The 56,852-nt window shown below is 70.4% G+C and carries 50 protein-coding genes (2 of these 50 cut by a window edge); 26 read left to right on the top strand and 24 right to left on the bottom strand.

What is annotated here, in order from left to right:
• Positions 1-485, bottom strand: the 5' portion of a protein-coding gene (locus ACIBG4_RS06820; protein WP_397201011.1) for a class I SAM-dependent methyltransferase. Its footprint begins 118 nt before the window's first position; the window shows 485 of its 603 coding nt (coding positions 1-485); it begins with the start codon at positions 483-485; its stop codon lies off the left edge, out of view.
• A 235-nt stretch (positions 486-720) separates the two neighbouring features.
• Between ACIBG4_RS06820 and ACIBG4_RS06815 the strand changes: the two genes are divergently transcribed.
• Complete coding sequence (locus tag ACIBG4_RS06815) at positions 721-1,404, top strand: SDR family oxidoreductase (RefSeq protein WP_397201010.1); 684 nt, start codon at positions 721-723, stop codon at positions 1,402-1,404.
• A gap of 31 nt (positions 1,405-1,435) precedes the next feature.
• Here the strand turns inward: ACIBG4_RS06815 and ACIBG4_RS06810 are convergent, their stop codons facing one another.
• Positions 1,436-2,050 carry a TetR/AcrR family transcriptional regulator gene (locus ACIBG4_RS06810; protein ID WP_397201009.1) on the bottom strand — a complete coding sequence of 205 codons (615 nt, stop codon included), beginning with the start codon at positions 2,048-2,050 and terminating at the stop codon, positions 1,436-1,438.
• Positions 2,051-2,470: 420 nt separating this feature from the next.
• On the opposite strand from ACIBG4_RS06810, the gene ACIBG4_RS06805 reads away from it, so the two are divergent.
• On the top strand, positions 2,471-3,106 hold the full coding sequence (locus ACIBG4_RS06805; protein WP_397201008.1) for a GntR family transcriptional regulator: 636 nt from the start codon (positions 2,471-2,473) through the stop codon (positions 3,104-3,106).
• Entirely contained in the window at positions 3,103-3,867 is a 765-nt protein-coding gene (locus tag ACIBG4_RS06800; protein ID WP_397201007.1) for an SDR family NAD(P)-dependent oxidoreductase, read from the top strand. The genes ACIBG4_RS06805 and ACIBG4_RS06800 overlap by 4 nt, the downstream gene beginning before the upstream one ends.
• 9 nt (positions 3,868-3,876) lie before the next feature.
• Here ACIBG4_RS06800 and ACIBG4_RS06795 read toward each other — a convergent pair whose 3' ends face one another.
• On the bottom strand, positions 3,877-4,650 hold the full coding sequence (locus ACIBG4_RS06795; protein WP_310717115.1) for a glucose 1-dehydrogenase: 774 nt from the start codon (positions 4,648-4,650) through the stop codon (positions 3,877-3,879).
• A 262-nt stretch (positions 4,651-4,912) separates the two neighbouring features.
• On the opposite strand from ACIBG4_RS06795, the gene ACIBG4_RS06790 reads away from it, so the two are divergent.
• The 7 genes from ACIBG4_RS06790 (at position 4,913) to ACIBG4_RS06760 (ending at position 13,144) form a co-directional block, all read left to right on the top strand.
• Complete coding sequence (locus ACIBG4_RS06790) at positions 4,913-6,271, top strand: ATP-binding protein (protein WP_397201006.1); 1,359 nt, start codon at positions 4,913-4,915, stop codon at positions 6,269-6,271.
• Entirely contained in the window at positions 6,268-6,684 is a 417-nt protein-coding gene (locus ACIBG4_RS06785) for a roadblock/LC7 domain-containing protein (RefSeq protein WP_310717111.1), read from the top strand. Before ACIBG4_RS06790 ends, ACIBG4_RS06785 begins: the two co-directional genes overlap by 4 nt.
• The gene (locus ACIBG4_RS06780; RefSeq protein WP_355443120.1) at positions 6,684-7,040 is read left to right on the top strand and encodes a DUF742 domain-containing protein; all 357 of its coding nucleotides are present in this window, start codon (positions 6,684-6,686) and stop codon (positions 7,038-7,040) included. The genes ACIBG4_RS06785 and ACIBG4_RS06780 overlap by 1 nt, the downstream gene beginning before the upstream one ends.
• Entirely contained in the window at positions 7,021-7,629 is a 609-nt protein-coding gene (locus ACIBG4_RS06775) for an ATP/GTP-binding protein (protein ID WP_355443117.1), read from the top strand. The genes ACIBG4_RS06780 and ACIBG4_RS06775 overlap by 20 nt, the downstream gene beginning before the upstream one ends.
• Positions 7,626-8,900, top strand: coding sequence for a cytochrome P450 (locus ACIBG4_RS06770; RefSeq protein WP_397201005.1), 1,275 nt, complete (start codon positions 7,626-7,628; stop codon positions 8,898-8,900). The genes ACIBG4_RS06775 and ACIBG4_RS06770 overlap by 4 nt, the downstream gene beginning before the upstream one ends.
• A gap of 424 nt (positions 8,901-9,324) precedes the next feature.
• Positions 9,325-10,932: a phospholipase A2 gene (locus ACIBG4_RS06765; RefSeq protein WP_397201004.1), complete on the top strand. Its 1,608-nt coding sequence runs from the start codon at positions 9,325-9,327 to the stop codon at positions 10,930-10,932.
• 244 nt (positions 10,933-11,176) lie between these two features.
• Entirely contained in the window at positions 11,177-13,144 is a 1,968-nt protein-coding gene (locus tag ACIBG4_RS06760) for a S8 family serine peptidase (RefSeq protein WP_397201003.1), read from the top strand.
• Between the two features lie 98 nt (positions 13,145-13,242).
• Here the strand turns inward: ACIBG4_RS06760 and ACIBG4_RS06755 are convergent, their stop codons facing one another.
• From ACIBG4_RS06755 to ACIBG4_RS06735, 5 genes are all read right to left on the bottom strand, one after another.
• Positions 13,243-15,957 carry a PEP/pyruvate-binding domain-containing protein gene (locus ACIBG4_RS06755; protein ID WP_397201002.1) on the bottom strand — a complete coding sequence of 905 codons (2,715 nt, stop codon included), beginning with the start codon at positions 15,955-15,957 and terminating at the stop codon, positions 13,243-13,245.
• 86 nt (positions 15,958-16,043) lie between these two features.
• On the bottom strand, positions 16,044-17,006 hold the full coding sequence (locus ACIBG4_RS06750) for an alkaline phosphatase family protein (RefSeq protein ID WP_397201001.1): 963 nt from the start codon (positions 17,004-17,006) through the stop codon (positions 16,044-16,046).
• A complete protein-coding gene (locus ACIBG4_RS06745; protein ID WP_397201000.1) occupies positions 17,003-17,821 on the bottom strand; it encodes a sugar phosphate isomerase/epimerase family protein in 819 nt (272 codons plus the stop codon). The genes ACIBG4_RS06750 and ACIBG4_RS06745 overlap by 4 nt, the downstream gene beginning before the upstream one ends.
• A gap of 90 nt (positions 17,822-17,911) precedes the next feature.
• Positions 17,912-18,904, bottom strand: coding sequence for a LacI family DNA-binding transcriptional regulator (locus ACIBG4_RS06740; RefSeq protein ID WP_310711000.1), 993 nt, complete (start codon positions 18,902-18,904; stop codon positions 17,912-17,914).
• Positions 18,905-19,011: 107 nt separating this feature from the next.
• Entirely contained in the window at positions 19,012-20,196 is a 1,185-nt protein-coding gene (locus tag ACIBG4_RS06735) for a hypothetical protein (RefSeq protein WP_397200999.1), read from the bottom strand.
• A 229-nt stretch (positions 20,197-20,425) separates the two neighbouring features.
• Here ACIBG4_RS06735 and ACIBG4_RS06730 point away from each other — a divergent pair, with 229 nt between their 5' ends.
• From ACIBG4_RS06730 to ACIBG4_RS06720, 3 genes are all read left to right on the top strand, one after another.
• A complete protein-coding gene (locus ACIBG4_RS06730; protein WP_310711014.1) occupies positions 20,426-21,589 on the top strand; it encodes a thiolase family protein in 1,164 nt (387 codons plus the stop codon).
• Positions 21,586-23,679, top strand: a complete 2,094-nt coding sequence (locus ACIBG4_RS06725; RefSeq protein ID WP_397200998.1) for a 3-hydroxyacyl-CoA dehydrogenase NAD-binding domain-containing protein — start codon at positions 21,586-21,588, stop codon at positions 23,677-23,679. Before ACIBG4_RS06730 ends, ACIBG4_RS06725 begins: the two co-directional genes overlap by 4 nt.
• 239 nt (positions 23,680-23,918) lie before the next feature.
• Positions 23,919-24,296, top strand: a complete 378-nt coding sequence (locus ACIBG4_RS06720) for an SSI family serine proteinase inhibitor (protein WP_310710997.1) — start codon at positions 23,919-23,921, stop codon at positions 24,294-24,296.
• A gap of 61 nt (positions 24,297-24,357) precedes the next feature.
• Here ACIBG4_RS06720 and ACIBG4_RS06715 read toward each other — a convergent pair whose 3' ends face one another.
• Positions 24,358-25,821 (bottom strand): amino acid permease, encoded by a 1,464-nt coding sequence (locus ACIBG4_RS06715; protein ID WP_397200997.1) that lies wholly within the window; start codon positions 25,819-25,821, stop codon positions 24,358-24,360.
• A gap of 74 nt (positions 25,822-25,895) precedes the next feature.
• Positions 25,896-27,776, bottom strand: coding sequence for a 1-deoxy-D-xylulose-5-phosphate synthase (dxs, locus tag ACIBG4_RS06710; protein ID WP_397201240.1), 1,881 nt, complete (start codon positions 27,774-27,776; stop codon positions 25,896-25,898).
• 146 nt (positions 27,777-27,922) lie between these two features.
• Here dxs and ACIBG4_RS06705 point away from each other — a divergent pair, with 146 nt between their 5' ends.
• Entirely contained in the window at positions 27,923-28,783 is an 861-nt protein-coding gene (locus ACIBG4_RS06705; RefSeq protein ID WP_397200996.1) for a neutral zinc metallopeptidase, read from the top strand.
• Positions 28,784-28,907: 124 nt separating this feature from the next.
• Positions 28,908-29,741: a neutral zinc metallopeptidase gene (locus ACIBG4_RS06700; RefSeq protein ID WP_397200995.1), complete on the top strand. Its 834-nt coding sequence runs from the start codon at positions 28,908-28,910 to the stop codon at positions 29,739-29,741.
• A 23-nt stretch (positions 29,742-29,764) separates the two neighbouring features.
• Here ACIBG4_RS06700 and ACIBG4_RS06695 read toward each other — a convergent pair whose 3' ends face one another.
• The 6 genes from ACIBG4_RS06695 to ACIBG4_RS06670 all read right to left on the bottom strand — a co-directional run bounded on the left by ACIBG4_RS06695 (position 29,765) and on the right by ACIBG4_RS06670 (position 36,845).
• A complete protein-coding gene (locus ACIBG4_RS06695; RefSeq protein WP_397200994.1) occupies positions 29,765-30,994 on the bottom strand; it encodes an ROK family protein in 1,230 nt (409 codons plus the stop codon).
• Between the two features lie 35 nt (positions 30,995-31,029).
• A complete protein-coding gene (locus tag ACIBG4_RS06690; protein ID WP_397200993.1) occupies positions 31,030-32,292 on the bottom strand; it encodes a sugar ABC transporter permease in 1,263 nt (420 codons plus the stop codon).
• Complete coding sequence (locus ACIBG4_RS06685; protein WP_397200992.1) at positions 32,292-33,053, bottom strand: ATP-binding cassette domain-containing protein; 762 nt, start codon at positions 33,051-33,053, stop codon at positions 32,292-32,294. The genes ACIBG4_RS06690 and ACIBG4_RS06685 overlap by 1 nt, the downstream gene beginning before the upstream one ends.
• Before the next feature lie 60 nt (positions 33,054-33,113).
• Complete coding sequence (locus ACIBG4_RS06680; protein ID WP_397200991.1) at positions 33,114-34,226, bottom strand: sugar ABC transporter substrate-binding protein; 1,113 nt, start codon at positions 34,224-34,226, stop codon at positions 33,114-33,116.
• Between the two features lie 332 nt (positions 34,227-34,558).
• Complete coding sequence (locus tag ACIBG4_RS06675; RefSeq protein ID WP_397200990.1) at positions 34,559-36,055, bottom strand: hypothetical protein; 1,497 nt, start codon at positions 36,053-36,055, stop codon at positions 34,559-34,561.
• Positions 36,056-36,155: 100 nt separating this feature from the next.
• Complete coding sequence (locus ACIBG4_RS06670) at positions 36,156-36,845, bottom strand: sulfite exporter TauE/SafE family protein (RefSeq protein WP_397200989.1); 690 nt, start codon at positions 36,843-36,845, stop codon at positions 36,156-36,158.
• Between the two features lie 227 nt (positions 36,846-37,072).
• Between ACIBG4_RS06670 and ACIBG4_RS06665 the strand changes: the two genes are divergently transcribed.
• Positions 37,073-37,303: a hypothetical protein gene (locus ACIBG4_RS06665; RefSeq protein ID WP_397200988.1), complete on the top strand. Its 231-nt coding sequence runs from the start codon at positions 37,073-37,075 to the stop codon at positions 37,301-37,303.
• Positions 37,284-37,616 carry a type II toxin-antitoxin system PemK/MazF family toxin gene (locus tag ACIBG4_RS06660; RefSeq protein WP_397200987.1) on the top strand — a complete coding sequence of 111 codons (333 nt, stop codon included), beginning with the start codon at positions 37,284-37,286 and terminating at the stop codon, positions 37,614-37,616. Before ACIBG4_RS06665 ends, ACIBG4_RS06660 begins: the two co-directional genes overlap by 20 nt.
• 99 nt (positions 37,617-37,715) lie before the next feature.
• Here ACIBG4_RS06660 and ACIBG4_RS06655 read toward each other — a convergent pair whose 3' ends face one another.
• Complete coding sequence (locus ACIBG4_RS06655; protein ID WP_397200986.1) at positions 37,716-38,366, bottom strand: TetR/AcrR family transcriptional regulator C-terminal domain-containing protein; 651 nt, start codon at positions 38,364-38,366, stop codon at positions 37,716-37,718.
• A 68-nt stretch (positions 38,367-38,434) separates the two neighbouring features.
• Here ACIBG4_RS06655 and ACIBG4_RS06650 point away from each other — a divergent pair, with 68 nt between their 5' ends.
• Complete coding sequence (locus tag ACIBG4_RS06650) at positions 38,435-39,352, top strand: ATP-binding cassette domain-containing protein (protein WP_397200985.1); 918 nt, start codon at positions 38,435-38,437, stop codon at positions 39,350-39,352.
• A 13-nt stretch (positions 39,353-39,365) separates the two neighbouring features.
• Positions 39,366-40,166 (top strand): ABC transporter permease, encoded by an 801-nt coding sequence (locus tag ACIBG4_RS06645; RefSeq protein ID WP_397200984.1) that lies wholly within the window; start codon positions 39,366-39,368, stop codon positions 40,164-40,166.
• 50 nt (positions 40,167-40,216) lie between these two features.
• Here ACIBG4_RS06645 and acnA read toward each other — a convergent pair whose 3' ends face one another.
• Positions 40,217-42,991: an aconitate hydratase AcnA gene (gene acnA / locus ACIBG4_RS06640; protein WP_397201239.1), complete on the bottom strand. Its 2,775-nt coding sequence runs from the start codon at positions 42,989-42,991 to the stop codon at positions 40,217-40,219.
• Between the two features lie 308 nt (positions 42,992-43,299).
• Positions 43,300-44,028 carry a metal-dependent hydrolase gene (locus ACIBG4_RS06635; protein WP_397200983.1) on the bottom strand — a complete coding sequence of 243 codons (729 nt, stop codon included), beginning with the start codon at positions 44,026-44,028 and terminating at the stop codon, positions 43,300-43,302.
• A 317-nt stretch (positions 44,029-44,345) separates the two neighbouring features.
• Between ACIBG4_RS06635 and ACIBG4_RS06630 the strand changes: the two genes are divergently transcribed.
• Both ACIBG4_RS06630 and ACIBG4_RS06625 read left to right on the top strand, forming a co-directional pair.
• Complete coding sequence (locus ACIBG4_RS06630; protein WP_397200982.1) at positions 44,346-45,098, top strand: PadR family transcriptional regulator; 753 nt, start codon at positions 44,346-44,348, stop codon at positions 45,096-45,098.
• 55 nt (positions 45,099-45,153) lie between these two features.
• Positions 45,154-45,639 (top strand): DUF1707 domain-containing protein, encoded by a 486-nt coding sequence (locus ACIBG4_RS06625; RefSeq protein WP_397200981.1) that lies wholly within the window; start codon positions 45,154-45,156, stop codon positions 45,637-45,639.
• 15 nt (positions 45,640-45,654) lie between these two features.
• On the opposite strand, the gene ACIBG4_RS06620 is transcribed toward ACIBG4_RS06625, so the two are convergent.
• Positions 45,655-47,490: a glycoside hydrolase family 15 protein gene (locus tag ACIBG4_RS06620; protein ID WP_397200980.1), complete on the bottom strand. Its 1,836-nt coding sequence runs from the start codon at positions 47,488-47,490 to the stop codon at positions 45,655-45,657.
• A gap of 188 nt (positions 47,491-47,678) precedes the next feature.
• Here ACIBG4_RS06620 and ACIBG4_RS06615 point away from each other — a divergent pair, with 188 nt between their 5' ends.
• The 5 genes from ACIBG4_RS06615 (at position 47,679) to ACIBG4_RS06595 (ending at position 52,951) form a co-directional block, all read left to right on the top strand.
• Positions 47,679-48,239 (top strand): TOPRIM nucleotidyl transferase/hydrolase domain-containing protein, encoded by a 561-nt coding sequence (locus tag ACIBG4_RS06615; protein WP_397200979.1) that lies wholly within the window; start codon positions 47,679-47,681, stop codon positions 48,237-48,239.
• Positions 48,240-48,388: 149 nt separating this feature from the next.
• Positions 48,389-48,790, top strand: a complete 402-nt coding sequence (locus ACIBG4_RS06610) for a peptidase inhibitor family I36 protein (protein WP_397200978.1) — start codon at positions 48,389-48,391, stop codon at positions 48,788-48,790.
• Positions 48,791-48,956: 166 nt separating this feature from the next.
• Entirely contained in the window at positions 48,957-49,175 is a 219-nt protein-coding gene (locus ACIBG4_RS06605) for a hypothetical protein (RefSeq protein ID WP_397200977.1), read from the top strand.
• A 306-nt stretch (positions 49,176-49,481) separates the two neighbouring features.
• On the top strand, positions 49,482-50,261 hold the full coding sequence (locus ACIBG4_RS06600) for a hypothetical protein (protein ID WP_397200976.1): 780 nt from the start codon (positions 49,482-49,484) through the stop codon (positions 50,259-50,261).
• Positions 50,219-52,951 carry a PQQ-binding-like beta-propeller repeat protein gene (locus ACIBG4_RS06595; protein ID WP_397200975.1) on the top strand — a complete coding sequence of 911 codons (2,733 nt, stop codon included), beginning with the start codon at positions 50,219-50,221 and terminating at the stop codon, positions 52,949-52,951. The genes ACIBG4_RS06600 and ACIBG4_RS06595 overlap by 43 nt, the downstream gene beginning before the upstream one ends.
• Before the next feature lie 452 nt (positions 52,952-53,403).
• Here ACIBG4_RS06595 and ACIBG4_RS06590 read toward each other — a convergent pair whose 3' ends face one another.
• The 4 genes from ACIBG4_RS06590 to ACIBG4_RS06575 all read right to left on the bottom strand — a co-directional run.
• Positions 53,404-53,838, bottom strand: a complete 435-nt coding sequence (locus ACIBG4_RS06590; RefSeq protein WP_397200974.1) for a hypothetical protein — start codon at positions 53,836-53,838, stop codon at positions 53,404-53,406.
• Positions 53,839-53,921: 83 nt separating this feature from the next.
• Positions 53,922-54,446: a hypothetical protein gene (locus ACIBG4_RS06585; protein WP_397200973.1), complete on the bottom strand. Its 525-nt coding sequence runs from the start codon at positions 54,444-54,446 to the stop codon at positions 53,922-53,924.
• 183 nt (positions 54,447-54,629) lie between these two features.
• Positions 54,630-54,944, bottom strand: coding sequence for a uracil-DNA glycosylase family protein (locus tag ACIBG4_RS06580; protein WP_397200972.1), 315 nt, complete (start codon positions 54,942-54,944; stop codon positions 54,630-54,632).
• Between the two features lie 632 nt (positions 54,945-55,576).
• On the bottom strand, positions 55,577-56,852 hold the 3' end of the coding sequence (locus ACIBG4_RS06575; protein ID WP_397200971.1) for a LamG-like jellyroll fold domain-containing protein. 6,032 nt of this gene lie beyond the right edge of the window; 1,276 of the gene's 7,308 nt are visible here — the last part of the coding sequence; its start codon lies off the right edge, out of view — the gene reads right to left on this strand; the stop codon is at positions 55,577-55,579.

Below are 56,852 nucleotides of genomic sequence, written 5' to 3'. Positions count from 1 at the left end.
GGCCACACCGTGGGCGCCGAATGCCGCCAGAGGCCCTTCACGGCGCGGTGGAAGGTGCCGACGGCGACGCCGGCCAGGACGCGCGGCAGGTCGCCGGGCATGGTGCTGCGGGCGAGGCCGACGACGGCCAGGACGCCGCCGGGGCGCAGCAGGTCGCGCATGCGGGCCAGCCCGGTGGCGGCGTCCATGTGGTGCAGGGTGGCCACGGAGGCGACGACGTCGAACGAGGCGGGCTCGAAGGGGTGGGTGAGGAAGTCGCCGACGATGTAGCCGACGTCGTCGGGGTGTGAGCGGGCCTGCTCGATGCTGGGCGCGTGCAGGTCGATGCCGGTGACGTGCGGCACGGTCCGCCGGAGTTCGCGGGCGAGCATCCCCTCGCCGCAGCCGACGTCGAGGGCGCGCCTGGCTCCCTCAGGGATCGAGCTCAGGATGCGGGGGTGGTAATGGATGTTGTGGTTCCATCGCCTGCTGTTCTCGGCCGTCATGTGATCATCCTGCCGGACACGCTTCGCTGAGGCGGTCCGGACAGCTCCGCCCGGCACGACGACCGCGAAGGCGGCGGGCCTGCGCGACGGCCCTCGGCGCGGACGCCGACGTACCCGCCTGACCCGGTCTCCCCGCCACTGCTGCTACGCGCTCCTCACAAAGGGGCCGCCTGCCGCCGGCCCCTTTTGCTTTACCGTCCGGCTCCTGCCGTGACCAGCGGGGCACCCTGGAGGAATGGACCTCAAGGACGCGGTCGCGGTGGTGACCGGCGGGAACCGCGGGCTGGGCAGGCACTTCGTCACCCAGCTCCTCGAGCGCGGCGCGAAGGTGTACGCCGCCGCCCGCGACCCCGGGCAGGTGGACGTGCCCGGCGCGGTGCCGTTGCGGCTGGACATCACCGACGCGGAGTCGGTGGCCGAGGCGGCCCGGGTCGCCACGGACACGACGGTGCTGGTCAACAACGCCGGCATCTCCACCCACGCCACGCTGCTCGGCGGCGACTTCGAGCTGATCCGCCTGGAGATGGAGACCCACTTCTTCGGCCCGCTGGCCGTCACGCGCGCCTTCGCGCCGGTCATCGAGGCGAACGGCGGGGGCGGGATCATCAACGTCCTGTCCGTGCTGTCGTGGGTGCACGTGCCCGACTACGGCGCCTACAGCGCGGGCAAGGCCGCGGCGTGGGCGATGACCGACGCGGTGCGGCAGCAGCTCGCCCCGCGGGGCATCGGGGTCACCAGCGTGCACGTCGGCTACATGGACACCGACATGGCGTCCTACGTGGACCCGGGGCAGAAAGTGAATCCGGCGCAGGTGGCCGCCGCGGCCCTGGACGGGCTGGCCGCGGGCCGGCCGGAGATCCTCGCCGACGAGCTGAGCCGCGCGGCGAAGCGGGACCTGGCGGCGCCGCCGGCCGCCTGAGCGCGCCGCCTCTCGGCAGGGAACGCCTGGGTCACCCCAGCGATCGGGCCAGACGCAGGACCCCCGCGCGGATGCGCAGCTCGCCGAGCTCCGGGAGCAGCGCCGTCACGTGCACGGCCGACAGAGCGGCGAGCAGCGCGTGGGCGGAGTGGTCGGGGTCGGGGGTGCCGCCGAGCAGGATCGCCACGTGGCGGTGCCAGAACCGGTACGCGCCGATCCGGTAACGGGCGCCGGGGGAGCCGGTCTCCGACATGCGGATCACCGCCAGGTGCTCCAGCAGGTAGTCGAGGTAGGCGTCCACGAAGGCGGCCAGGCGCTCGGCGGGCGCGGCCCCGGGCCCCAGCGGCGGCGGCCCGTACAGGATCGCCTCCTGCAGCACCCGCTCCCGGGCGTCCAGCAGCGCCGCCGCCAGCCCCGACTTGTCGCCGAAGCGCCGGAACAGCGTGCCCTTGCCGACGCCGGCCGCCTTGGCGACCTGGTCCATGGACACCGCCTCGACCCCGTGCGCGGCGAACAGCCGCGCGGCGGCGTCCAGCACGGTGGCGCGGTTGCGGGAGGCGTCGGCCCGCTCCTTGGGCGGGCGGCTCAGCAGCAGCTCCAGCGGCCTCGCAGAATCGGGCTGCGGTCCGTTGTCATCGCGCGCCATAGCCGGACTATAGTCCGTTTCATCGCCGAGGTGAACCACCCCGCCGGCGCGTCACCGGCTCATCCCGCCGACCGCCTCGACGAGCCGGTGCAGCTCCTCCTCGGTGTCGTAGTAGTGCACCGAGGCCCGGACCAGGTCGGGCAGGCCGCGCGCGGGCAGGTCGTAGCGGGCGTGGCGCCGCAGCGAGACCGACGGCCTCGGCCGCCGCCCGGTAGCCGCCGCGCAGGGCCTCCTCGCGCAGGTGGGCGATCACCGTGTCGGTCACGATCGCGGGCGGGAGCGCGGCCCCCGCGTTGTCGAGGTGGGTCACCCGGGCGCACCCGGGAGTCTCCGCCCGCGCCCGCCCGACGTCCGCGTCTTGCATGCAGTCCATACAAACTGAATACAGAAGTTCGTGATTGCATGCAATAGGATGCGAGTGTGACAGACAACGCGAGTCCCCTCCGCCGGGACCTGGCCGAGCAGATCACGGCGCGTGTCCTGGACGGCCGGTGCCCGGCGACCGTGCGCGTCAACGAGGTCCGTCTGGCCGCCGAGCTGGGCGTCAGCCGCACTCCCCTGCGGGAGGCGCTGGTGGAGCTCACCGACCGGGGTCTCCTGGTGGCCGAGCCCCGGCGCGGCTTCCGCGTGCCGCCCCTCGACCCGGCTGAGGCTCGCCAGCTCTATCCGCTGGTGGGCGAGCTGGAGGCGCTCGCGCTGCGCTGGTCCCCGCCGCAGGCCCTCCACGGCGTCACGGACCGGCTCGAACGGCTCAACGACGACATGCGCGCCGCCCTCGACACCGGAGGCGACCTGGCCGCGCTCGACGACGCCTGGCACGCGCTGCTGCTGTCGGCCTGCGCCAACGACCACCTGATGCGGCTCATCGCCCAGACCAAGCCCCTGGTCAAGCGGTACGACGTGCTCTACTTCGGCGGCCGGGAACGAGCGGAGCAGAGCCTCGCCGAGCACCGGCGCATCGTCGCCGCCATCCGCGACGAGGATCTCGGCGAGGCGGCGCGCTGGCTCACCCGCAACTGGGTCAACGGAGCCGAACACCTGGGCGAGCAGCCATGATTCCGGGAACCGATCTCGACGGGCAGGTCGCCCTGGTCACCGGCGGCTCGTCCGGCCTGGGCGAGTCCATCGCGCTCGCCCTCGCGCGGGCGGGCGCGACCGTCGCGGTGGCCGGGCGGCGACGGGAGACCGCCGAGAGCGCGGCCGGCCGGATCACCGCCCTCACCGGCCGTCCCGCCCTGGCGCTGGCCTGCGACGTGGCCGACGACGCCGGGGTGCGCCGGATGGTGGACGAGGCCGCCGACCGGCACGGCCGGCTGGACATCCTGGTGACCAGCGCCGGGGTCCAGGCCCGCGGCGCGCTCGCCGACCTCACCGCCGCGGACCTCCGGCGCTGCCTGGAGGTCAACGTCGTCGGCACGTTCCTGGCCTGCCAGGCGGCCGTCCCGGTGATGCGGGCCGCCGGGTACGGCCGCATCGTCACGCTGGCCAGCGCGCTGGGCCTCGTGGGCGCGGCGGGCCGGGCCGGGTACGCCGCCAGCAAGGGCGCCGTCGTGCAGCTCACCCGGAGCCTGGCGGTCGAGCTGGCCGGCACCGGCATCTGCGTCAACGCCCTGGCTCCGGGCCCGTTCCGCACGCCGCTGAACGAGGGCGCCGACGACGACCCCCGCGTGCGCGACTTCCTGGACCACCAGGTCCCCGCCGGACGCTGGGCCGAGACGACCGAGCTGACCGCGGCGGCGCTCCTGCTGGCGAGCCCGGCCGCGTCGTACATCACGGGCGCGATCCTTCCGGTGGACGGCGGCTGGACCGCCCACTGAGCAGCCCCGTCAGCGGGCGGTCATGGCCCCGTCCACGGCCATGGGCAGGCCGGTGACGAACGAGGCGGCGTCGGAGCTGAGCCAGGCGATCGCCTCGCCGATCTCCGGAGGGTTGGCGTACCGCCCGACCGGATGGTAGGCGGCGGTCTGGTCCAGCGTCATGATCCCCTGCTGGATGAGGTCGTCCACCATCTGGGTGCGCACGGCGCCGGGACACACGGCGTTCACGCGGATCCCCGAGGTCGCGTACTCCAGGGCGGCCGCCTTGGTCAGCCCCACCACCCCGTGCTTGGCGGCGACGTACGGCGAGACGAAGGGCGCCTCGATGCCGACCAGGCCGGCCACCGAGGCCACGTTGACGATCGAGCCCGAGCCCTGCTCCAGCATCTGGACGAGCTCGTGCTTCATGCACCACCAGACGCCCTTGAGGTTGACCCCGATCGAGGCGTCCCAGGCTTCCTCGCCCACCTCGTGGAGCCGGCCGTCGCCCGCCGTGTCCACGCCCGCGTTGTTGACCGCGCAGTCCAGGCGGCCGAACCGCTCGACCGTGAAGTCGACCATGTCCTTGACCGCGTCGGACCGCCGCACGTCCACCCACACGAAGGCCGCCTCGCCGCCCGCCGCCTCGACCTCGGCGACCGTGCGCTTGCCGCCCTCCTCGTTGATGTCGGCGACCACCACCCTGGCCCCGTGCCGGGCGAACACCACCGCCGTGGCGGCTCCGATGCCCGATCCGGCGCCTGTGATCAACGCCGCTTTGCCATCGAGTAGTGAACCAGCCATGGAGAGCCGACTCCCGTCCTGTGTCAAGGCGATAGGAACTGGCACCGTACTGGAGGGTTGATCAACGTGTCGAGTTTCGGAAGGATCTGACGCGTTGCCGTCAGATGCGGTCTTATGACGCAGAGTAAAGTGCTGTAAGATCTTTTGTCGCTCGCCCAGCGATCAAGGAGATCGGCCGGAACAGGTCCGTCGTCGCGCGTTCGGCCCCGGTCGCGTCGCGTTCGCGATGACCGGGCTCCACTCGCCGACGAGGAGCTCATCGATGTCAGTACAGGTACCAACACGCCACCGCGCGGCACGCCTGCCGCTGGGGGAATCCCTGGTCGTCCTGGCGGCCACGGCCGTCATCACGGGGGCCGCGTCGTTGACGGCCGTGCTCACCGCCCCCCTCTCGGCCCGGACATTCCTGGCCTGGACCCTCGGTGTCGCGGCCGTCCTCGTGTGCGGTTCGGTCACGTTCGCGACGTACGGCAGCCAGCAGATCCGGCAGCTGCGCAGCCGGCTCGCCGCGGGCGACGCGGAGCTCATCCGGATGGCCACGGAGACGATGCCCGGAACGGTGGCGCGGATCAGGGAGGGGATGTCGGCGGAGTCCGTGCTCGCGGGCATCCCCCGGCCGGCGAGCACCGCCCAGCAGCACCTCCTGTACGTCTTCGTCAACGAGGTCAGCCGGGAGCAGCGGGTACGCGCCGCCACGACGTCCGCGTGCGCCAGTGCCGCCGGGCGGGTGCAGGCCCTGGCCACCAGCATGCTGGCCGACCTGCGCGAGATGGAGGACCGGCACGACCGGATCACCCTCGGCGACCTGCTGAAGCTGGACCACACGACCGCGCAGGCCGGCCGGCTCGCCGACAGCATCGCCCTGCTGACCGGGGCGAGGTCGGGGCGGCGCTGGACCAAGCCGATCGTGATGGAGAGCATCCTGCGGGGGGCGATCGGCAGGATCAGCGCCTACCAGCGGGTCCGGGTGCACTCGGTCAGCACCGTCGCGATCGCCGGGCACGCCGCGGAGGGCGTCATGCACGCCCTCGCCGAGCTGATGGACAACGCCACCAGTTTCTCCCCGCCCACCGAAGAGGTCCACGTGTACGTGGAGGAGGTGAGCACGGGGATCGTGATCACGATCGAGGACTGCGGCCTGGTGATGAGCCCCGCCGCGCTGGCCCGGGCGGAGCGCGCCGTGTCCGCCGAGCCGCTGGACTTCACGACACTGTCCGGCTCCCGGCTCGGGCTGGCGGTCGTCGGCTGCCTGGCCCGCAAGCACGGTCTGACCGTGTCCTTCCGCCCGTCCTCGCGTGGCGGCACCGGCGTGGTCGTCATGATCCCGCAGCAGCTCATCAGTCACAACATCCCGGCCCCGCGGGTGACGCAATCCCCCGCGGCGGCCCCGCACGGCCGGCAGGCCGCGCCGCCGGCGGCCCCCGAGCAGGACGAGGAGCTGCACGGGCTGCCGCGACGCCGCCGGGGGCAGACGCTCGCGGCCGCCGCACCCACGTCGCCGGCGCCGGCCGCCGGCCCCGAGCCCCGGCCCACGCGGCCACCTTCCGACGCCGCAGCCAAGTTCGCGGCCTTCCACCAGGCGAGCAGGGCACGACAGATTGGAGAGGACGGACCTCGATGAGAAGCTCAGATCAGGAACTCGGCTGGCTGCTGGAGAACCTCCTGGAGAGGACCCCGCAGACCCGGTACGCGCTGGTGCTGTCGAGAGACGGCCTGCGCCTCTCCCACACCGCCGCGCTCACCGTGGACCGCGCCGACCAGCTCGCGGCGATCGCCTCCGGTATCCAGAGCCTGTCGTACGGCGCGTCCATCGAGTTCGGCGACGGCACGGGAGGGCTGCGGCAGTCCATGACCGAGTTCCACGGCGGGCTGCTGTTCATCGTGGAGGCGGGAGAGGGCGCGCACCTCGCCGTGGTGGCCGGCGAGGACGCCGATCCCGGGGTCATCGGCCACAACATGAACGAACTGGTGGAGCAGATCGGCGAACACCTGACCGCGCCACCCCGCGCACCGCAGCAGAGCAGCCGGCTCTGATGTCGCCGCGCCTGGAGGACGAGAATCCGGATCGCCTCTACATGGTGACCGGCGGGCGCAGCAGCGTGACGGACGACGCCTTCGACATGGTCACGCTGATCGTGAGTGAGTGCGATCCCACTCCGGGCATGCAGTCCGAGCATGCCCGCATTCTCCGGCTCTGCAGGAGCCCGACGGCGGTCGTGGAGATCGCGGCGGAGTTGCGGCTGCCGGTCAGCGTTGTGTGCATCCTGCTGTGCGACCTGCTGGACACCGGACGCATCACCGCCAGGAACCCGCGTCCGGCGCCTGCCGAGACGCGTCTGCCCGATCCCGACATGCTGAAGCAGGTACTCGTTGGACTCCAGAACCTCTGAACCGGTCGCGCGCACCCCGTTGCCGAGCTCCGCGACCACCGGACTCAAGATCGTGATCGTCGGCGGCTTCGGCGTGGGGAAGACGACCCTGGTCAAATCGGTCAGCGAGATCCGACCGCTGAGCACCGAGGAGACCATGACGCGGGCGGGGATCGGGGTGGACGACGCGCGCGGGGTGGAGGCGAAGTCCACCACCACGGTGGCGTTCGACTTCGGCCGGATCAGCCTGAACGCCGAGCTGGTGCTCTACCTGTTCGGCGCGCCGGGTCAGGAGCGGTTCTGGTTCCTGTGGGACCGCCTGTTCACCGGAACCCTGGGCGCCGTCGTGCTGGTGGACACGCGTCGCCTGGCCGACTCCTGGTACGCCATCGACCGGCTCGAACACCACGGCATGCCGTTCATCGTGGCCCACAACCGGTTCGGCGAGTCCACCCACACGCTCGACCAGATCCGTGACGCGCTCGACCTCTCCAGCGACGTGCCGCTGATCGCGTGCGACGCGCGGCAGCGGGAGTCCAGCAAGGCCGTGCTGATCACGCTGGTCAACCACCTCTATGCTCTGTCCTCCGCCCGGCAGGTGACCTCATGACCGACGCCACGCATTCCTCCGAACCCGTCCACTGGTTCGCCGCCCCTCCCACGGTCCCTGAGCGGAGCGCGTTCGAGGGCGCCTTCCCCATGTACGGCAGGGAGTACCACCGAAACCCCGCCCGCGCCTTCGAGGAGATGCGCAAGCAGGGCCCCGTGGTCCCGATCCTGCTGGAGGGCGACGTACCCGGCTGGCTGGTGCTCGGCTACCGCGAGCTGCGTTACGTGCTCAGCAATCCCAAGCTGTTCGTCCGCGACTCGCGCCATTGGAACCAGTGGAAGAACATCCCGCCCGACTGGCCCCTCAACGCGTACGTCGCCTACCAGCCGTCCATGCTGTTCGAGGTGGGCGCGGCGCACGAGCGCCGGGCGGGCGCGGTCAGCGACGCCCTCGCCGCGGCCGACCAGTTCGAGCTGCGGGCGCGCTGCGAGCGGGTCGCCGAGGGGCTGATCAACACCTTCATCGGCTCCGGCCGGGCGGACCTGATGGCGCAGTACGCCAACCCGATCCCGCTGCTCGTCCTCGCCTCGATGCTCGGCCTGCCGGACCCGGACACCCGCGCGCTGGTCGGGGAGGTGGCCACGACCCTGAACGGCGGGCCGGCCGCGATGGAGGCGTACCAGCGGGTGCAGACCATCATGAGCCGGCTGCTGGAGATGAAACGGCAGTACCCGGGGCCCGACATGCCCTCCCGGCTGCTCGCCCACCCCGCCGGGCTCACCGACGAGGAGCTCACCCAGGACCTGCTGCTGACCCTGACCGCGGCCCACGACCCGACGGCCACCTGGATCGGCAACACGATCCAGCTCATGCTGACGGACGACCGGTTCGCCATGACGCTGTCGGGCGGCCGGCGCAGCATCGGCCAGGCGCTGAACGAGGTGCTGTGGAAGGAGGCGCCCGGGCAGATCGCCATCGGACGGTGGCCGGTCATGGACACCCAGCTCAGCGGCCGCCGCATCAAGGCCGGCGACCTCCTCGTCTGCGGCCTGGCCGCCGCCAACCTCGACCCCCAGGTACGTCCGGACCTCTACGGCGACTCCGTGAGCAATCACGCGCACATGTCGTTCGGGTACGGAGCGCACGGCTGCCCGCACCCCGCGCCGGAGCTCGCGGAGGTCATCGCGCACATCGCGGTGGAGATGCTGCTCGACCGGCTGCCCGACGTGGTGCTGGCGGTGCCGCCGGAGTCGCTGGAGTGGCGGTCGTCGATCCAGATGCGCAGCCTGGAGTCGCTGCCGGTCGAGTTCACGCCCGGCTACCCGATGTGATCACGGGCCCGCGGCGGCGCTCTTCGCCGGGGTGCCGTCCGGCCCTCTCGCGCCGCCGCGGTGCGCCGGCCTGCCGCTACGGGCCGCCGTGAAATCGAAATTCGTCGACGTCGAGGCGTTGCCACCGCTGATTCCTGTGCACTTCGACCTCCAAGTCGGCGCAAACGACCACCGGCGGGCCGGCGATTCTCTCTTTTTCGCAGTCCGCCGAACTGTCGCCATAAATTCTGTATAAATTCGGCAGCATTCGCCGAACGGCCTTCGCGGCCTGCACATTTCATACGAGGGGATGGCAGCGGGGACGCAGCTCCATACGCGATTGGAGCATCACTCCACGGAATTGTCCATATCTTGTCAAGGGATTTATCAGCACTTACTCTCCAGGTGATCAGATCACTTTCTCTCTTCGCCCTGGAGGCACCACGTGCGCCGATTACCTCTGACCGCCGCCCTCGCGGCCATGCTCCTCCCCTTCCTCGCCCCGGACGTCTCCGCCGCCGCGCTGATCGATCCGCCGCCGGCCGACGTGCAGGAGATCGGCCCCGGCCAGTACTCCGCCGACACCAAGACCTTCAAGCTCACCGAGCTGGACGTGTCCGCCGGCGCGATCAGCCGTAAGCACGGCGTGGCCCTGACCGCCGGCGATCTGGCCCGGCCGCAGTCCGCCCCGGCCACCCGCCCCGAGCTCGGCGTCTTCGGGCCCGGCTGGCAGGCGGAGTTCGCCGGCGGGGAGATCAACCGGAAACTGGAGAACCAGAACGGCACCATCGTCGTCACGGAGCTCGAGGGAGGGACGTCGACCCGCTACCCCCTGAAGAGCAGCGTCTCCTTCCCCGACGGCGGCGGCATCCAGACGTACCAGGCCGACAACGGATCAAAGATCACCGAAACCACCAAGTGGGACGCGAACGTCGGAGCGATGCGCACCACGACGATCGAGACGATCCCGATGGATCCGGGCCCCGTGGAGGCGGGCGACGACACCTTCGTCACCGCCGACGGCACCCCGATCAACAACGGCGACCTCCAGCTCACCTACGCCTGGGCCCGGCCGGCCGGGGCGCCGAGCGCCGACCCCTGGCGGGTGACGGACGTGGGCAGCATCGCCTTCGGCAAGTCCACGATCACCTACGACTCCCAGGGCCGCGTCAGCACTGTGAAGGAGCCGGCCGGCGCCACGGACCCCGCATCCGTCACCAAGTTCACCTACGCCACGACCACCACGGCCTCCGGCACCTCCAACGGCGACTACGCGGGCCGGCTCAAGGAGGTCGCGGTCACCTACGGGACCGAGGCGCCGCAGACCGAGGCGAGCTACGCCTACGACCCGAACGGCCTGCTGCGCACCGTGAGCGATCCCAGCGTCGGCGCCGTCCAGGGGACCTACGCCTACGACGCGGTGGGACGCCTGTCGTCGATCGAGTCCGTCACCAACGGCGGGTGGCAGCTCAGCTTCCCGGCGGGCGTCGCGGCTCCCCAGGTGACCGCCACGGGCACCGACATGCCGGCCAACGGCGGGACGACCGAGGGCGCGGCCGGGCTGGACGACCCCGACGCGACGGAGCCGCCGGCCAGTGACTTCCTGCCGGACGGCGTGGATCCCCCGCAGTCCTACCCGAAGAAGTGCAGCACCGCCGCGACCTGGATGTGGTACACGAAGTCGGGCTGCTCGGCCTGGGCATTTCACGGCGGCAAATGGCGGAAGCCCGACTGGAAGCGGACCGCCAGCGGCTTCAAGGTCAGGGGCATCTACTACGACCACTGCACGTCGTCCCCGGACAAGCCTCACAGTTTCGATTTCCGGCCGGCCTGTGACTCCCACGACTACGGATACGGCCTGATAGCCAACCGGAAGAAGCATTACAAGTACTACCTCGACAACACCCGTACGCGAAAGCTTGATGTGGACAACCGGTTCTACATCACCCTGCGCGACAAGGTGTGCGGCGGCTACTTCATCCTGGTCCGGCCGGACTGCAGGGCATTGGCGTGGACGTATTACCAGTTCGTCAAAAAGTACGGCAACCCGTGAGAACGGCGCCGGCCCGACGTGACACCTGAGCTCTGACCTTTTCGGGGACTTCCCTCGGCCGGATGGCGGCTTCGGCCGCCGTCCGGCCACCCCTTCATGCCCTTAATGTAAGGCGCGGTACGTCATGAAATTACGAGTCTTATCCTGTGTCATCGCGGCCCTGGCGACCACGGTGATCGCGACCGGGCCGGTCCACGCGGCGGAGCCCTCCCCCACGACTCCCGCAGCGACCGCTGTGACCGCTGTGACCGCTGCGACCGCTTCGACCGCGCAGCAGGCCACCCCGGCGGCGCCCTGGATCGAGCCCCGGCTGAGCGAGCGGGCGGCCGCGGCGGGCAAGATCAGAGTCAACGTCGTCAGCAGAACCCGCGCCGACCTGCCGGACGCGGCCGCCGGCGGCCAGGTGGTCCAGCAGCTGTCCCGCCTCCCCGTGCTCACCCTGCACGTCGACCAGGCCGGACTGGACCGCCTGGCCAAGCTGCCCAGCGTGGTCAGCGTGACCGAGGACCGGCCGGTGCCGCCGGTGCTGGCCGAGAGCGTCCCGCTGATCGGCGCGGACAAGACCAGGGCCGCGGGCAAGACAGGGGCCGGCAGCGTGGTGGCCGTGCTGGACACCGGCGTCGCGGTCAACCACCCCTTCCTCAAGGACAGGGTGCTGGAGGAGGCCTGCTTCTCCCCCATCGACGCCGACTACTCCTCCACCAGCCTGTGCCCCGACGGCACCGCCCAGCAGGAAGGACCCGGCGCCGCCGACACCGACCAGGGCCCCTGCGCCGACCCCGCGCTGGACTGCGACCACGGCACCCACGTGGCCGGCATCGCGGTCGGCGACGGCACCGGCGTGACCGGCGCCCCGCCCGCCGGAGTCGCACCCGGCGCCGAGGTCGTCGCCATCCAGGTGTTCAGCAAGTTCACCTCCGAAGACCTGTGCGGAGCGGGCGCCGCCCCCTGCGTGCTCAGCTTCACCAGCGCCCAGCTCGCCGGCCTGGACAAAGTGCTGCAACTCAAAGACGAGGGCGTCCCGCTGGTGGCCGCCAACCTCAGCCTCGGCGGCGGCCAGTACACCGCCGCCTGCGACGGCGACCCCCGCAAGACCGCCATCGACAGCCTGCGCACCGCCGGCGTGGCCACCGTGGTCGCCGCCGGCAACGACGGCTACGGCGCCGCCGTGGCCGCCCCCGCCTGCGTGTCCTCGGCCATCACCGTCGGCGCCACCACCGACCAGGACGGCGTCGCCCCCTTCAGCAACCGCGGCGCCCTGCTGGACCTCCTCGCCCCCGGCGTGTCCATCGTCTCCTCCATCCCCGGCAACAAGTGGGCCTCCCTGAACGGCACCTCCATGGCCGCCCCGCACGTCACCGGCGCCCTGGCCGTGCTGCGCCAGGCGATGCCCGACGCCACGCTGGCCCAACTCGAAACCGCCCTCAAAACCACCGGCAAACCCATCGCCTACAACGGCGTGAACACCCCCCGCATCCAGGTCGACGCCGCCGTCCTGGGCAAATCCCCCGACCCCGGCGCCTGGCCCACCCCGTACTACCAGAACACGAAAGACACCCCGATCCCCGACCACGGCACCATCACCTCCTCCATCGCGGTCGCCGGCCTGCTCGGCACCGCGCCCGCCACCACCGAGGTGTACGTCGACATCCACCACACCTGGCGCGGCGAACTCAAGATCGACCTGATCGCCCCGGACGGCAAGATCTACCCCCTGCAGGCCAACGACCCCAACGACAGCGCGGACATCCTGCACGAGACCTACCAGGTCAACGCCAGCGCCTCCCCGGCCAGCGGCACCTGGAAACTACGCGTGCAAGACGTCGAATACCTCGACACCGGCTTCATCGACGGCTGGTCCATCCGGCTGCCCTGCTTCGGCAACTGGGACGACACCGCCATCCCCGACCCCGGCGCCGCCCAGTCGAGCATCGTCCTGGCCTGGATCAACGGCAACGCCCCCACCCGCACCCGGGTCCACGTCGAGATCCAGCACACCTGGCGCGGCGACCTGAAGCTCGACCTCATCGCCCCGGACGGCAAGGTCTACCCCCTGCGGTCCCCCGACGCCAAGGACGGCACCGACAACATCGACGAGAACTACTGGGTCAACGCCAGCGCCTCACCCGCCAGCGGAACCTGGAAACTCCAAGCCGAGGACCTCGCCAAGGGCGACAAGGGCTACATCAACGGATGGACCCTGACACTGTAGACGCACCTGCCGGACGGCTGCCCGCGCGCCTGTCGCGGGCAGCCGCTTTCATCGCCGGATCTTCTCGGTGATCGCGGGGAAGCGGATGCGCACCTGGCTCAGTCGAGGGTGACGGTGCCGGCGGCGCCGTTGACCGTGATCCGGCGGCCCGTGGTGATGCGGTGGGTGGCGTCCGGGACTCCGACCACGGCCGGGATGCCGTACTCCCTGGCCACCACCGCGCCGTGGGACATCGCGCCGCCCATCTCCATGACCAGGCCGCCCGCCGTGAGGAACAGCGGCGTCCAGCCGGGGTCGGTGGACGGGCAGACGAGGATCTCGCCGGGCTCCAGGTGGGCGCCCACCGGGTCCAGCACCACGCGGGCCGGGCCCGTGACCGTGCCGGCCGAGGCGGCCGTGCCGGTGAGCGCGCCCTCGGGAGCCGTGCCGGACGGGTGGGCGGTGGCGGCGGCGACGGCCTCCGGTTCGGTGCCGTCGGACAGCATGACGCGGGGCACGTGGCGGCGCCGCGCCTCCTGCTCGTAGCCGGCCCGGCGGGCCGCCACCAGCTCCCGCAGCCCCTGCCCGGACGACGCCGGCTCCTCCGAGGCGGGAGCCGCGCCGGACGACCCGGCCGGCGCTCCCGGCGGGACGGGAGCCGTACCGGACGGGGTGGGCGGCGTCAGGGCCAGGGCGGACCTGGCCTCCTCGAAGCGGAGGAAGAACACGTCGCCCGCCTCGTCCAGCAGCCCGGCGGCCGTCAGGTGCTCCCCCACCACGAGCATGCTCCGCCGTACCCCCGCGAGGACCTTGACCAGGTAGAACTTGGGCAGCTCCCGCAGGCCCGCCAGCCGCCTGGTGCGGCGCAGCGCGAAGCGGGTGACCGCGGCCCGCGCGAAGCCGCGGCGCCCGGCCCGTGCGGCGATCGCGTCCACGGCCCGGCGGGCCTCCTCCTCGCCCCGGGCGAAGAGGGCGGAGGGGGCGAGGTCGCCGGGGTCGTCCATGCGCAGGTAGTTGGCCAGGACGCCGAGGATGTGCGCCGGCTCCTCCGACCAGCGCGGGAGCCCCAGGTCGATCTCGGCGACGCCCCGGTGGCCGTACCGCTGGAGGAAGCGCTCGACGCCCCGCTGGGCCTTCGGCGGCAGCTCGCCGGCGCGGTAGCGGCGCACCAGCTCACCGACCGGGAGCTCCCGGAACGGCTGGGGCTCCACCCGCGTGGCCAGGTTCCACAGCTCCAGGTCCATCTCGGTGGTGGGGTTGGCGGGCAGGCTGCGCAGCACGCCCTGCATCTCGGAGATGGGCATCCCGGACAGCCGCGACGCCAGCGCGAACAGCCCGTACCCGGTGATCACGATCGGCATGACGGAGACGATCGCGGGGAAGACGCCGCGGAGCATGCGCTCCGCGTGGTCGATGCGCTGGACGGGGGTGGCGCCGTCCGGAACGCGCAGCCGCCGGTCGAGCTGCTCGCCCAGCCGCCGCGTGTACGCCAGGGCGGTGCTCGGGCTGGCCAGCGCCTCCAGGACGCGCACCGGCGCGTTGACGGTGCGGGCGAAGCGGGCGAGCCCCTTCAGGAACGGCCGGCGCGAGGTGTGGACGAGCGACAGCCGGGGATCGTCGAACAGGTCGTTCAGCACGGCCGCGGTACGGGCCTCGCCGAGCGTCAGCGCCGTGGGCAGGATGGCGCGGCCGGCGCGGCTGCGCACGGCGGTGGTCAGGTCCAGCCAGAGCCGCTCCCCCGCCACGGACATGAACGCGGGCCCGCCCCTGGGGTCCGCAGGGGGGCGCCCGAACAGGCCCGCCGCTCCCGACGCGGTGAGCTGGAAGCCCGCCAGGCCCATCGGGGTGAGCGGGCCCATGACGCCCTGGGCGACGTTGAGGCTGAAGTAGACGCGCAGCCCGTCGCGGGTGGGGGCGGGCAGCGGGTACAGCGTGGTGATCGGGCGGGCCTGGGTGAGCCAGATCGCGCCGGCCGCGTCGATGGCCCACTCCGTGTCCTGCGGTGCGCCGTAGTGCCGCTCGACGCGCGCGCCCAGCGTGGCCAGCTCGCGGACCTGGGCGTCCGTCAGGCAGGGCTCCGGGGAGCCGGTACGGTCCACGCGCTCCGTGCCGCCGCCGGGCAGGGAGCGGATGACCACGCGCTTGTCGCCGGGGCGGCGTTCGAGGATCTGGCCGGTGGCGGGGTCGGCGACGAAGCGGTCCGGGTTCACGGCTCCGGAGACGACCGCCTCGCCCAGGCCGGGACTGGCGTCGATGACCGCCCGCCGCCGTCGCCCCGTGACCGGGTCGGCGGTGAACATCACCCCGGCGACCTCGGCCTCGACCATCTCCTGGACGACCACCGCGAGCCGTACCGAGGCGTGGTCGATGCCGTTGGACGCGCGGTAGGAGACGGCGCGGTCGGTCCACAGCGACGCCCAGCAGCGGCGGACCGCGTCGAGCACGGCGTCGGCGCCGACGACGTTGAGGTACGTGTCCTGCTGCCCCGCGAAGCTGGCGAACGGCAGGTCCTCGGCCGTGGCCGAGGAGCGCACCGCGACCGGGCCGCTCCCGAGCCGCTCGTACGCGGCGATGACGGCCTGGGCCACGGGCTCGGGCAGCGGGGTCCGGAGCAGGCGCTCCCTGGCCGCCGCCGCCAGCCCGTCGCCGCCCGCGGTGACGACCTCGTCCAGGTTCGCGGCCTCGGCGGCCTGGCGGTAGGCGTCGGTGGTGAGCACCCAGCCGGGCGGGACCGGCAGCCCGGCCCTGGTCAGCTCCCCCAGGTTGGCGGCCTTTCCGCCCACCTCGGCCAGCATGGCGGCGTCGATCTCGGAGAAGTCCAGTGCCGTGTTCATCTGCCTCGCCCTCGGTGTTCAGCTTCTGGACACGAGTGTCGTCCCTCGCGAGCAGAAATTCAACACCTGATGAAACATCGGCGGCCTCAGAACACCAGGGGCACTCCGTCCAGGTCCCAGGCCGGGTCCACCTCGATGCCGAGCCGGTCGAGCGCCGTGGGCCCCACGTCCACGGGCCGCGGCTCCTGGAGACGGACGCCGCCCAGGTCCTCGCCCAGCCGCGCGCCGATCACGAACACCGTCCGCTCCTCCCCCGAGACCCCGCCGTGGCCGCCCGCGTCCACGTGGCCGTGGTCGGTGGTGACCAGGACCGTCCACCGCTCGTGCCCGAACGACGGCCGCGCACGGATCGCGTCGAGGAAGCCGCCGAGGTACGCGTCCTGGAGCAGGAGCGCGTCGGCGTACTCGGGGCAGAGGGGGCCGAGGGCGTGGGCCACCTCGTCGGTGTCGCCGAGGTAGACGAACGACAGGTCGGGGCCGGTGAGCTCCAGGTGCTCGCGGGCCGCCGCGGCGACCTGGCGGTCGGCGACGCTCCAGGTGAGGGCGTACCCGTCGAGCACGAACCGGGTGCCGATGGCGGGGCCGAACGCGCCGTGCTCGGCGAGGGCGGCCCACGAGAAGAACGCGGAGGTGACGAGGTCGGGGCGGGCCTCCTGGGCTCGCGTCAGAAAGTCCGGATATTTCGTGAACTGCGGAGGCGTGAATTGTTCGGCGCCGAAGCCGTTGTCCACGACGCCGTGCTTGTCCGGCCACACCCCGGTCGCGATCGACGCCCACCCGGGCCCGGAGTCGGTCCGCGCCCGGATGGTGCGAAGGGAGCCGTCCGCGCCCGCGGGGACGAGCCGGCTGGATGTGTCCGCTGCGGCGAGGTGTTCCGGGACGATCTGGCCCGGAGACTCGGTGCGGGGCGCCTCGGGCTCGCCGTACGGGAGGGTGCTGGTGCCGTACGCGCCCGTCGACATCAGCGCCGACAGCACCGGCGGACGGATCGCGACCAGACGGTCGAAGCGCAGGCCGTCCATCCCGACGACCAGCACCTTGTCCCTCATACGGCATCCCCCGGCACGGCATCCCCCGGCACGGTCCCGGAGGCGGGGGCGAAGCGGCGGACCCACTCGGCGGCGCCGGGCAGGATCTCCTCCACCGGAGCCACCTGCGGATACCAGGTCCGCTCCCACTCCAGCGACACCCATCCGTCGTACCCCGCCGCGCGCAGCAGCTCGCCGCCCTCGTCCAGCGGCACCGAGCCCGTCCACATGGGCACCGGCGTCGTGTCCTCGGCCGAGACGGCGTCCTTGACCTGCACGTACTCCAGCCAGGGCCCGAGGGCGGCCAGCGTTTCGGCGGGGGTCTCGCCGTGGCGCCACGGGTGCAGCAGGTCCCAGACGGCTCCGGTCGTCCCGGGCCGGTCCGCCGCCTCCAGCAGCCCGGCCACGGCGGCGCCGGTCGGCATCAGGTCGTGCGTCTCGACGAGCACCCGGACGCCGAGACGGGCGGCCGCGTCCGAGACGGCGCGAAGGCGGCGGGCGCCCACGGCCGGGTCGTCGCCGCGCGGGAACACCCGGACTCCTGGCGCGCCGAGGTCGGCCGCCAGCTCCAGGTCCGCGCGCAGCGCCTCCACGAGCGGCTCGTCGGGGCCCGGCTCGCACACCCGCACGTACCCGGCCAGCGCGGAGATCTCCAGCCCGGCCGCCTCCACGCGCTCGCGCGCCGAGCGCCGCTCCTCGGGGGTGAGGCCGCGGTGGACACCCGTGTCGGGGTGCAGGCGCAGTTCGAGGCCGTCGCACCGGTGAGCCGTGGCCACCTCGATCGCCCTGTCCAGCCCCTCGCCGGGCATTCCGAGTGTGCTGACCGCGAGCTTCACCGCGTCTCCCTCATGTGTCGTCCGTGTGTGGTCGTGGTCCGCGCACCCGGGTGCGTGGCCGGCCGGTCTCGGGCGTGCCGGTGCCGGGCGTCAGCGGATGTCCCGCACGCTCTCCCGCAGGACCACCTCGCCGGCGACGTGGTCCACGGTCGTCGTCTCGCCCGCCGCGAGCGCCAGCTCCAGCGCGCGGGCGCCCATGTCGGCCAGCGGCAGCCGCACGGTCGTCAGGGCCGGTACGTGGTCGCGCAGCGTGGCGATGTCGTCGAAGCCCGCCACCGAGACGTCGTCCGGCACCCGTGTCCCCCGGTCGCGGTAGGCGGCCAGCGCGCCGACGGCCATCACGTCGTTGACCGCGAACACGCACGTCGCGTCGCCCGTCTCCCCCGCCGCCGTGTAGCCGCCGTCGCGGTCGAAGGGCCCGTGGACGACGCGCGGCTCCGGCAGCCCGAGCTCCTTGACCGCCGCGACGAACCCGTCGCACCGGTCGCGGGCGGTCATCAGGTGCGGCGGCCCGGCGAGGACGGCGAAGCGGGTGTGGCCGAGCCCGGCCAAGGAGCGGGCCAGGGCCGCGCCGCCCTCGTGGTTGGCGGGGGCCACGGTGTCGACGCCGAGCAGGTCCTGGCCGACGCAGGCGACCCGGCCGCCGCTGGAGCGGTAGCGTTCGAGCTCGCGGCGCAGCCGGCCGGTCGTCTGGGGGTCGTCCACGCGCGAGCCGGCCAGCAGGACGGCGCGCACGCGCTGGGCGTTCATGGTGGCGACGTAGGCGATCTCCTGCTCGGGGTCGCGGTGCGTGGTGCCGACCATGACGAGCAGGCCCTCGCCGGCCGCGGCGCGCATGGCGCCGTCGGCGAGGGCGGCGAAGTAGGGGTCGGTCAGGTCGTGGACGACGATGCCGATGACGTTGCTCGCGCCCCGGGCCAGCGTCTGGGCGGCCATGTTGGCGCGGTAGCCCAGCTCGTCGGCGGCTCTCTCGACCCGCGCCCGCAGGTCGGCGCCCACCTGGCGGGTGCTGCCGTTCAGCACCCGCGAGGCGGTCGCGAGCGAGACGCCCGCCTGCCTGGCGACGTCCTCCAGCGTGACCACGACGAGACCTCCCCGGAAAGCGGTTTCCCAGTCTGTCAGACCGGCCCCCGGGTCCGCATCCTTACACGCCCGGCGCCGGGAGGCCAGATCAGGCGCCGTTCAGCCTGTCAGCTCCACGGGAACAGGATGTCGAACAGGCCCTTCTGCGTCTCCGACGGAGCCGGCGCGGGCGCCTGGGTGGTGGCAGGGGGCGCCTGCGTCGTGGCGACCGGCGCGGTGGGCTGCTCGCTGGTCTTGGCCTCCACGTCGTCGTCGCGCGTCGTGGCGGCGTCGTCGACGGTCGTCGGCTGACGGCTGGCCCTGCCGGTGGCGCGGGTCGTGGGCTCGGCGGCGCGGGTCCGCGTGACGCGCGGCTCGGGGGTGCGGCTGACCCGGACACGGACCGCCGTCGGGGTGGGGGCGACCGTGCTGGACGTGGACGGCTCGGGCGTGGCGGACTCGTCGGGCTCGTCGGCGGCCTCGCCGGTGTCCTCGGGGTCGGGGACGGCCGACGTGGGCGGCGCGCTCACGCGGCCCGCGCTGGCGCAGCGGTCCGTCGCGCACGGGTCGTCGGAGGAGGTGCCGGTCAGCATCCAGCCGGCCCCGGCGCCGAGGACGACGACGGCGGCCGCGGCGGCCACCAGCAGCTTGGTACGGCGGCGCACCTCCTTCTCGGCGGGGTTCTCCTGGTTCGCGTCGGTCCAGCCGGAGCCGAGGAAGCCACGCCGCGGCTCGCCGTCCTCGTCGTCGGCGGACGTCTCGTAACCCTTGTCGAGCGGGAGATAGGCGTGGTCGCCATAGTCGTCCCCGTCCCGCAGGTGGCCCGTGTCCTGGAGCCGGTGGGAGCCGCTGTCGGCGTCCGCGTAGCCCGGCTGCTCGCCGTCCACCCGGTGGGCGCCGCCCTCGGTCTCGCCGTACCCGGCGTTGTCGTGCTGGGCGTCCCCGTACAGGGCGTCGACGTACGGGGAGTCCCCGTCCAGGGCGTCCGCGGGCAGGGCGTCCGCGTGCAGGGCGTCCGCGTGCTGGGCGTCGCTGTACAGGGCGTCCGCGTGCGGGGCCGTGCCGTCCTGGGGCGCGTACGAGGACGTCCCCTCCGAGGGGTACGGCGTCGCCGCGTCCTGCGGGGGGTACCGCTCAAGGGGCGCGCCGTCGGACGGCATGATGTACGTCTCGTTGCCCGAGACCACGATGGCCGGCTGCTCATCCGTGTCGTCGTTGCTGTACCGAGGTGACAGCACGTCGCCGGTCAGCTCCGGGTTCAACGGCCGTGACTGACCGTCCTCGTACGACCTATCGTTCTCGTCGCGCGACACTCTGTGACCTCTCTAGTCCATAGCTGTGCGCGACCTTTCCTAACAGATTCCACCCGCCTTTGTCCGGATATTTCACAGCAAGCTCATAAATTGTTCCCAACCTCATATACACCTCCCCTTTCACCACTCCCATCCGCCCGCGTCCCGGTTCTAGTTACTGACGAGTAGCATGGGCCCGACAGCAGTCCAGCAACGAGGAGCGAACCCCGTGCCTTCCTCTCGTGACGTCGTGTTCGTCGACGGCGTGCGCACCCCCTTCGGCCGGTCGGGGCCGAAGGGGCTGTATGCGGAGACCCGCGCCGACGACCTGGTCGTCCGCGTCATCCGCGAGCTCATCCGGCGCAACCCGGGCCTGCCGCCGGAGCGCGTGGACGAGGTCGCGATCGCCGCGACCACCCAGATCGGCGACCAGGGCCTGACCATCGGCCGCTCGGCCGCGGTGCTGGCCGGGCTGCCGAAGTCCGTCCCCGGCTACGCCATCGACCGCATGTGCGCGGGCGCGATGACCGCGGTGACCACGGTCGCGGGCGGCATCGCGTTCGGCGCGTACGACGTCGCCATCGCGGGCGGCGTCGAGCACATGGGCCGCCACCCGATGGGCGAGGGCGTCGACCCCAACCCGCGCTTCCTGTCGGAGCAGCTCGTCGACCCGAGCGCCCTGGTCATGGGCATGACCGCCGAGAACCTGCACGACCGCTACCCCACGATCGGCAAGGAGCGCGCCGACGCCTACGCGGTGCTGTCGCAGGAGAAGGTGGCCAAGGCGTACGCCGACGGCAAGATCCAGCCCGACCTGGTGCCGACCGCGATCAGGACGGCCGAGAAGGGCTGGGGCCTCGCGGTGGAGGACGAGGCGCCCCGCCCCGGCACGACGATGGAGGGCCTGGGCGCGCTGAAGACGCCGTTCCGGCCGCACGGGCGCGTGACGGCGGGCAACTCCTCCGGCATCAACGACGGCGCCACCGGCTGCGTCGTGGCGGCCCGCGAGGTCGCCGAGGAGCTCGGGCTGACGGCCAGGATGCGGCTGGTGTCGTACGCGTTCGCCGGCGTGGACCCCGAGGTGATGGGCGTGGGCCCGATCCCGTCCACGGAGCGGGCGCTGCGGCTGGCCGGGCTGTCGATCTCCGACATCGGCCTGTTCGAGATCAACGAGGCGTTCGCGGTGCAGGTGCTGGCGTTCCTGGAGCACTTCGGCATCGCCGACGACGACCCCCGCGTCAACCCGTACGGCGGCGCGATCGCCTTCGGTCACCCGCTGGCCTCCTCGGGCGTGCGGCTGATGACGCAGCTCGCCCGCCAGTTCGCCGAGCGCCCGGACGTGCGCTACGGCATCACCACCATGTGCGTCGGCATGGGCATGGGCGGCACCGTGATCTGGGAGAACCTGGCATGAGCAATCTCGACACCTGGCGGGCGCTGCTGAGCGAGCGCAACTCTGACGAGGTCGTCACCAGGGCGCTGGTCCGCGACGTCGAGCTGCCCTACGGCGCCGGCACGATGGCGCTCATCACGCTGGACAACGGCTTCGACCACACCAAGCCCAACACGTTCGGCCCGCACGGCCTGTTCGCGCTGAACGGCGCGCTGTCGGAGATCGCCGAACGGAGCGACCTGGCCGCGGTGGGCGTGACCGGCAAGCCGTTCATCTTCGCCGTCGGCGCCGACCTCAAGGGCGCCGCCTCGGTCGTCTCGCGCGAGGAGGCGCTGGCCATCGGCGCGCTCGGGCACCACGTGTTCCGGCGGCTGGGCGAGCTGGCGGTCCCGTCGTTCGCCTTCGTCAACGGCGCGGCGATGGGCGGCGGCCTGGAGATCGCGCTGCACTGCACCTACCGGACGATCTCCTCGGGCGTCCCGGCCGTCGCGCTGCCGGAGTGCTTCCTCGGCCTGGTGCCGGGCTGGGGCGGGACGCAGCTCCTGCCGCGCCTGGTCGGCCCGGCGAACGCCATCAAGCTGATCATCGAGAACCCGCTGTCGCAGAACCGCATGGTCAAGGGCGCCCAGGCGTACGAGCTGGGCGTCGCGGACGCCATGTTCGAGCCCGCCGACTTCCTGGAGGAGTCGCTGCGCTGGGCGGCCCGGGTCGTCAACGGCGAGGTCGCGGTCGAGCGTCGCTCGCATGACGGTGACGACTGGGACAAGGCGGTCGCGGACGCGCGGTTCCTCGTGGACATGAAGCTGCGCGGCGCCTCCCCCGCCCCGTACCGGGCGCTCGACCTGGTCGCGCGGGCCCGCACCGCCTCCCGTGACGAGGGGTTCGCCGCCGAGGACGAGGCGCTGGCCGACCTGCTGATGAGCGACGAGCTGCGCGCCGGCCTGTACGCCTTCGACCTGGTGCAGCGGCGGGCCAAGCGGCCGGCGGGCGCGCCCGACAAGTCGCTGGCGCGCAAGGTCACCAAGGTTGGCGTGGTGGGCGCGGGGCTGATGGCCTCGCAGATGGCGCTGCTGTTCGCCCGCCGCCTGGAGGTGCCGGTCGTCCTGACCGACCTCGACCAGGGCCGCCTCGACAAGGGCGTCGGCTACGTGCACGCCGAGGTGGACAAGCTGCTGGCCAAGGGCCGCGTGTCGGCCGACCAGGCCAACCGGCTCAAGGCGCTGGTCAGCGGGTCGCTGACCAAGGACGCGTTCGCGGACGCCGACTTCGTCATCGAGGCCGTCTTCGAGGACATGGCGGTCAAGAAGAAGGTGTTCGCCGAGGTCGAGGCCGTGGTGGGCGCGGAGTGCGTGCTGGCCACCAACACCTCGTCGCTGTCGCTGACCGAGATGGGGGCGGAGCTGGCGCGTCCGGAGCGGCTGGTCGGCTTCCACTTCTTCAACCCCGTCGCGGTGATGCCGCTCCTGGAGATCGTCAGGGGCGCCTCGACCGACGACGCGACGCTCGCCACCGCGTTCGCGGTCGGCAGGACGCTGAAGAAGTCGTCGGTGCTGGTCAAGGACGCGCCGGCGTTCGTGGTCAACCGGCTGCTGACGCGCTTCATGGGCGAGGTCATCTCCGCCGTGGACGAGGGCACGCCGCTGGAGGTCGCCGAGCACGCGCTGGACGACCTCGGGCTGCCGATGACGCCGTTCGCGCTGCTCCAGCTCGTCGGGCCGGCCGTCGGCCTGCACGTGGCCGAGACTCTGCACGCGGCGTTCCCCGCCCGCTTCGGCGTCTCGGCGGGCATGGCCAAGCTCGTCGCCTCCGGCAAGCCGGGCGTGTACGCCCCCGACTTCTCGCTCGACCCGGAGGCCGTGGCGCTGTTCGCGGGCGGCGACGCGCCGTCCACCGCCGACGAGGTACGGCGGCGCGTGCTGGAGGCGCTGGCCGAGGAGATCCGCATCATGCTCGACGAGGGCGTGGTGGCGGCCTCGCAGGACATCGACCTGTGCATGATCCTCGGCGCGGGCTGGCCGTTCCACCTGGGCGGCGCCACGCCGCTGCTGGACCGGACCGGGTTCGCGCGGCCCCGCTTCCTGCTGCCGGGCGTGGCCTCGGTGCCCGCCTGACCGTGGCGTGAGGGAAGGGGACTCGCGGTGGCGCCGCGGGTCCCCTTTTCTGCGTCCTTTGCCGCCACTCTGCGCCCTGCCCCATCACATGGCCGAATCGGGGACGATTCATGGCCGCCGCCGTCGGGACCGCCGGGTACCTACACCGGTGTCACACCAGGCACACCAGCCCCAAAGGTCCCCACGCTCACTCAGGTCGTCGGCCGGGGCGGGCCCGTGCCACGACGGAGAGGACAGGCATGAGATCGCTCAAGGTAACCGCGCTGTGCGGGGCCTTCCTGATGGCGGCCGCCCTGCCGGCCATGGCGGCGCAGGACGGGCGGACGGCCCTGCGGATCACCGTGACGGCGTCCGGCCAGGAGCCGCAGACGTACGTGCTGCGCTGCGACCCGGACGGCGGCGACCACCCGAACCCGGAGGTGGCCTGTGACCGGCTCCGGGCCGTGGACGGCCGGCTGTCGGCGCTGCGCCGGTCCAGCAGCGCCTGCCCGTGGATCTCGCAGCCGTACGAGGTGGCCGTGGTGGGGCGCTGGCAGGGCCGCAACATCGCGCTGCACTCGACCTTCGCCAACTCGTGCCGCGCCAAGGCGGCCGGCGACGGAGTGTTCGCCTTCTGAGCCCAGCGTACGGACGGGAATCGCGTGGGGGCCGGGAGACCGTCCCCCACGTCTCCTGCCCCTACCGGGTCTTGGCCGCCTCGACCCGGCTGTGCCGGTAACCGTAGGTGAAGTACAGCACCGCGCCCACGATCATCCAGATGAGGAACCGCAGCCACGTCTCGACCGGCAGGTTGAGCATCAGGTAGAAGCAGGCCAGCACCGACACGATGGGCAGCACCGGCACCAGCGGCGTGCGGAACGCCCTGGGCAGGTCGGGCCGCGTGCGCCGCAGGATGATCACGCCGGCCGACACCACCACGAACGCGAACAGCGTGCCGATGTTGACCAGCTCGGCCAGCGCCCCCAGCGAGATGAACCCGGACAGCAGCGCCGACACGATCCCGATGATGACCGTGAGCCGGGCCGGCGTGCCGAATCTCGGGTGGACCTTGGCCAGCGTGCGCGGCAGCAGCCCGTCACGGCACATGGCGAACAGCACCCGGGTCTGGCCGAGCATGAGGATCATCACCACGGTCGTGAGCCCGGCGATCGCGCCGATGCTGATGAGCCCGGCCGCCCATTTCTGGCCGACCGCGGTGAAGGCGTCGGCCAGCGGCGCCGAGGTGCTGAGCGTCTTGTAGTTCTGCATGCCCACGACGACCAGCGAGACGGCCACGTACAGGACCGTGCAGATCGCGAGGGAGCCGATGATGCCGCGCGGCATGTCGCGCTGCGGGTTGATGGTCTCCTCGGCGGCGGTGGCGACGATGTCGAAGCCGATGAAGGCGAAGAAGACGACCGCCGCGGCCGAGAAGATGCCGATCACGCCGTACGCGACGGGTGTGATGTTGAACAGGACCTGGATCAGCGGCGCCTTGAGCCCGGCCACCTGCTCCGTGGCCTGCGGCGGCGGGATGAACGGCGAGTAGTTCGCCGGCTTGATGAAGAACAGCCCCGCCACGATGACGAGCAGGATCACCGCGACCTTGATCGCCACGATCACCTGGTTGACCCGCGAGGAGAGCTTGATGCCGGCCACCAGGATCGCGGTGAGGATGAGCACCACGATCATGGCCGGCAGGTTGACCACCGGGTCGTCGCCGGAGATGGACGCGGGCAGCGGCAGGCCGATCGAGGACAGCAGCGACGCGAAGTAGCCCGACCAGCCGACCGCCACCACCGCGGCCGCCAGCGCCATCTCCAGCATGAGGTCCCAGCCGATGATCCAGGCGGGCAGCTCGCCGAGCGTGGCGAAGGAGAAGGTGTACGCCGAGCCCGCCACCGGGATCGTGGAGGCGAACTCGGCGTAGCACAGCGCCGCCAGGCCGCAGACGATCGCGGAGACGACGAAGGCGATGGCCACGGCCGGTCCGGCCGTCTGCTTGGCCACCTGTCCGGTCAGCACGAAGATACCGGTGCCGACGATCACGCCGATGCCGAAGACGGTCAGGTCGACGGCGGTCAGGCGCTTGCGCAGCCGATGCTCCGGTGCCTCGGTGTCGCTGATGGACTGCTCAACCGTTTTCGTGCGAAGTACGTCCACGAGTGTGACCTTGCCCACACGCGCGGGCATCATGCACCCGCGCGCGCACCTGACGCGGCCGAGGTCCGCCGAGGTCAGCGCTGGGCGGACGGGCTCCTCAGGGGCTGGTCGCGGCGGGCGACCGCCTCGGTGATCCGGCGGGCGAGGTCCTGCCCGGTGAGCCCGACGCGGCCGAGGATCGCGGCCCGCTTGGCGTGCTGGAGGAACTCCTGCGGGATGCCGAAGGTGCGGACCGGCACGTCCACGTCGGCGTCGCGCAGCAGCCGGGCCACCGCGTCGCCGACGCCGCCGACGCGGCCGTTGTCCTCGACGACCGCGACCAGCCGGTGGGCGCCCGCCGCGAGCACGAGGGCCTCGTCGAGCGGCTTGACCCAGCGCGGGTCGACCACGGTCGCCGAGATGCCCTGGGCGTCGAGCAGCACCGCGGCGTCCATGCACGCCTGGGCCATCGGGCCGACGGCGACGATCAGCACGTCGGCGTCGCCGGCGCGCAGGACGTCCATCTCGCCGAGCCGCCCGGCCGCCTCGATCGGCGCGGCCACCGGGCCCTTGGGGAAGCGGACGACCGTGGGACCGTCGGTGACGGACACGGCCTCCTGCAGCAGCTCGGCCAGGCGCTCGCCGTCGCGCGGCACGGCGATCCGCAGGCCGGGCACGACCTGGAGGATCGACAGGTCCCACATGCCGTTGTGGCTGGCGCCGTCGTCGCCGGTGACGCCCGCCCGGTCGAGGACCACGGTGACCGGCAGCCGGTGCAGGGCGACGTCCATGAGGAGCTGGTCGAAGGCGCGGTTGAGGAAGGTGGCGTAGACGGCGACGACCGGGTGCAGGCCGCCGAGCGCCAGGCCGGCCGCGCTGGTCAGCGCGTGCTGCTCGGCGATGCCGACGTCGTAGGTGCGGTCGGGGAAGGCGTCGGCGAAGGCGGCCAGGCCGGTCGGGTGCAGCATGGCGGCGGTGATCGCGACGATGTCCTCCCGGTCCTTGCCGAGCCGGACCAGCTCCTCGCTGAAGACGTCGGTCCAGATGCGGCCCTTGGGCTTCTCCGCGCCGGTCACCCGGTCGAAGGCGCCGGGCGAGTGGAACTGGTCCTCGTCGTGGTTCTCGGCCGGGGAGTAGCCGCGGCCCTTCTGGGTGAGGGCGTGCACGATGACCGGGCCGCGGAAGTCGCGGGCGGTGCGCAGGGCGGCCTCCATGGCCTGCTCGTCGTGGCCGTCGATGGGGCCGACGTACTTCAGGCCGAGGTCCTCGAACATGACCTGCGGGGCCAGGACGTCCTTGACGCCCTTCTTGAAGCCGTGCAGCGCGTCGTACAGGACCGGGACGTTGCCGATCTTCTCCTTGACGTACTCGAGGAAGTCCTCGTAGCGGCGCGTGACCCGCAGTTTGGACAGGTGGGAGGCGAGCCCGCCGATGGTCGGCGAGTAGGAGCGGCCGTTGTCGTTGACGACGATGACGAGCGGGAGGTCCTTGACCCCGGCGATGTTGTTCAGCGCCTCCCAGGCCATGCCGCCGGTGAGCGCGCCGTCGCCGATCACGGCGACGGCCGTGCGGTCGCGCTCGCCGCGCAGCTTGAACGCCTTGGCCAGGCCGTCGGCGTAGGACAGGGCGGTGGAGGCGTGGGAGTTCTCGACGAAGTCGTGCTCGGACTCGGCCTGGCTCGGGTAGCCGGACAGGCCGCCCTCCTGCTTCAGCGCGCCGAAGCCGGCGGCCCGGCCGGTGAGGAGCTTGTGGACGTACGCCTGGTGGCCGGTGTCCCAGATGACCGGGTCGCGGGGTGAGTCGAACACCCGGTGGATCGCGATGGTGAGCTCCACCACACCCAGGTTGGGGCCGAGGTGCCCGCCGAAGCGGGAGCAGCAGTCGACGAGCAGGTCGCGGATCTCGTTCGCCAGTCCCGGCAGCTCCTCGGCATCGAGCCGTTTGACGTCGTGCGGTCCCTCAACCGAGCCCAGCAACCCGCTCACGGATGCATCCCCTCTGCTCCTGTGCGCCAACGGCTTGAAGTCTAGTTCGTGGATGCCTCGCTGACTCCATCGAGTCAATTCCACCCACATATGTCCGATCTTGACCTAGTCTTTCCCTCACTATGAAGACTCTCCCCATGAGGAAGCTGACGACTCTCGTGGCCACCGGCGTGCTCGCCTCGCTGGTCGGCGCGGGCACGGCGGCAGCACAGACCGACCCCGTCAACACCGCCGGACAGCAGGCCCAGCAGCAGGTCCAGAACTCCGGCCAGCAGGCCCAGCAGCTCGCCGCGCCGCCGCGCGGCAAGGCGGCCGCCACCGCCAACCCCCTGTACAAGACCGGGACGCTCGCGGACTCCCACTGCTCCCCCGGCAGCCTGCCCAAGGGCAGCACCGCCGCCTACAAGCGGTTCCTCACCAAGGTGACGAACTGCCTGAACGCGTCGTGGTCGACCCAGTTCCGCAAGGCGAAGCTGTCGTTCAGCAAGCCGCGTCTGCGCATCATCACCCGCAAGCTGCGCACGCCCTGCGGCCCGTGGAGCACCGGCGCCGACGGCGTCTACTGCTCCGTCGACCGCACGATGTACATGCTCGTGACCAAGACGCAGCTGCGTGACCCGTTCGCGCTGGGCATCACCCGCCTCATGGCGCACGAGTACGGGCACCACGTGCAGCAGATCTCCGGCATCTGGAACTACTACTGGCCGGCCCGCGCCCGCGCCTCCAAGGCGGGTCAGCTGCAGCTCTCGCGCCGCTCCGAGCTGCAGGCCGAGTGCTTCTCCTCCGTCTTCATGCGGACGATCGAGGACACGCTCCCGATCGACCCGTCGGAGTGGGACTACACGGTCGACTGGTTCCGCAAGAACGGCGGCAAGGCCTGGCCGCAGAACGACCACGGCAGGGGCTCGTCGCAGGCGTACTGGATGAACCGCGGCTACGGCTCGGCCTCCCCGGGCTCCTGCAACACCTGGGCCGCCTCGCCCCGCGCGGTCGCCTAGCGACCCCCGTTCACGGTATTCACCGGCGCGGTCGCGTCCTTCGGGGCGCGGCCGCGTCTCGCGTTTCCGGCCTTTCCCCAGACAGCCCACCAAATCACCATCAACTGGTCTAGTATCCGCGATCGTGCGTATTCCCCTTGTCGCAGCGTCGGTCTGCGTGATCGCGGGTCTGATCACGCCCGGTACGGCCGGCGCGCAGACCGCGGCGGGCCCCGCGGCGGCCTCCGCAGCGGCCTCCACGGCGGCACAGGCCGCCTCCGGCGTTCCCCACGCGGCCGCGGTGCCCCCCGCCGTCCTGGCCGAGAACCGGATCTACCGCTCCGGCACCGCCGCGCCGCTGTCCTGCCCCATCCCGGAGATCCGTGAGGGCAGCGCCGCCTCGCTCAAGACGTTCCACCGGGCGATGGCCCGCTGCGCGGACCGCTTCTGGGCCATCCGGTTCAAGGCCGCCGGCCTGCGCTACACCTCGCCGAGGGTGACGATCACCACGGGCAGCTCCTCGGTCTGCGGCAGGATCACCAGCAACGGCGCCCAGTACTGCCCCGCCCAGCGCACCGTAGCCATCCGCATCATGAAGCGGGACCTCACCGACCCGTTCAAGATGAACATCGCCCACTCCGTCGCCCACGAGTGGGGCCACCACGTGCAGCAGCTCACCGGCATGCTCGACGAGCAGAACCGCCTCTACTGGCGATCCGGCGGCAGCGCCCGCACCGTCCTCAGCCACCGGCTGGAGATGCAGGCCGAGTGCTTCGCCGGCGTCTTCTACAGCGCCGCCCTCGACTCCGTCGACCCCGGCATCACGTGGGACCAGTGGATCGGCGCCGTCCGCGAGGCCGAGGAGAGCAAGGTCCACGGCAAGCCGCGCAACCTCGCCTACTGGCAGGACCGCGGCTACTCCAGCGGCTCGGCCGGCTCCTGCAACACCTGGACGGCGTCGTCCGCCCGCGTCTCCTGACGGCCCCGGTCCCCTGGACGGTCTCAGCCGGTCACGCGGGCCAGGACCTCCAGGGGATCGGCCAGCACGTGGGCGAAGGCCAGCTCGGCCGCGCCCACGAGCGTCGCGTCGTCGGCCAGGGCCGAGGTGCGCAGCCGTAGCCGCTCCCGCTGCGGGCCCATCGCGTGCGTCGCGAGCCGGCTGCGCACCTGGGCCGCCGAGCCCAGGTACACCTCGCGCAGCATGCCCCCGAAGATGACCATCTCGGGGTTGAAGATGTTGACCAGGTTGGCGACGCCCAGGCCCAGCCAGTCGCCCACCCGCTTGAGCGCCTCCTGCGCCACGATGTCGCCCCGGTCGGCCGCGTCCACCACGGCCCGCACCGCCTCGCGCCCCTGACGGCCCACGGCTTCCCCGGCCGGCGCCGGCTCAGGACCGCGCCCGGCGGCCTCCAGCAGGGCCCGCTCCCCCACCTCGGCCTCCAGGCAGCCGCGCGACCCGCAGCCGCACGGCCGGCCGCCCGGGTTGACCACCATGTGGCCGACCTCGCCGCCGTAGCCGTCGTGGCCGCCCAGCAGGTGGCCGCCCGTGATGATGCCGCCGCCGATGCCGACGTCCCCGTGCAGGTAGATGAGGTCGCGCACGGCGACGGCCACGCCGCGGCTGTGCTCGGCCAGCGCCGCCAGGTTGGCGTCGTTGCCCACGCTCACCGGCAGCCCCAGGCCCAGCCGCCGGCCCAGCTCCTCACCGAAGGGCACCGCCTCGGCCCCCAGGTTCGGGCCGAACATGATCACACCGTCGTCCCTGCGCACGCCTCCGGACACGGCCGCGGCGGCGCCGACGCACACGGTGTCCGCGCGTGTCTTGCGCCGCATCTGCCGCGCGAAGCCCGCCAGCGCCCCGGCCAGCTCGTCCAGGTCGAACGGCACGCGGCGCCGCGACGTCTCCCGGCGGTCCAGGATCGCGCCGCCCAGCCCCACCCGGGCCGCCGCCAGCCGGTCCGGGCCCACGTCGAAGGCGAACACGTACACCCGCGACGACTCCGGCCGCACCACCAGCGAGGGACGGCCCGCGCGCCCGGTCTCGCGCGGCAGTTCCTCGCGCACCAGGCCGGCGGCCGTGAGATCGGAGGTCAGGGCCATGATGGTGCTGCGGTTCAGCCCCATCTTGGCGGTCAGCTCGGCCCGCGAGATCGGCCCCCCGAGGTGGACATGGCGCAGCAGGGCGCCGAGGTTGTGACGCCTGATGTCCTCCTGTGAGGGGCCGGCACGCATCGTCTGAGCATCCTTGAACGACGGAAAGTCGCTGATCACCTTAGACCAGCGGCGGCCGCCCGCTTGCGCGCCACGGCATCCACACCCGCCGCCAGCAGCAGGACGAAGCCGGTGACCAGGTACTTGACGCTGGAGCCGTACTGCATGAGGGCCATGCCGTTGTCGATGACCGCGATGACCGCGCCGCCCAGCACCGCGTCCAGCACCCGGCCCTTGCCGCCGAACAGGCTCGTGCCGCCGATCACCGCCGCGCCCACCGCGTACAGCAGCACGGAGCTGCCGCCCGTGTTCGGGTCCACGGAGCTGGCCCGGGAGGCGGCCACGATGCCGCCGACGGCCGCCATGGACGAGCAGATCACGAACGCGCTCACCCGGATCCGGTCGACCGCGATGCCCGCCCGGCGCGCCGCCTCGGCGTTGCCGCCGACCGCGTACACGTGCCGGCCGAACGCGGTGCGCCGCAGCACGAACGTCCACAGCACCAGCAGCGCGAGGATGACCGGCACGACGATCGGAACGCCCTTGAGCGAGGCGAACGCCGGGTTGAAGCTGCGCTCTAGGTTCAGCGCGTACACGGCCAGACCGGCGAGGACGGCCAGGGCGCCGACCCGGGCGGCGATGAGCGACGGCGGATCGGCCACCAGGCCGCGCGCGGCCCGCTTGCGCGACCGCAGCACCTGCAACCCGGCGTAGGCGAGGACGGAGGCCGCGTACAGCGCCCAGCCCAGCGCGGGCGGCAGGTTGCGCTGCGCGACGGCCTTGATGACGGGGTCGTTGATAGAGATGTTCGTGCCCTCGTTGACCAGGACCAGCACGAGCCCCTGGAAGGCGAGGAAGGCGGCCAGCGTCACCACGAACGACGGGATGCCGACCTTGGCGACGAGCGTGCCGAGCACGGTGCCGATGACCGTGCCGGTGACGATCGCGGCGAGCACGCCGACGTACCAGGGCAGCCCCATGTTGGTCAGCGTGACCGCGAGGACGGCCGCGCAGACGCCGCTGCTGAAGCCGGCCGACAGGTCGATCTCGCCGATGAGCAGCACGAACACCAGGCCCATGGCGATCACGGTGATCGCCGCGCCCTGGGTGAAGAGGTTGGCGAAGTTGATGGCGCTGAGGAACGCGGGCCGGGCCAGGGTGAAGGCCGTGCACAGCACCACCAGCCCGAGGACGGCGGGCAGCGCGCCCATGTCGCCGGCCCGCACCCTCTCGGTGTAGGCGCGGGTGCTGTGGCCGATCGACGGCGAGCGCACCGCCGTCACCACCGCCTCGCCGGGAAGCTCCTTGACCTTGCTCATCAGATGACCCCGTTCTTGAGGCCGAGATCTCCGCTGCGGCCCGAAGTGATCAGTTCGACGACCTGGGCGTGCGTCACGTCGGCGGTCCTGACCTGGGCGGCCATCCTGCCGAGGTAGAGCGCCGCGATCCGGTCGGAGACGGCGAAGACGTCGTTCATGTTGTGCGAGATGAGGACGACGGCCAGGCCGTTGTCAGCGAGCCGGCGCACCAGCTCCAGCACCTGCGCGGTCTGGGCGACGCCCAGCGCCGCGGTCGGCTCGTCGAGGATGACGACCTTGCTGTCCCACAGCACGGCCTTGGCGATGGCGACGGTCTGGCGCTGGCCGCCGGACAGGCTGGAGACCTGCTGGCGGATAGACTTGACCGTGCGGACGGACAGGCTGCTCAGGGTCTGCTCGGCGAGCTCCTCCATGGAGTCCTCGTCCAGCACGATGCCGCGGCGGCGCTCCCGGCCGAGGAACATGTTCTGGACGATGTCCAGGTTGTCGCAGAGCGCCAGGTCCTGGTAGACGATCTCGATGCCGAGCTCGCCGGCGTCGCGCGGGCCGTTCACCTGGACGGGACGCCCGTCGAAGAGCAGCTCGCCGTTGTCGATGGGGTGGATGCCGCCGATGCACTTGACCAGCGTCGACTTGCCGGCGCCGTTGTCGCCGACGAGGGCGGTCACCTCGCCGGCGTAGGCGGAGAACGTCACGTCGTGCAGGACCTTCACGGGGCCGAAGCTCTTGTCGATCCCGCGCGCTTCGAGCAGGGGGGTCATGGGTCTCCCTCGGGCAGGGGCGCGGCCGGGCGGCGCCGGCCGCGCCCCGGATGAGCTTCGTTACTGGATTCCTGCCTCGGTGCACTTGGCGGCGAAGTCACCCGTGCACAGCTCCTCCTTGGTGACGTAGCCGTCGGCGACCACGTCCTTGACCGTGTCGAACGTGATGGCCACCGGCTCCATCAGCTCGGCCGGCACGTCCTGGCCGGACTCGGGGTCCTTGACGCTGCCGCTCGCCGCCGGCTTCTCGCCCTTGGCCAGCGCGACCGCGAGCTTGGAGGCGGCGTCGGCCTCCTTCTTGACGGCCTTGTAGACGGTCATGCACTGGTCGCCCACGAGGATGTTCTGCAGGCCCTGGACGGTGGCGTCCTGGCCGGTGACCGGCACCTTGCCGTTGAGCTTGTTCTTCTTCAGCACGGTGATGGCGGCGTTGCCGAGGCCGTCGTTGGCGGCGAGCACGCCGGCGATCTTCGGCTGCGTGGTGAGCATCTGCTCGAACAGCGTGCCGGCCTGGGTGTTGTCCCAGTCGGGGACGGACTGCTCGGGGCCCTTGACGTACTCGCCGGAGTCGAACTTGGGCTTGAGCACGCCGTCGTAGCCGGCCTTGAACAGGGTGGCGTTGTTGTCGGTCGGCGAGCCGTTGAGGTAGGCGACGATCGGCTTGTCGGCCTTCTTGTCGGTCAGGCACTTGCTCAGGCCCTCGCCCTGGAGCTGGCCGACCTTGGTGTTGTCGAAGCTGACGTAGTAGGCGGCGCCTCCGCCCAGGGTGAGCCGGTCGTAGTCGATGGTGACCACGCCCTGCGAGCGGGCCTTGTCGATCACCGTCTTGCCCGTTCCGCTGTCCAGGTTGACGATCATCAGCACGGTGGCGCCGTTGGTCATCATCTGGTCGGCGATGGTCTGGAAGGCGGTCTTGTCGTTCTGGGCGTTCTGGATGTCGTACTGCACCCCGGCGGCCTTGAACGCCTCCTCCAGGTACTTGCGGTCCGCCGTCTCCCAGCGGGCCGAGGACTTGCTGTCGGGCAGGATCACACCGATCTTCCCGGTCTTCTGCTGTGGTGATGCCTGTGCCGTGGCGTCGGTCGTGCTCTGACCGCCGTCGCCCCCGCAGGCGGTGAGACCGAGGGCGAGCGCGGCGGCCGCGGCGGTCGTGCTGAGGATCCCCTTGCGCATGTGCAGGGTCCTTTCTTCCGGAGGGGCCCGGATGAATGTTGTTTGCGGCAACGTATTCCGCCATAGCCTGCTTTGGAAGACCCCCAGAAGGGGGAGTTTGTTGTTCCCGGTAACAATCCAGAAACGCCCCCTCAACACGGGCGGCCCTGCCGGCCACCTGCCGTCCACGCTGCGGCCGCGCGCAAGCGCTTTCCCACGAGCGGTCAGGTGGCGAGGCTCTGGGCGATCAGTGCCACCGCCGACGTGGCGGCCACGGCCAGGACCGCGGTCCGGACCTTGCCGCCGTCGAGGTAGCGCCGCAGCGGCCCCGACACCGCAGGCGTTCACCCGTTTCAGGGTCGAGGCGTGGCCGCCGTGGGAGGGTGCGACTGCGCGCGGGCGAGCAGCGCACCGAGGACGGCGGCGAGGAGGGGCAGGCCGGCGACGAAGGCCACGATCAACGGCCAGGGGGTCTCGAACGGCACCCGTGCCGGTTCGTCCCACGTGGTGGGCGCCGTCAGGGGCCACAGCAGCAACATCCCGGCGGGACATCCGGCGACCGCGCCAAGGACCGTTCCGCACAGGACGCTCAGGCCCGCGCGGAAGGCGCAGAACCACCGGAAGGCCATGGCCGATCCGTTGCCGGCCCGCCTCAGCACCCGGCTCTGGCGCCCGTTCGCGGCCTCGCCGAAGCCGGCGGCCGGCGCGCACGCGAGGGCGACGAGAAATGCCGCCGCGACGACGTACCGCCATCCGGTCGAAGCCTCGAAGCCCCGCTCGACGTACGTCTTCGCGACCGCGTCGTCCAGCCGGTCGTCGAGGCGCTCCTGCTCCTGCGCCGTGACCCGGCGGAGAGAGGGGTCGACGATCAGCTCGCCCGGTCGGAGCTGGTAGCCGAGGTCCCGGACGATCTTCGAGGGCACGAAGATCGTCTCCATGTGCGGGTCGGCGGCCCTGGCGAGGACCGCCCGGACGGTCCTGGTCGTCGTCGTCTCGTCGTTCTCGTTGATCTCGTAGGAGAGCTCGACCGAGTCGACCTTCACGTCGGCTGACGTGATCACCACGGCCGTGCCTTCCTCGTACGGCGTCGACTGATCGCCCGTGAGGTACCGCAGCAGCTTCTCATCACCGATGGCCTGGTTCCGGTAGACGGCCTCCTCCGGTATCTCGACGTTCTCCGCCCTCGCGCGGAAGTACCAGGAGGGTGCCGAAGGGAGCTCGCTCTGGGCGATCGGCACCCCGGGTAACTCCCGCTCGATCGCCGCTCGTACGGTGCCCGCCTCGGCCGCCGAGAAGGGCTGCGCCAACAAGGCGTTCGGCCGCACCGACAAGGTGCCCGGCCGGGCCTGGGGAGAGTACGCGGCCCTGCTCTGCGTCGTTTCGCCGACCGCGATGACCGTCAGCGCGATGCCGACGGCGCTCGCCATCATCGCCAGCGTGATCGCGAGCACTACGCGAACACGACGACGAGCCAGGTCCCGGACCGCCAGGCGCAGGGCCGGCGGCAGCCGTTCCGCGTACGTACCGAGGAGCCGCAGCAGCCACGAAGGCAGCGGGCCGAGACCGGCGACGAGCAGACCCGCGCCGACGAGGGCGATCACCAGCATCCCCAGGAATTCGATGATGCCGTAACGCGAATCCGCACGCGCCAGCCACGCGCTGAGCCCCATCAACAAGGCGCCGGCGAACGACACGAGCTGTCCCACGACGACAAACCCCCGGCCCATGAACGTGGGGCGGTGGGGCGAGGCGGAGAGCAGCGCGGCGGGGATGGCCCCGGCCGAGAGAACGCCCGCGAACAGGAGTATGAACGCAACCAGGAATACGTACCGCAGAAGATCGAAAAGCATGGCGGAATCGTAGTGAGCCGCAACGACCATCCTTCATGGGCTCAGTCGCCACCTGTCGCTCACGTGGACGCAGCAAGCAGGCGTTTCCCTCAGTCGGCGGTCAGGTGGCGAGGCTCTGGGCGATCAGTGCCGCCGCCGACGTGGCGGCCACGGCCAGGACCGCGGTCCGGACCTTGCCGCCGTCGAGGTAGCGCCGCAGCGGCCCCGACACCGCGAACCCCAGCGCCATCGGCACGAGCAGCGCGGCGCCCGTCACCAGGGCGCGCGAAGGCAGCCGGTCCACCACGGCGAGCAGGACCAGCGACTGGCCGGCGCTCAGGAAGAAGAACATGGCCAGCGTCGCGCGGATCTGCGGCCCCTTGGCGTGCTGGTAGACCAGCGCGATCGGCGGGCCGCCGATGCCGGTGGCGGTGCCGGTGACGCCCGAGAGGAACCCCGCCCCGGCGATCGTCGCGCCGTTGCGCGGGACGGCGAGCGCGCTCGCCGTCAGGCCGACCGCCACCAGCACCATCACCCCGACGAGGACGCCCAGCGCGTGGACGGACACCTGGACCACGATCACCGCGCCAACCACACTGCCCGGCAGCCTGCCCAGGACGGCGAAGCCGAGGCCACGCCAGTCCACCCTCCGCCACTCGGCGGCCAGGGTCAGCAGCGGCAGCGTCATGTTCGCCACCTGCATCGCCCCGGGCATCACGCCGGGGTCGAGCATGGTGAGCACGGGCGCGGCCACCAGCCCGAGGCCGAAGCCCACACTGCCCTGGACGACCGCACCCACGAAAACCGCCAAACCACCGACAAAAAGGATTAACACCGTAGAAGCCATGCGGAGCAGTCAACCATTCTCACCCTCGGTCACCGAACGATATGCGAGAGTAATCATCAACAGATATGGTCGCTCGTAGACGCCGACGTAGCCTCTGGAGTATGCCGATGAAGCCCAAAGCGACGACGATCCGCGTCAGCGTCACCACAAGAGACCGCCTAGCCCGTATCGCCCGTAAGGAGGGCCGGACCATGACTGAGGTGCTCATAGACGCCATCACGGACTACGAACACAAGCATTTCTGGCAGGAGCTCGATGAGCAGATTGAACGGACCCAGCGCGAGGACCCGCAGAGCTGGGCCGAGTATCTCGCCGAACGCGAGCTCGTCCTGGGCCCCCCGCCACGCTCGCGCCATATCGCGCCGGAGTGGGAGGGCCTGATCACATTCCCTGAGGAGAAGCATGAAACTGGCCCAAGGTGACATCTGGTTCGCACAGTTCGGCGCCCCCGACGGCCGTGAGCAGGGCTACGACCGGCCCGCAATGATCCTCAGCAACGACCGCCTCAACCGCTCGAAGCTGGGCCTCGTGTTCGCGGTTCCGCTGACGACCCGCGAGCGCGGCCATCTCACCCATGTCCGAGTGGGGTGCGATGGCACAGGTCTGACGAAGACCAGCTGGGCGATGGTGGAGCAGGTCCGCGCCATCTCGCCGGACCGGTTCGACTTCTTCATCGGCAACGCGTCCGAGGAGATCGTGGCCGAAGCGGTCGCGATGCTCAGACGGATGCTGTGAACGAACGCCACCCGGCGAATTCGAGCTTCGCCGGGTGGCGCTCTCCCATCTTTCCAGAGGCGGGGTCGGCCCGAGGGACCGGCACGCCTTCGACAGGTTTCACTCGGCCGGACCCGGGACGCCGGACGAGTCGCCGGAGGCCAGCCGCCGTTCCAGCCCGTCGAGGATGAGCGCGAGCCCGCCCTCGAAGGCCCGGTCGCCCTGGGGGTCGCCGATCCGCTCCAGGGCCGCCATCAGCCGCGGGTACGTCCGGGCGAACTCCTCCTCGTCGGGCGGCCCCTCGGAGTCGTCCCGCGCCCGGTCGGCCTGCTCCTCCAGTACGAAGCCGGCGACGTACCCGCTGACCGAGGACAGCCCCAGCATGGCGTCCTCCGCCGTGAACCCGGCCGACTCCAGCGCCGCCACCGCCCGCTCGACCAGCGCGAACAGCTCGGACGACGGCCGGGTCCCCGCGGCCAGCCGGGCACCGTCGCGGCGGGAGTTGAGCATCGCGCGGTCGCCCCGGGCGCGGTCGGCGACCCACTCCCGCCACCGCGCCGGGTCGGTGAACACGGGCCGCGCGGGCTGCTCACTCACCATCTGCGCCGCCATGGCGTCCAGCAGTTCCTGCTTGTTCCGGAAGTGCCAGTAGAGGGCGGGGGCCTGCACGCCCAGCTCGCCGGCCAGCCGCCGCAGGGTGAGCTTGTCGAGCCCGCCCTCGTCGAGCAGCCGCAGCGCGGTCGCGACGATGGTGTTCTTCTCCAGTGCCACGGTTGACAGCTTAACGCCGTTCAAGCATCCTTAACGATGTTAGATTTAACGGCGTTAAGGAGGCTCGGATGATCCGGGTGGAGGGCTTGCGCAAGCGATACGGGGACCAGGAGGCGCTCAAGGGCATCGACCTGCACGTCGAACGGGGCACGGTGTGCGGCCTGCTCGGGCCGAACGGCGCGGGCAAGACCACGGTCGTGCGCATCCTCACCACGCTGCTGCGTCCCGGCGGCGGCCGCGCCGAGGTGGACGGGCTCGACGTGGTGCGCGACGCGGCGCGCCTGCGCTTCCGCATCGGCCTGGCCGGCCAGCACGCCGCCGTGGACGAGCTGCTCACCGGCCGGCGCAACGTGGAGATGTTCGCGCGGCTCTACCACCTGTCCCGGGCGCAGGCGCGGCGCAGGGCGGACGAGCTGCTGGAACGGTTCGGACTGGCGGAGGCGGCGCGGCGGCCGGTCAAGGAGTACTCCGGGGGCATGCGGCGGCGGCTCGACCTGGCCGCGAGCCTGATCGTGTCACCGCCGGTGCTGTTCATGGACGAGCCCACCACCGGGCTCGACCCGCGCAGCCGGATGCAGCTGTGGGAGCTGCTGCGCGACCTGGTCAAGGAGGGCACCACGCTCCTGCTGACCACCCAGTACCTGGACGAGGCCGACCAGCTGGCGGACCAGGTCGTGGTGCTCAGGGAGGGCGCCGTGGCCGCCGCGGGCTCGCCCGAAGAGCTGAAGCGGACGATCGGCGGCGACCGGGTGCAGATCGTCTTCCGGCGACCCGGAGACGTGGACACGGGGCTGCGGCTGCTGCGGAGCACCGGGACACCGGAGGCCGAGAGCGCCGAGGGTCGGCGGGTGACCGTTCCCGCGGCCGACGGGGCGCAGTCGCTCATCCGCATCGCCGGCGCCCTGGACGCGGCCGGCATCCCCGTGGAGGACCTGACGCTGCGGCGGCCCACCCTCGACGAGGTCTTCCTCCGCCTGACGGCCTGAAAGGAGCCCATCGATGTACGAGACCCTGCGCTGGTCCCTGCTCGACTCCCTCACCATCGCGGGCCGCACCTACTCGCGACTGAAGGCCCAGCCGGGCGAGATCGTCGCGTTCCTGGTGTTCCCCGTGATCATGACGGTGCTGTTCGGTTACGTCTTCGGCAGCGCGATCGTCCTGCCCGGCGGGGGCGACTATCGGAGCTTCCTCATGCCCGGCATCTTCATGCAGGTCATGGCCATGACCGCGACCTCGGCCGCCACCACCGTGGGCGAGGACATGGCGCGCGGGATCATCGACAGGTTCCGTGCCCAGCCCATCGCCCGCAGCGCCGTGCTCGTCGGGCGCAGCGTGGCCGACCTGTCGATGCACCTGCTGTCGCTGGGCGCCATGGTGCTGGCCGGCGTGCTGATCGCCGGGTGGCGGGCGCACGGGAGCCTCGGGGACACGGTGGCGGCATTCGGGCTGCTGGCGTTGTTCGGGTTCGCGATGATCTGGGTGGGCACGTACATCGGCTTGTGGATCAAGAGCGGCGCGCAGGCGGACGCGGCCACGTTCGGCTGGCTGTTCCCGATGACGTTCCTGGCCAACACGTTCGTCCCCACCGAGGGGCTGCCGGTCTGGCTCAAGCCCGTCGCCGACTGGAACCCCATGAGCGCCGTCGTCGCCGCCACCCGCGGCCTCTTCGGCAACCCCACCTCGGTCTCCCCGGCCTGGCCGCTCCAGCATCCGGTGACCGCGAGCCTGGTCTGGTCGGTGGGGATCCTCGTGGTGTTCCTGCCGCTGGCCGTGCACCGCTACCGCACCATGGACCGCTGACATGCGAGGACGCCGCCCCCGGATCGCGGGGGCGGCGTCCTCGACGCGCGTTACTTGGCGAGCAGCGAGCGCAGCACGTACTGCATGATGCCGCCGTGCCGGTAGTAGTCGGCCTCGCCCGGCGTGTCGATGCGGACCACCGCGTCGAACTCGACGTCACCGGCCTTCACGTGCACGGTCCGCGGGATGCCGCCCTTGTTGAGCTCCTCCACACCGGTGATGTCGAACGTCTCCTCGCCCGTCAGCCCCAGCGACTCGGCCGTGGCGCCCTCGGGGAACTGCAGCGGGAGCACCCCCATGCCGATGAGGTTGGAGCGGTGGATGCGCTCGTACGACTCGGCGATGACGGCGCGGACGCCGAGCAGCGCCGTGCCCTTGGCCGCCCAGTCGCGCGAGGAGCCCGAGCCGTACTCCTTGCCGGCCAGCACCACGAGCGGCGTGCCGACGGCGGCGTAGTTGACGGAGGCGTCGTAGATGAACGACACCGGGGCGTCGGCCTGGGTGAAGTCGCGGGTGTAGCCGCCCTCGGTGCCCGGCGCGATCTGGTTGCGCAGGCGGATGTTGGCGAACGTGCCGCGGATCATCACCTCGTGGTTGCCGCGCCGCGAGCCGTACGAGTTGAAGTCCCTGACCTCGACCCCGTTGGCCTGGAGGTACTGCGCGGCCGGGGTGCCGGCCTTGATGGAGCCGGCCGGCGAGATGTGGTCGGTGGTGACCGAGTCGCCCACCTTGACCAGCACCCGGGCGCCGGCGATGTCGGTGACGGGCTCGGGCTTCTCCGGCATGCCGTCGAAGTACGGGGCCTTGCGGACGTACGTGGACGACGGGTCCCACTCGAACGTGTCGCCGGTGGGGATCGGCAGCGACCGCCAGTGGTCGTCGCCCTTGAACACGTCGGCGTAGTCGCGCTCGAACATGTCGCGGCCGATCGAGGAGGTGACGACGGCCGAGATCTCCTCCGGCGACGGCCAGATGTCGCGCAGGAACACCGGCTGCCCGTCGGCGCCCGTGCCGAGCGGCTCGTTGTCGAGGTCGATGTCCATGGTCCCGGCCAGCGCGTACGCCACGACGAGCGGCGGCGAGGCCAGGTAGTTCATCTTGACGTCGGGGTTGATGCGGCCCTCGAAGTTGCGGTTGCCGGACAGCACGGCGGTGACCGCGAGGTCGTTGGCCTGGACCGCCTCGGAGATCTCCTCGGGCAGCGGGCCCGAGTTGCCGATGCAGGTGGTGCAGCCGTAGCCGACGAGGTTGAAGCCGATCTTGTCGAGGTACGGCTGGAGGCCCGAGCGCTCGAAGTAGCCGGTGACGACCTGCGAGCCGGGCGCCAGCGAGGTCTTGACCCACGGCTTGCGGGTCAGGCCCTTCTCCACCGCGTTGCGGGCCAGCAGGGCGGCGCCGAGCATGACGTACGGGTTGGAGGTGTTGGTGCACGAGGTGATCGCGGCGATGGCGACGATGCCGTGGTCGATCTCGAACGAGGTGCCGTCGGCCAGGGTCACCGGCACCTTCTTGTGCGGGCGGGAGCCGTTGAGCGCGGCGGCGTGCGGCTGGTCGCCGTCGCCGTCGTGGCTGATCGCGGGCGAGTCCGAGGCGGGGAACGACTCGTCGGACGCCTCGTCCGCGGGGCCGAGGACGCTCGGCGCGTAGTCCTTGACGGCCGCGCGCCAGGCGCTCTTCGCCTCGGAGAGCGCGATGCGGTCCTGCGGGCGCTTCGGGCCGGCGATCGACGGGACGACCGTGCCGAGGTCGAGCTCCAGGTACTCGGAGAAGACCGGCTCGTCGGCGGACGGGTCCAGCCACAGGCCCTGGGCCTTGGCGTACGCCTCGACGAGGGCGATCTGCTCCTCGGAGCGGCCGGTGAGGCGCAGGTAGTCGACGGTCTGGCCGTCGATCGGGAAGATCGCGCAGGTGGAGCCGAACTCGGGGCTCATGTTGCCGATCGTGGCCCGGTCGGCCAGCGGCACGGACGAGACGCCCTCGCCGTAGAACTCGACGAACTTGCCGACCACGCCGTGCTTGCGCAGCTTCTCGGTGATGGTCAGCACCAGGTCGGTGGCAGTGGCGCCGGCCGGCAGCTTGCCGCTCAGCTTGAAGCCCACCACGCGCGGGATCAGCATGGAGATCGGCTGGCCGAGCATCGCGGCCTCGGCCTCGATGCCGCCGACGCCCCAGCCGAGGACGCCGATCCCGTTCTCCATCGTGGTGTGGGAGTCGGTGCCGACGCAGGTGTCGGGGTACGCCTTGCCGTCGCGGGTCATGACCACGCGGGCCAGGTGCTCGATGTTGACCTGGTGCACGATGCCGGTGCCGGGCGGGACGACCTTGAACTCGTCGAAGGCGGTCTGGCCCCAGCGCAGGAACTGGTAGCGCTCGCGGTTGCGCTCGTACTCCCGCTCCACGTTGCGCCGGAAGGCGTCGGGGTGGCCGAAGTAGTCGACGATGACCGAGTGGTCGATGACCATCTCGGCGGGGGCCAGCGGGTTGATGCGGGCCGCGTCGCCGCCGAGGTCGCGCACGGCCTCGCGCATGGTGGCCAGGTCGACGACGCACGGAACGCCGGTGAAGTCCTGCATGATGACGCGGCCGGGGGTGAACTGGATCTCGACACTGGGGGCCGCGCTCGGGTCCCACTCGCCGAGCGCCCGGATGTGGTCGGCGGTGATGTTGGCGCCGTCCTCGGTGCGGAGCAGGTTCTCCAGCAGGATCTTCAGGCTGTACGGGAGGCGGGCAGCGCCCTCGACGGCGTCCAGCCGGAAAATCTCATACGACGCGTCGCCGACGCGTAGCGTGTCACGGCTGCCGAAGCTGTTCGCGGACACGGTGATTCGCCTCCTCCATAGACCAGTGCGTGATCGTGGGGACGCTCGCGGCTGCCTGCCCGCGGCATTCCGCGCGCTATGCCGGATTCGCTCCCAGTTGAATCCTGCCGCACCCCGGGACTGATCAGCACGTTAGGTGACCCTAACCGGTGGTTGCAGCGGTGTCTCGACGTCAAGATATCGCGAAAAGTATCTCGACATCAAGTTAAACGGAGAGAGTGGAGGCCCAGGAGAGGAGTCCGGCCTGATCACATGGGGACTCCGGGCGGGCCGCACGGGGACTCCGGCCGGGCCGCGAGGGGGCTCGGGGCGGGCTACACGGGGGCGAGGCGCAGGAACAGCAGGGCGATGATGGCGATCGACAGCACGGGCGCGAGGATCTTCTGCTCGAACTTCTTGCCGGTCTTGATGCCGATCTTCCACGGCAGCACGAACTTCACCGACATCGGCCAGAGCACCGGGCAGCCGCGCTCGGTCATGCAGTCGCCCACCACGTGGATCAGGCAGCCGAGGGCCACGGCCATGCCGAGCCACGCGTACCCGACGCCCTGGGAGAGGAAGACGGCGTACAGGCCGGCGGTGAGACCGATGTTGACCAGCGCCGAGCCGAGCTTGTTGCCGGGGATGCCGATGCCGATGGCGCGTAAGGCGAGCCCGACGAGCAGCACGACCATGATGTCGCGCCCGATCGGGTAGGCGCCGGCCAGCCAGTGCGCCCCGAACCCGAGCGCGACCGCGAACACCAGCGAGTGCGTGGCGCCCCGGTGCCCGCCGCTCGCCCAGCAGACCGCCTTGCTCAGCAGCCACGTCACGGGGCCGAACGTCTGCGCGATCGTCGCGCTGGGATGGTCGAGGTCGGGCAGCATCGCGGCGCCCGCGCAGACGAGCGCGCCGGCGATGAGCTCCGCCGGGGTCAGCGCGTTGGCCATGATCCCGGTCTCGATGAACCGGGACGACTCCATCACCATCGGCAGCGCCGCGAGCCCCGGCGCCAGCCCCAGCCATGCGATGGCCCCCGTCATCGCGTGCGTGTGCCCCATCATGATCCGGACTGTACGGCAAAGCGACGACAGGTGAGCGTGCCGTACGGGAACGGTCCCGTACCCGTACGCCAGACGTCCACGAACTTGTCCGGGAACGCAGACGAGGTCGTCTCCACGGCGACAGCACCCCCCAGCCCTGCCGACGCGGAACGACCTCGTCTGCACTGAACAACGACCCCGTTCCGGATCCTGTTCCCGAATTCCGCGACTTTTTCGTGATGTGTCTCACTCCGCCGGGAGCGTTGCAGACGACATACTTCCGATATATCGTTGAAGCATCGCGAACAGTCGCGAGGTATCTCAGAGGAGGAAATATCATGACCACAGCACATGCAGCCGGCGGGCAGTGGCCCGACGCGCGTGAGTTCAAGCGGGCCGCCCGCGAGGCCGTCCGAGCGCTCAGGGCCACGGCAGGAGCCTGGGAGGAGGCGGGACACCGCCGCCACCACGATCACCACCACCCGCACGAGGAGAGGGGGCGCGCCCGGCGTCCGTTCCCGCCCGAGTTCGGCCGGGGGCCCTGGGGCCCGGGCGGCCCGTTCGGGCCTGGCGGGCCGTTCGGTCCCGGTGGGCCGTTCGGCGGCCACCGCGGCTGGGGCGGCCGGGGCCGCAAGGCCAAGCGGGGCGACGTGCGCGCCGCGATCCTGGCCCTGCTCTCCGAGGAGCCGCGCAACGGCTACCAGATCATCCAGGAGATCGCCGAGCGCAGCGAGGGCGGCTGGAAGCCCAGCCCCGGCGCCGTCTACCCGGCGCTCCAGCAGCTCACCGACGAGGGCTTGGTCGTCGCCGAGGAGAACGAGGGCCGCAAGACCTTCCGCCTCACCGACGAGGGCCGCGCGTACATCGACGCCCACGGCGACGAGGTCCGCACCCCGTGGGACGAGATGCGCCCCGACATCGACGACAACGCGGCCGATCTGTGGGACATCGCCCGGCAGTCCGCTTTCGCGATGGTTCAGGTTCTCCAGACCGGAACCGACGCACAGATCCGCGAAGCGCGTAAGACTCTGGTAGAGACCCGGCGCAAGCTCTACCAGATCCTGGCCGACGGCGACCCGGGCGAGGAGTGACCGCATGACCGGCTTCGCAACGGACAGCCGGCTCGGAGAGAGGGAGGCCCCTCCCATGGACCCCAAGGATCTCCGCATCGGCGACGCCGAACGCGAGCAGACGATGGCCGCCCTGCGCGAGCACTTCGCGCAGGGCCGCCTGGACCACGAGGAGCTCGACGAGCGCCTCGACCGGGCGCTGGCCGCGCGCACCGCCGGCGACCTGGCGCAGGTCACGGCCGACCTGCCCGGCTCCCCCGCCGTCCACCCCGGCCCGCCCGCGACGCCGATCCCGGGCATGGACGACTGGAAGGCGGCGATGCACGCCCACCGGCAGCAGATGGAGCAGGGGCGCCACGCCCACCGCGACATGCGCCGCGCCTACCGTGACATGCGCCACCAGGGCCGCCGCCACGGCCCGAAACCGTTCCTGCCGGTGCTGGCGGTGTTCCTCGTCCTCGGCATGATCTTCGGCGGGTGGGGCGTGTTCAAGGTCCTGTTCGTGCTGTGGATCGTCGGCATGGTCTTCTCCCTGATCCACCGCCGCAACAACCGCCAGTGACCCGTGCTCCTGGAGTCAGCCGAGGGCGCGGTCCAGGTTGAAGGCGGCGCTGATCAGGGCCAGGTGGGTGAAGGCCTGGGGGAAGTTGCCCTGCTGCTCGCCGTTCTGGCCGATCTCCTCGGCGTACAGGCCCACGTGGTTGGCGTAGGTGAGCATCTTCTCGAAGGCCAGCCGGGCCTCCTCCACGCGGCCCGCCCGTACGAGTGCCTCGACGTACCAGAACGAGCAGATCGAGAACGTGCCCTCCTCCCCCCGCAGCCCGTCGGGGCTGGCCTCCGGGTCGTAGCGGTACACGAGGGAGTCCGACACCAGGTCGGCGGTGAGCGCGTCGAGGGTGGACAGCCACTTCGGGTCCGTGGGCGAGATGAACTTGACCATCGGCATCATCAGGACGGCGGCGTCGAGGACGTCGTCGTCCTCGTGCTGCACGAACGCGCCCCGCACGGGCGACCAGCCGCGCCGCATGAGCTCCCGGTAGATCATGTCGCGGGTGTCGCGCCAGCGCGGGATGTCGGCGGGCAGGCCGCGGCGGCGGGCCATCCGCATGGCCCGCTCGATCGCCACCCAGCACATCAGCCGCGAGTACAGGAAGTTCTTGCGCCCGCCGCGGGTCTCCCAGACGCCCTCGTCCGGCTGGTTCCAGTGGGCGCAGACCCAGTCCACCAGGGCGCAGACGTCGTCCCAGTGGTCGCTGGAGATCGGCTGGCCCCACTTGTCGTAGAGGTAGATCGAGTCGATGAGCGCGCCGTAGATGTCGAGCTGGAGCTGGTCGGCGGCGGCGTTGCCGACCCGGACGGGGGCCGAGCCCTGGTGCCCCTCCAGGTGGGTCAGCTCGCGTTCGGGCAGCTCGGTGCGGCCGTCGATGCCGTACATGATCTGGAGGGGCCCGGACGGGCCGTCCTCGCGGCGGCAGACGCGGTGGGTGAGGAAGCTCATGAACGCCTCGGCCTCGCCGGTGAAGCCCAGCCGCAGCAGCGCGTAGACGGCGAAGGCGGCGTCGCGTACCCACAGGTAGCGGTAGTCCCAGTTGCGCTCGCCGCCGAGCTGCTCGGGCAGGCTGGTCGTGGGCGCGGCGACGATCGCCCCCGTGGGCGCGTACGTGAGGAGCTTGAGGGTGAGCGCCGAGCGGTGCACCATCTCCCGCCAGCGGCCGCGGTAGCGCGAGGCGGACAGCCAGCGCCGCCAGAACCGTACCGTGGCGTTGAACTCGTGCTCCGCCTCCTCGTGCGGGCAGCCGCGCGGCGACACGTCGGCGCGGACCCGGTCCAGCGCGAACACCGCGGACTCGCCCTCCCGCAGCGTGAAGTCGGCGTGCGCGTCGCGTTCGTCGCACTCGACGGGGACCGTGGCGGTCAGCGCGAGCGACAGGGCGGCGGAGGAGAAGACGACGAGGCCGTCGCGCCGGGTCAGTTCGTGCGGCTCGGCGCCGTAGCCGAACCGGGGCGCCACCCGCGCCCGGAAGGGGATCTGCCCGCGTACGCAGAGGACGCGGCGGATCAGACGGTGCCGGTCGGCTTCCGTCTCGCCACCGGTCACCGGCATGAAGTCCTGGATCTCGCCCACCCCGTCCCCGGTGAAGAAGCGGGTGATCAGCACGTTCGTGTCGGGGAAGTAGAACTGCTTGGTCCGCGCGGGGACGGTGGCGCACAGCTCGAACGCGCCGCCCCGGTCCGCGTCCAGGATGGAGGCGAAGACGCTGGGCGAGTCGAAGGACGGGCAGCAGTACCAGTCGATGGTGCCGTCGGTGCCGACCAGGGCGACGGTCCGCAGGTCGCCGATCAGGCCGTGCTCGGCGATGGGCAGGTAGCGGGAGGCCCTGGACGGGCCCTGGTGATCGAATGTCACGGCCATCGCGGCGACCTCCCCGGACGTCGGCTGTCCCCTGTCCATGGTGCTACGCCGCCCGTCACGGGCCGTCACCGGCCGCCGGGTTCGTCCGAACAACCCCGGCGGCACTGCGGCAGGCGGCCTTCCGCGCATAAAGCCTTCCGCGCATAAAAGGGGATGAACCTCGCCAGGTTCGGTGCCAGGCTGGGCTCGTGAGCGACACGCAGACCGTGGTCCTGGTCGAGGGCGACAGCGACAAGTCGGCCATCGAAGCGTTGGCCGAGCGCCATGGCCGGAACCTGGCGGCCGAAGGCATATCCCTTGTCGCGATGGGCGGTGCCACGAACATCGGGACGTATGTCGGCAGGTTCGGCCCTCACGGTCGCGATCTCCGGCTGGCCGGTCTGTGCGACGTCGGGGAGGAAGGCGACTACCGGAGGGCTCTCGAGCGCGCCGGCCTCGGCTCCGATCTCAGCCAGAGCGATCTGGAGGCGCTCGGATTCTTCGTGTGCGTCGCCGACCTGGAAGACGAGCTGATCCGCGCGCTCGGCACCGACACGGTCGAGCGCGTCGTCGATGCCGAGGGCGACCTCAGCTCATTTCGCACGCTCCAGATGCAACCCGCATGGCGTGGGAGAACCACTCACGACCAGCTTCGCCGGTTCATGGGATCAGGCAGTGGCCGCAAGATCCGCTACGCCGGCCCGCTCGTCGCGGCACTCGATCCCGACCGCGTGCCGCGACCGCTGGAGATGTTGCTCGCCCACCTGTGAGGCAGCCGCTCACCGGGTGCTGCCCGACCTGGCCGGCCGGGTGACAGGGTCGTTTGGGACAGGCCGACTGAGCGGAAGTGGACAGTCGGAACCACGACCGGCTAACGTGATCTTGCTCTTGCTGACCCCCCTGTGAAAGAAGAAACGTCTTGCGGAAACCGGCATCTGTCGCGCTGCTCGCATCCCTTGTCCTGGGCTTTCTCCCGGGTGCGTCCCCCGCCCAGGCCGACACCGAGGCAGCCACAAAGTACTTCTGCCTCTACGAGCACGACGACTACAAGGGCGGGAAGTGGTGCATCACGGAAGGCGCCTACAAGCAGCAGAAGAAGGACAACAATCTGTCCAACAACTACTGGCAGGGCACGTCACGCCCGGTCAACAACGGCGCCAGCTCGATGAAGAACGACACCCTCTGTGCGGTATGGCTCTACGACGCCTACTCGTACGGCGACGGCGACACCTACTACGCGCAGGGCAGGTCCGTGGACTCCGACCTGACGAACAACGGGTTCGACAACGAGGCGTCCTCGCTGCACATGGACTGCTCCTAGGCCGGTAGACGACGATGGGACGACCTGGACTCTCATGTCCAGGTCGTATTTCGCGTTGACGGCCTGTTCCTGTCGTCGGCCGGCTGACCCCGGCAATCCTGAAGCAGCAGGATATTCGGCTCCATTTCCTGGATTGTCCCAGGAGGTTGTCCCAGCACCCATCCGGATGAGCGCCGTGGAGTGTGTTCCACAACCGCACGGTGATGCGCATCCAGCCATTTCTCTCGGCCATGAATGCGCTCGCTCTTTCCCGCAGGCGATCCTCGTGTGGCTCGTTCGTTGTGCCGGCCACGTCGGCCTGGGCCGGCACCAGCCCGGACTGGTGATCGAAGGCGGCCAGAAGATGCACGGTGCCGTGCTCGGCCAGGCGACCGCCGCCGCGTAGCGCCTTGCCATCCACCGCGACGGGCCTGGAGCCGCGGGTCACCTCGCACCACGGTCGTCAACGCCATCTTGCCGAAGCCTGCTTTATCGGCTGAACCGTTATTCGTAATCTTTCGTGCCCGATCTGCCCGGTGGAATTCAGAACTCCAGACTGAATTCGTCAACACTGAGGCCACGCGGCGTCCCCATCAGCTATATATCAGCTGCCGTTGCACCGCCAGCGAAGGGTACGCCCATGGCCAGAACGCGCCAGAAGAGGCGTGCCCCCTCCGCCCCCCGTACCGAGGAGGCCGGAGGATGGAAAGCCATGCGGACGTGGCTGGCGGGAATCGTCAGCGCCGTGATCGTCGCGGCCGTCGGGGTCGTGTTCGCCGCCTGGTTCAACGCGCGCGGCTCCGACACCGTCGAGAGCATCAGCGGCGAGCCCCCGATCAAGGTCGGCCACGTGGCCGTCGACTACGCCGCGCAGGACATCACCCTCAGGGAAGCGGTGACCGACCCCGCGGAGCGGGCGATCCTGCAGGGCAGCGCGTCCGGCTCGCGACGCGACACGGTCATGGCGCGCCACGACCGGGCCCCGCTCGAGACCGCCGACCTCACCGTCGCCCTCGTCGGCAACCGCAGCAGCGTGCGCATCGTCGACATCCAGCCGCGTGTCCTCGATCGCAAGCCCGTCTCGGACGGCGCGCTGTTCGTCTACACCTCCGGCGGGGAGGTCGCCACCATCGAACTCTCCGCCGACCTCGACGAACCCGCACCCCGCTTCACCAGTCCCAAAACCCCGGACATCTCGTACTTCAGAAAGAAGCAGATTGACCTCAAACAGGACGAACAAGTCACGCTGTCCATGACGGTCACGGGCACGGCCGCCTACTACGCCTTCGACCTCGTGATCACCGTGCTCGCGGGGGACCGGACCGAGCAGGTGACGATCCAGGGGCCGGACAGGACCCCGTTCCGGATCACCGGTGCCTCCGGCACCTACCACGCCTACTACACGATCTCCCCGCTCGGCGGCTGGCAGCCGATCTCCAGGAGCGGCGCGTGCGCGATCGAACGGAAGCTCGCCAAGGCCGGGAAGTGCTGACCGCGCGCAGGCGCCGGTCAGCCGCGATCCTGCTCGTGGTCATCCTGGCGACCTGCTCGGCCGCGGCCCTGGACCACGTCACGAGGCTGCCCCGCGTACCCGTCGAGTGGCGTGCGTCGTGGTCGGTGCCCGCGGACGCCGAGAACGGCGTCATGTTCCTGAAGGCGCCGGGCCACGCCGTGTCCGCCCGGGCGGTCACCGTGGCGACGCGGCAGGGCACCGTAAGGATCCACGACCCGCGCACGGGCGCGCTCCGGCGCACCGTACCCGCCGACCCGGCCCAGCCCGCGCCCATCACCGGCGTCTGGATCGCGGTCGACACGCTCGTCGTCGCCAGAGGAGAACCGGACGGCGCCGAGCAGACCCTGTACGGCCACGACCTGGCCACGGGCGCGCAGCTGTGGCGGCGCACGGTCGTCACCGCCCTCCGCCAGCCGCGGCTGAGCGACACCGGCTCGTACTACGGCCCGCGGATCATGGCGACCGAGCACGGCATCGTGGTGTTCGAGCAGGCAGACGAACCCCTCGACATCCAGGCCCTCGATGCACGGACCGGAAGGCCCACGGCCAGGGTGACCTACCCGCGAAGCTGCCGGCTGACCGGCGCAGCGACGGCCCGATCGGTGCGGCTGCTCAGCTACTGCCAGGGGAACGAGCTGCGGCTGGCCTCGATGGATCCGCGCACCCTGCGGCAGGGATGGACGCGCGTGCTGCCGTCGTCGTTCTCCCCGAAGAACGGGGCCCCGTCCATCAGGCTCACGGCCAACGCCGAAGGGTACGTGCAGGCCAGGGCGGGCGAGGACGACTTCTTCCTCGACCCCGACGGCCGCCTGTTGTCCACCGGCTCGCAAGCCGTCAAGGTCACTGATCCGGACCGCTGGAACCCGCCCCTGTACGCCGGCTCCTCCACCGTGGCGAACGACCAGGGCCGTGCCCTGCGGAACACCACCTGGCCGCTGCCCGCCTACCTGATCTCCATGGACCCCGGCACCGGGCGGCTCGGCGGGCTGCCGATCGACCTGCCCGCCCACCTGGTCTCCCTTGCCGGGGAGATCCGGGACATGGCCTTCGTGTTCAGCGACGTCCCCGGGGACGGGCGGCTCACCGCGTACAGGCTGATCTACGGGACCGCCCGCCCGAAGACCGCCTGGCCGGACGCCTGCGCCCTGCTGACCGGCCGCGACCTGGCGGCCTTCGCGGATGGCTACCGCCCGGCCCCGGCAGCGGACGGCGCGGCGAAATGCGACTGGATACCGCCGGCCGACGACGGCGCCGTCGTCTCGCTGTCCGTGGAGTGGGTGTCGTCGTCGGACGCGAGCGCGCGCAAGCTGTACACCGCCGAGGCGGCCGCCGTCGAGGAGACCGGCGACATCGATCCCACCACCGAGGCCCCGGGCTTCCTGACTTACACCGTGGCGGAGACGAACGGCTTCTACGGCGCGACGATCATCAACGTGGGACCCGTCATCGTCAAGCTGACCTCGTCCTCACGGCAGGCGGTGCGGCTCCTCTCCCCGGTGCTGCGCGACCATCTGCTCGCCCGGTACAGGCCGGGCGTTCGCGCCCCCGCCCACGTGCGCGAACGCGGATGGAGTTTCCCGACCGACGCGGCCGTGCGTACCGAGCCGGTGGTGACCGGCGGCGTCGTCTACGCCACCAGCGGCGACGGCACGGTGTCCGCGCTGGACGCCGCCACCGGCGCGGTGCGGTGGCGCTACCGGACGGGCGGTTCCGTGGAGGACGGCCACGTGGTGGCGCACGGCACCGTGTACGCGGCCAGTAGAACGGGCAGGCTGGTGGCGCTGGACACGGGCACCGGCCGCCCGAGATGGAGCCGCAGGATCACCGTGTTCGGTCGCCTCGTGGTCGCGGCGGGCCGCCTCTACCTCTGGACCAGGCACCCCGCCTGGTCCTCGAAGGCCGAACTCGTCGCGCTCGACGCCGCCTCCGGCAAGCAGTTGTGGAGCTTCCAGCCGGCGGGCGACGTGCTGACCCCCGAGCCCGTGCTGGCCGGCGACGTCGTCCTCACCGGAAGCGACCACGGCGTGATGTACGCCCTCTCCCCCGCCACCGGAACCCAGCAACGGCGCTACCGACTCGGCGGGGAACGCGACCGCATCCTCCTGCTACGGACCGGCACGACCGTCTACGCCACGAGCAGCAGCGGCGGCGTGAACGCCGTGGACGCCGTCTCGGGCGAGGTCCGATGGAGGTCACGGATCACCGGCACCATCTCCGTCCGTCCGATGGTGGCCGGCGGGACCGTGTACGTGGGCGACGACGAGGGCACCACGCACGCGCTGGACGCCGCGACCGGCGCGCCCCTGTGGGATTTCCAGGCCAAGGGCGACCAGCCCATGTTCGCATGGAGCGCCGCGGTGGCGGACGGACTCCTGTACACCGTCGGCCGCGACCGTGTGCTGTACGCGCTCGACACCGCCACGGGCAGGACGCGCCGGCGCCTCCCGCTGCCCGGCGGCCGCGACACCGGCCCCGTGGCAGCGGACGGAACCGTCTACGTCTCCGACCGCGAGGGAACGCTGTACGCTCTCGACCCCGCCACCGGTGCGCCGCGATCAAGGTTCCGGACCGGCGGCAAGGCCCAAACGGAAACTGTCGTGGCAGACGGCTTCGTGTACATCGGCAGCTCCAACGGAAACATCTACGCCCGTCCCACGGCAGGCCCGTAGTGGCGTGACGGGAAACGATGAATGATCGCTGCGACCACCAGCGGGTGGAGATATAGCTGGCGTTCCCGCAGCCGAACAGGTGCGCGGCCACGCCTGGGCGGGCGCGGAGGCCCTACCACGGAGCTATGCGTGTTGGCATTTATAGCACTCCGGAAGCGGCGCTTATTTCGGCTTGAGAACTATTCGATGAAATCTTCACGGTTCTCAAAATCCTGCCATCGATGCCATACGCATTAACCTCGCCGCTCGTAGCGCGCCAATCGATAGGCAGCGACTTCGCAAAACCGATCAAGCTGCAGCCCTGGGACGCCCTGCGCGCACCGGAGAGGATCTGCATTTCCTGGCCAAGAAAGACACTAAGGCACGAAAGGGTCGGAGCCACCCTCTAAGGGTCGCGAGATTTTATCGACTTCAGCCGCAATTAGCTTCTAAAACGTCGTTGAACCAATCCGTCATTCGTCGCGATAAGCATCAACTCTAATTATTACAAGAGATTCATCCGAAACAGATTTTTCCTGCAACACCTTCAGGAGATCAGGTTCATACTGGAGGGCCGCACGATCGAACCGATCCACAGATAATACTGCACGCCATCTAGCAGATTTCATCGCCACACCAAGCCGCCCCTGCCCTATGACCTCCCATCCTTGCCCGCGGAGAAGGCTCGTCGCCTTCCCCGCCGCCCCCTGAGGCCTCGCACTTCGGACATCGATGATAAACGTGTAAGCAATATCGGACTGGCCGTCATGGCCCAATTCGTCGCTGCCCTCCGCCTGCACTTTGCCGATACGACGCACATCGTCGAGCGCAGCGGAGGGAACCTGGTGAACGGGAGCGGGAAACAGCTCGCCACGGACGGCAAGGAGGGCTGTTCCGACAAGCAGCATCCCTAGAACACTTCCCGCCAATAGCCCTCTTACTGGCAGGCCGATTTGCGACGCTCTAGAGTGCACGCCCAATATGCCCAAACTCACCCGTCCGTTCTATGCGCATCCAGCACCAAGAAACCATCCGATCCATGTTCAGAGCGCGCGCTGCGCAGGGCCTTCTCGACAGACGATTCATATCGCCCAGACGACTCAAAGAAATCCGAACCAAATATCGTTACCTTCGTTTTTCTCCATTCATTGGAATTCATTTCGATCCACTGAGATGGGCGTTCATCGGCGACTTTCCAGCCTTGACCCTGCAAACGGGCACTTGCGGCGGCCAGCTCGGACTCGACACCTGAGCCATCGACATCGACATCGACATCGACATCGACATCGACATCGACATCGACATCGACATCGACAATGATCAGTCGAGTGATTACGCCAGAGCCATCAAATATGGCCTCGGTTTCAGTCTCTGCCAGCACTCTTCCGACGCTTCGCATATCATCGAGAACGTGCTTATCAACTTCAAGCGCCTCGGTCTCTCCCGAACATCCCGAGGTGAGAAGAGCGAACGAGAGAGCGGCCACCGTGCGTATAACTACGTTATACACCTTCATTGAATTTAACTTACTCGGCAAGCCTTTGAGTAGATGCCATTGCCACTACTGGCAACTTAGAAGGTTAGACGGACCAGCGTAACTTCCACTCGAAACGACAACAAGATCGAATTAAGTCATACAAAGATCACGGATGGTGACTTACCCCACTTGATCACCACAGGGTGCACCATGGACGCCGACTCAGCGGCCGATGTGCTCCCGCACCCGCCGCAGCTCGTCCGCGATCCCTGCCAACGTCCAGTGCGCGTTGAGGCCGCTCGGGTTCGGCAGCACCCACACCGGCACACCCCCGACCGCATCCTCCTGCAACCCCACCGCCGCCTTCGGCCGGGCGAAAGCCGTCCGGTACGCCGACACCCCCAGCACACCCAGCACCTTGGGACCGACGCGAGCCACCAAGGCCTCCAGCCGCCGGCCGCCCTCCACCAGCTCCTCCCGCGTCAGCTCCGAGGCCTTCGCGCTCGCCCGGGCCACCACGTTAGTCAACAGCTCCAAACAACACCCTGCCATCATGCTGGGATCCTGTCCTGCGGCGTTGCGGGACAAGGCGCCCATTCCACGTGATGGCCATCGTCATTTCACGACATCGCGCCCGTGACCCAGCCTAACTCGCACACCGCTCCCCTGGATGCAGTCTGGGCGCACCCGACCCTGCTTCCCACTCATGCTCGGCGCTGAATCGATAGCACTGAAACTATATATGCGAATATAATAAATTCCAAAGCGCATTATTGTCCGACGAAAGAAAGCACAAGTCGAGTAGCTGTCAGCTCGCATGTGACGTCGCCGAGGTCAATCTGGAAATGAGAGGTGTCGGACTCAACGCGGTGGACGAGCCCCTCAAGTGACTCTGCCGCCCGGGGATCAAAATTGGAAGCCTGAAGAATTTTGAGGTTTCCGACCCCGACAAATGTAAGCATTGCGAGAATTCCGTGCGTTTCGATCCTTCGCCAGTGAGAGGCGTACTTGAATTTCAAGGTAAGCACGCTTTCGCTGGGACAGAAATGCATAAGAGTGAACTTAGCATTATTATGGAGATCGACGATACCGCTCTGAGTCTCGAACTCGACTCGCGGAAAATCGTCGAGCCAGGGACCAAGCCCTGTGAACTCAGCGATTGGCATCTGCTATTTTCCCAGTTTATCTAGGTACGTTCTAGCCATCCTAAGATCTTCCCATGTGGCCAGACGTGTCTCTCCGCCCTGCCAGCCACCACGGCCATCAGGCCCTTGATGATACGTATATACCTTTACGTGAGGCGTATCTATATACTGTTTCGTCTTCTTGTCATAGTGAGGTCGACCTACGAGATCTATATCATATCGTACGTTGCCAGACGGTATCTGAAGGCGATTTTTCCCCCAACGCTGTGCAAGTGCTTCACCGACCTGAGCCATCACTGTGTTGGCGGTGGTTGCCTTCGCTATTGCGCTGCCAGTTCTCCCGAGGGTTTTGAAGGTCTTGCCCATGACGCGGATGCTTTTAACTGCCACACCACCCACTGGCACAAAATTCAAGGCAAAGAACCCGCATCCGAGAACGCTTCCATTAATGCAGTCGATAGCGTCACCGACAAGCAAGTCGACGAGTCTTCGCCAGTCCCCTCGCCCACCTTTCGAGAAATCTCCTCGCATCGCGCGCCAGTCGTCATCCTCAATGCCCAGCTCGGTGCGCAAGTTGAAGCAAGACACAGGGTAGTCAAAGTTGGTGCATTCGTTTAGAAACTGCTTGACCTTTTTTGCAACTACCGCCGATTGCTTAATGGCCTCACACGCTTCTGTCCCATAATAGCTTGAGCACATAGGGGTGCGCTTAGACGAAGTTGAAGCCCCCGAGCCGCCCTTACTCCTCTTGGCTGCTTCCGCATAGATGGCCCACGCCCGATCAAGGGTTTCCGGATCGACATTCGCGTATGCCATATCGATGAATTTATCGATGGTGGCTTTACCTGACTTCCAGAAGCCCTTTCCTGGATTCCAGCCGTTGGGCAGCATGTTCCATCGCTTCATCTCCTCCTTGGTCATCACTCTGACCGCGCCGAAGACGATCTGGTCTGTGGTGACACAAGCCAGGCAGCCGCCGATTTCGTAGTCATCGCGGACGGGACCGTAGGGAGTGCCCCAGACTCCCCCTACTGCCGACCCGGAGTAGGTGGGGGTGTCCCAGATGGAGCCGACGCCGTCTGTGATGACGGTGGCGTGCCCGGTGGGGTCGATGCCAGTCATGGGGGATGCGTTGGCGTATGTGTAGCGGTTCGCCTGAACTGAGGGATTGGGGGTGAGGGTGGCGGTGTCGCGGCTGGTGAAGGTGCTGGTGCCTGGTTGGTACCAGCGGGCGTGCATGTTGACCTTGCCGGTGTCCTGGTCGGTGTAGTTGCCCTGGTAGCCGAGATTGGTCTTGGCG

This window comes from Nonomuraea sp. NPDC050383 (genome assembly GCF_044459125.1).
Taxonomy (GTDB): domain Bacteria; phylum Actinomycetota; class Actinomycetes; order Streptosporangiales; family Streptosporangiaceae; genus Nonomuraea.
The sequence above is the reverse complement of the archived record's forward strand: the minus strand, read 5'-3'. Positions and strand labels throughout refer to the sequence as shown.

Excerpts from the sequence above, each read along its gene's own strand:
- ACIBG4_RS06815 (WP_397201010.1), top strand. The coding sequence starts at position 721 with ATGGACCTCAAGGACGCGGTCGCGGTGGTGACCGGCGGGAACCGCGGG.
- ACIBG4_RS06810 (WP_397201009.1), bottom strand. The coding sequence starts at position 2,050 with ATGGCGCGCGATGACAACGGACCGCAGCCCGATTCTGCGAGGCCGCTG.
- ACIBG4_RS06800 (WP_397201007.1), top strand. The coding sequence starts at position 3,103 with ATGATTCCGGGAACCGATCTCGACGGGCAGGTCGCCCTGGTCACCGGC.
- ACIBG4_RS06795 (WP_310717115.1), bottom strand. The coding sequence starts at position 4,650 with ATGGCTGGTTCACTACTCGATGGCAAAGCGGCGTTGATCACAGGCGCC.
- ACIBG4_RS06790 (WP_397201006.1), top strand. The coding sequence starts at position 4,913 with ATGTCAGTACAGGTACCAACACGCCACCGCGCGGCACGCCTGCCGCTG.
- ACIBG4_RS06785 (WP_310717111.1), top strand. The coding sequence starts at position 6,268 with ATGAGAAGCTCAGATCAGGAACTCGGCTGGCTGCTGGAGAACCTCCTG.
- ACIBG4_RS06780 (WP_355443120.1), top strand. The coding sequence starts at position 6,684 with ATGTCGCCGCGCCTGGAGGACGAGAATCCGGATCGCCTCTACATGGTG.
- ACIBG4_RS06770 (WP_397201005.1), top strand. The coding sequence starts at position 7,626 with ATGACCGACGCCACGCATTCCTCCGAACCCGTCCACTGGTTCGCCGCC.
- ACIBG4_RS06755 (WP_397201002.1), bottom strand. The coding sequence starts at position 15,957 with ATGAACACGGCACTGGACTTCTCCGAGATCGACGCCGCCATGCTGGCC.
- ACIBG4_RS06750 (WP_397201001.1), bottom strand. The coding sequence starts at position 17,006 with ATGAGGGACAAGGTGCTGGTCGTCGGGATGGACGGCCTGCGCTTCGAC.
- ACIBG4_RS06725 (WP_397200998.1), top strand. The coding sequence starts at position 21,586 with ATGAGCAATCTCGACACCTGGCGGGCGCTGCTGAGCGAGCGCAACTCT.
- ACIBG4_RS06720 (WP_310710997.1), top strand. The coding sequence starts at position 23,919 with ATGAGATCGCTCAAGGTAACCGCGCTGTGCGGGGCCTTCCTGATGGCG.
- ACIBG4_RS06705 (WP_397200996.1), top strand. The coding sequence starts at position 27,923 with ATGAGGAAGCTGACGACTCTCGTGGCCACCGGCGTGCTCGCCTCGCTG.
- ACIBG4_RS06695 (WP_397200994.1), bottom strand. The coding sequence starts at position 30,994 with ATGCGTGCCGGCCCCTCACAGGAGGACATCAGGCGTCACAACCTCGGC.
- ACIBG4_RS06690 (WP_397200993.1), bottom strand. The coding sequence starts at position 32,292 with ATGAGCAAGGTCAAGGAGCTTCCCGGCGAGGCGGTGGTGACGGCGGTG.
- ACIBG4_RS06685 (WP_397200992.1), bottom strand. The coding sequence starts at position 33,053 with ATGACCCCCCTGCTCGAAGCGCGCGGGATCGACAAGAGCTTCGGCCCC.
- ACIBG4_RS06680 (WP_397200991.1), bottom strand. The coding sequence starts at position 34,226 with ATGCGCAAGGGGATCCTCAGCACGACCGCCGCGGCCGCCGCGCTCGCC.
- ACIBG4_RS06675 (WP_397200990.1), bottom strand. The coding sequence starts at position 36,055 with ATGCTTTTCGATCTTCTGCGGTACGTATTCCTGGTTGCGTTCATACTC.
- ACIBG4_RS06665 (WP_397200988.1), top strand. The coding sequence starts at position 37,073 with ATGACTGAGGTGCTCATAGACGCCATCACGGACTACGAACACAAGCAT.
- ACIBG4_RS06660 (WP_397200987.1), top strand. The coding sequence starts at position 37,284 with ATGAAACTGGCCCAAGGTGACATCTGGTTCGCACAGTTCGGCGCCCCC.
- ACIBG4_RS06650 (WP_397200985.1), top strand. The coding sequence starts at position 38,435 with ATGATCCGGGTGGAGGGCTTGCGCAAGCGATACGGGGACCAGGAGGCG.
- ACIBG4_RS06645 (WP_397200984.1), top strand. The coding sequence starts at position 39,366 with ATGTACGAGACCCTGCGCTGGTCCCTGCTCGACTCCCTCACCATCGCG.
- ACIBG4_RS06635 (WP_397200983.1), bottom strand. The coding sequence starts at position 44,028 with ATGATGGGGCACACGCACGCGATGACGGGGGCCATCGCATGGCTGGGG.
- ACIBG4_RS06630 (WP_397200982.1), top strand. The coding sequence starts at position 44,346 with ATGACCACAGCACATGCAGCCGGCGGGCAGTGGCCCGACGCGCGTGAG.
- ACIBG4_RS06625 (WP_397200981.1), top strand. The coding sequence starts at position 45,154 with ATGGACCCCAAGGATCTCCGCATCGGCGACGCCGAACGCGAGCAGACG.
- ACIBG4_RS06620 (WP_397200980.1), bottom strand. The coding sequence starts at position 47,490 with ATGGCCGTGACATTCGATCACCAGGGCCCGTCCAGGGCCTCCCGCTAC.
- ACIBG4_RS06605 (WP_397200977.1), top strand. The coding sequence starts at position 48,957 with ATGAGCGCCGTGGAGTGTGTTCCACAACCGCACGGTGATGCGCATCCA.
- ACIBG4_RS06600 (WP_397200976.1), top strand. The coding sequence starts at position 49,482 with ATGCGGACGTGGCTGGCGGGAATCGTCAGCGCCGTGATCGTCGCGGCC.
- ACIBG4_RS06590 (WP_397200974.1), bottom strand. The coding sequence starts at position 53,838 with ATGCTGCTTGTCGGAACAGCCCTCCTTGCCGTCCGTGGCGAGCTGTTT.
- ACIBG4_RS06585 (WP_397200973.1), bottom strand. The coding sequence starts at position 54,446 with ATGAAGGTGTATAACGTAGTTATACGCACGGTGGCCGCTCTCTCGTTC.